The organism is Gemmata sp. (genome assembly GCF_051859125.1).
In the GTDB taxonomy this organism is placed as follows: domain Bacteria; phylum Planctomycetota; class Planctomycetia; order Gemmatales; family Gemmataceae; genus Gemmata.
This window is the reverse complement of record NZ_JBHYGG010000277.1, coordinates 1-41,218: the sequence shown is the minus strand read 5'-3', so window position 1 is coordinate 41,218 and position 41,218 is coordinate 1. Positions and strand designations below refer to the sequence as shown.

The window sequence follows — 41,218 nt, the reverse complement described above, 5'->3', positions numbered from 1 at the left end:
GATGGTAGCCAGGGGTGCGGCCCGCTTCGGGCAAACCCCTGGTCCCCGGCGCGACCCGGGCCGCCCCGGACCAGGGGTTGCGGTCGTCGGACTCACTCCACCAATGGCTACCATCCGCCGCCCCTCCGGGGCTACAAGCCGCGGTCATTCCTTGCCCAGCACCAAATCGACGACCCAGCACCCGCGGACGTGAACCTGCTGCTGGTCACGGCAGTGGTTCAGCACGTCGTCGCTGTCGCACCCCGCGTCTTGCAGCGCATCGGCGAGGATCGGCATCGCGCTGAAGTCCCGCGACTCGTACATCCCTTGCGCGATCGCGACCGCAGTCGACGTGCGCCACTTGGGCGAGAACACAACCGGCCAGAATGGATTCCCAATGACCTCGTGCATCAGATCAATGATGAACGGTATCGGGGCGATGGGGCTCATTGCCACCAGTTTCCGCAACGCCATCGCGACAGATCGGCGGTCGTCGGGGGGGAAGAGGATGCGCGTGAACCGCCAGTTGCCTGGACGGCTCTCCAGTTCGGCCCCGATTTCTTCCCAGGTGCGGGGCGCGTCCGCGACGGATTCGATGAGGTCGTAGCAGCACTTCGACTCCTCATTCCCTGCTTGCGTCTGACCGATCTTTACGAGCACGGCAGCCATCAATCGCAGCTTGCGGACCGAAGCGTAATCTTGCACGACCGCTAGTTGCCGCGGGTACGGGTCGCCTCGGTCGAGCCACTCATCTTCGGTCATGGCTGGGCCTCACGGGAGCAGGTCGGCGACGCGCACGGAGGCGGCCGGGGCGCTGTGCGGGGTGACCGCGTCGGCGTCGGTGAGGACGGCGTGCGAGCGGTACGCGGTGGCCCCGAGCGGTGCCGGGAGCGGATGCGGGTCGCGGAAGACGTGGAGCTGGCGGCCGTTCAGGTCGAGTACCCAGTACTCGGGAACGCCCGCGGTCGCGTACAACTCGGCCTTCGTCGTCAGGTCGAAGGACAGCGACGAGTCGGCGACTTCGGCGACTAACACCGCTCGCGTGGGCGTGCGGCCGGCGTAGTCGCGGCGGGTGCCGGTGACGACCGCGAGGTCCGGGCCGGGGTCGCTGTCGGTGCCGATGTCGAACCCCATCTGGTTGCGGACGTGGAACCCCGGGGCGAACGCGGCCCGCAGCCAGTCGTCGAGCAACCCGGGCGCGACGTCGTGCGGCGGGGCGGGCATCGTCATCGTGAAGACCTCCCCGCGAATCAGCATCGTCTTCACGCCGCGGAACAGCCCGGTCTCGCCGAGCGTGCGGTACTCCGCGATCGTCCACCGGTGCTGGGTCGGGCGGGCGGGAGCGAGGGCTCCCGAGGGGAACGGTGCCGCGGGCGGTGCGAACGCGGGCGTGGCGGGTGCGGGCGTCATGGCGGCCTCCTCACCCGAGGGTAACGTCATTCCTTGTCGAAGACCAGACCGGCGACCCCGGGAGTGGTGATCGTGGATTTAGGCGAGCGGGGGACGTGAGTCCCCCGGGAGGTGAGAATCGCGGTTCTACCGGGGGACTCACGTCCCCCGCTCGCCGAGACTCAGAAAACGAAGCCGCCCCGCCGGGTGGGCCGGTGGGGCGGTGGGTGGCGGCGACTTCTCGTGCGTCAGATCGCGCCGAGGGCGACCGAGCAGTTGTGCCCGCCGAAGCCGAAGCTGTTGGACAGGATCTTCCGCACGCGGACCTCGCGGGCCGTGTTCGGGATGTAGTCGAGGTCGCACCCGGCCTCGACGTCCTGGTGGTGCAGGTTGATCGTCGGGTGCAGCACGCCGTGCCGCAGGCTCAGGGCGCACGCGATGGCCTCGACGCCGCCGCTGGCCCCGAGCAGGTGCCCGACCATGCTCTTGGTGCTGGAGATCATCAACTTCTTGGCGTGCTCGCCGAACACGGCCTTGATGGCCTTGGTCTCGGCCACGTCGCCCAGGCCGGTGCTGGTCCCGTGGGCGTTGATGTACTGCACGTCGGTGTGGTTCCACCCGGCGTCGCGGGCGGCGGCCCGCATGGCCTCGGCCGCGCCGCTGCCGTCCTCGTGCGGGGCGGTGATGTGGTAGGCGTCGGCGGTGTTGCCGGACCCGCACACCTCGGCGTAGATCGACGCGCCGCGGGCCTTCGCGTGCTCGTACTCCTCGAGGACCAGCACGCCGGCCCCCTCGCTGAGCACGAACCCGTCGCGGTCCTTGTCGAACGGCCGGCTGGCCCGCTCGGGGTCGTCGTTCCGCTCCGAGAGGGCGCGGCAGGCGATGAACCCGCCGAGCCCGAGGGGCGTGATCGCGGCCTCGCTGCCGCCGGTGACCATGACGTCGGCCTGGCCGCTGCGGATCGCGGCGAGCGAGTCGCCGATGGCGTGCGCGGCCGACGAGCAGGCGGTGGCGACGGTCGTGTTCGGGCCGCGGAGCCCGAACTTGATCGAGATGTTGCCGCTGGCGGCGTTGGCGATCATCTTCGGGATCAGGAACGGCCCGAGGCGGCCCGGCCCGCGCTCCGCGAGCGTCTTGGCCCCGTCCTCGAGTTCGCTCAGCCCGCCGATGCCGCTGCCGAAGACGCACCCGCACCGGAACGGGTCCTCCTTGGCGAAGTCGAGCCCGCTGTCGCGGACCGCCTCCGCCGCGGCGACGATGGCGAACAGGGTGAACCGGTCCGACCGGCGGGCGTCGCGCGGGTCCACCGCGACGGCCGGGTCGAACTTCTTCACCTCGCCGCCGAACTTCACCTTGAAGACGGCGGTGTCGAAGAGCGTGATCGGCGCGATGCCGCTCTGCCCGGCGAGCAGCGCCCGCCAGTAGGTCGGCACGTTCAGCCCGAGCGGGTTCACGGTCCCCAGCCCGGTGATCACCGCCCGGCGGCGTGTCATGGGAGTGGTCACTTACTGCTTGCCCTTGTCCCCGATCGCCTTCTCGATGAAGTCCACCGCCTCGCCGACGGTCTTGATCTTCTCGGCCTGGTCGTCCGGGATCTGGATGTCGAACTCTTCCTCGAGTTCCATCACGAACTCGACGATGTCCAGCGAGTCCGCACCGATGTCCTCGATGAACGTGGTGGACCGCTTGACCTTCTCTTTGTCGTAGGCGAAGTGGTCGCTGACGATGGCGATCACGCGTTGCTCGACGGACACTTCTCGGCCCTCCGGACGGTGGCGCTGCGGTGGCACCGGTGGGCCACCGCGGGTCCCGCGGCCCGGGTCGGCTCCGACCGACCCCGCGGCATCTCTGGTATACTGCTCGCACGCCCCGGCTGGGAGTCCGGTGCGTGGGGGTGGATCTCGGCTCGCTTACGACCCTGGGGCAGACTTTACTGACGGGCGGAGGAAAAGGAAAGGCCACAGGGCCGCGCGGCGCGGCCGATTGGCGATTTACCCGGCTCACGCCGTGACGTTCCGGATGTCGGCCTTCCGGTTCACCCGCTTCAGCAGGCCCGCGAGCACCCGCCCCGGCCCGATCTCGTAGAACCGCTCCACGCCGTCGGCCAGGAGCGCCCGCACGGTCCCCTCCCACTGCACCGGCGAGAGCACCTGGCGCACGAGCAGGCCGCGGATCTCGGCCGGGTCGGTGTGCGGCTTCGCGTCGACGTTCGACCACACCGGCACGCCGGGCGCGGCGATCGCGACCCCCGCGAGTGCGGCGGCCAACTTCTCGTCGGCCGGCTTCATCAGGTGCGTGTGGAACGCGCCGGCGACCGCGAGCCGCACGGTGCGGATGCCGCCCCGGTCCACCGCGAGTTGCTCGACCCGCTCGACGGCCGCCAGCGAACCCGACAGCACCGTGTTCCCGGGGCACAGGTAGTTCGCGATCTCGAGCGTGCCCGCGGCCCGCGCCTCGGCGACCAGCGCCTCGATGTCGGCGACCTCGAGGCCCAGCACGCTCACCATGCCGGACCGGTTGGCCTCGGCGGCGTCCTGCATGGCCCGGCCGCGGGCCCGGACGACCTGGAGCCCGTCGTCGAAGCTCATCGCGCCAGCGAACACGAGGGCGGTGTACTCGCCGAGGCTGAGCCCGGCGGTCGCGACGACGCCCGCGGCCGCGTCCGGCTCGGCGATCTTGAGTTGCTCGAGGGCCGCGAGGCTGGCGACGAAGATGGCCGGCTGGCTGACGTCGGTGGCGTTGAGCCGGTCGGCCGGCCCGTTCACGCACACGCTCAGCAGGTCGTACCCGAGGACCGTGGTGGCCCGGTCGAACAGCTCCTTCGCCGCCGGAACCGTGGCGCACAGCGGCCCGGCCATCCCGACCGTCTGCGCGCCCTGGCCGGGGAAGAGGAACGCGGTCCGAATCTTGGCCCCGGCTTCTTTCGGGGCGGGCGCTGCCGACGGTTCCACCGTTGGGGACACTGTCTTCTCCGGGTTGTTCGTTGCGGCGACACCCAACCGGGGGCCGGCCGGGGTCAGGTCGACGAGCGGGGGCAGCGGCCGACCGGTCGCCAGTGTGTTCTCGCCCTCGACCACGCCGCCGGCGATGTACGTGACCGGGTCGGGCGGCCCACCCTGTTTGCGACGACGGCTCATGCGGCCCTCGCGATGTGGAGGTAATCGACGCCGAGAACCCGCCAGGTCGAGCGGCCGCCCCAGCCCCGGCGGACCCGCCTGAGTACCCGGACGGCGTACGTCCCTTCGCCGGGGACCAGGACGTTGAGCAGCTTGAACCCCTTGTCGAGAACCACGGACCCGCGGGCGCCCGCCGCGGCGAGGTCGAACCGGCGGAGGTAGACGAGGTCACGGGTGGTGCCGTCCGGGTTCAACCGGGCGACGGTGACGCGGACGGCCCCGGGAGCCCCGTCGGTGCCGAAGAACCGCACGAACAGTTCGAGTTTACCGACGGTGCGGGGGAACTCGGTGTCGGCGGGAACGGTGCGAAAGTAGTCCACGCCCAGCAGGTCGGACGTCGGGTTCGGGCCGTACTGCCGGGTCGTCGCGTTGACCACGCACAGTTGGACGCGGAGCCGGCCCATACCCGCTCACCCCCGGTCCGCGGGCCTCACTCGTCGGCCGGGAGCGCCCCGATCTCGGCGACGATCGCGTCGTTGACCTTCTCGCGGACCTCGCGGGCGGCGACGCCGAGGGCGTTGGCGATGGCCCGCTCCTTGGAGCTGCCGTGGCAGATGATGCACACGCCGTCGACGCCCAGCAGCGGCGCGCCGCCGAACGCGCTGTAGTGGTACTTGCCGAGCAGCCCCTTCAGCGCGGCCCCGCCCTTTTCCTTTTCCGCGTCGAGCGCCCCGATGACGTCCTGGTTCACCAGGTTCATGACGAACTCGAACACGCCCTCGCACAGCTTGAGGACGACGTTGCCGGTGAACCCGTCGGTGACGATGACGTCCACGGTGCCGCGGTGGATGTCGCGGCCCTCGATGTTGCCGACGAACTGGTCCCGGAGCGGGCCGCTGCGGAACAGCTCGAACGTCTTCTGGACGAGCTCGTGGCCCTTGCCCTCCTCCTCGCCGACGTTCATCAGCCCGATCTTCGGCTGCTCGATCCCGAGGATCTTGCGGGCGAAGACGGACCCCATGACGCCGTACTCGAGCAGGTGCCGGGGCTTGGGGAACACGTTCGCGCCGACGTCCACGATGATGCACCGGCCGCGGGCCGTCGGCATGATCGTGGCGATCCCGGGCTTCTGGACGCACTTGAGGAACTTGCGGGACTTGGCGGCCCCGGCGACGACGGCCCCGGTGTTGCCGGCGCTGACGAGGCCGTCGACGGCCCCCTCGGCGAGCAACTGCCAGCACCGGAAGATGCTCGCGTCGGGCTTCTTGCGGAGCGCCTCGACCGGCTTCTCCTTCATGTCCACGGCGACAGGCGCGTGGACGATCTCGATCCGCTCCCGGGGAACGGTCGCGGCCGCGAGGAGGGATTCAATTTGACCCTGGTCGCCGACCAGAACGGCGGTGAGGTCGGGGTTGGTGTTGACGGCGAGGACCGCGCCGGCCACGTTCGGGCCGGCCCCGTTGTCCCCGCCCAGTACGTCGAGCGCGAGCCGCATTGGCTTCTCACTTCTTCTTGTCGTCGTCCTTCACAACCGCCTCGCGGCCCTGGTAGAACCCGCACTCGGAGCACACACGGTGCGGGAGCACCGGCTCGTTGCACCGGGGGCAGAACTGGACCTGGACCGGGGTCAGGTGGTGGTGGCTGCGGCGGGTGCCCTGCCGGGAGTGGGACGTGCGCCTCTTGGGAACTGCCATCTGAATTCTCTCGAACAGACCAAAAGTCGGGGCAAGACGATCATGCTAGGACCGCCGCCCGCGCCCGTCAAGGAACCCGCGTGGCCGCGACCGCGTGCCGCCCGTCCGCCCGGGGCGTATCGTGAAGGGTAAGGTACGCCCCCACCCGGCAACGGACAGCCCGCCCCGGGGTTCTCGCACGGGACCGCAGCATGGACCACCTCTGGGCACCGTGGCGGATGTCGTACATCACCGCCCCCAAGGAAAAGCCCGCGGCGGCCACCGGCCCCGAGTGCTTCATGTGCCGGGCCGTCGCGGCGAGCACCGACCGCGAGAACCTCCTCGTCCACCGCACCGAACTGTCGGTCGTGGTGCTGAACCGCTACCCGTACAACAACGGCCACCTGCTCGTCTGCCCCCGCGCCCACAAGGGCCGCCTCGACGAACTGACCACCGACGAGCTGCTCGACCTGCAACTCGTCGCCCGCCGCCTGATCGGAATTCTCGAGAAGCGGATGCGGCCCGACGGGTTCAACGTGGGGTTGAACCTCGGGGCGGCCGCCGGCGCGGGGCTCCCCGGGCACCTGCACTGGCACGTCGTCCCGCGGTGGAACGGCGACGCCAACTTCATGGCCGTCACCGGCGACACCCGGGTCATCTCTCAGTCCCTCGACGCGCTGTTCGATCTGCTCTCGGAGGAACTGAAGGCGTAAAACGGTCCGCGGATCGCGACCCACGGGCCCGGGTGTCAAATGGCGAAGTCTCCGCTCTCCGTGGCCGACTGGCAGGCGTTCGAGGACGGCTGGCTGGCCCCCTACGCGATGCCGTCGCGGGCGAGCCGCGGTCGCCGGCACGCCGAGCCCGGCCACGAGTTCCGCTCGCTCTACCAGCGGGACCGCGAGCGGATCGTCCACTGCACCGCGTTCCGCCGCATGACCGGCAAGACGCAGGTGCTCGTCGCCAGCGTCAACGACCACCACCGCACCCGGCTCACGCACACCCTCGAAGTCACGCAGATCGCCCGCACCGTCGCCCGCCGGCTGCGGCTCAACGAGGACCTCACCGAGGCGATCGCGCTGGCGCACGACATCGGCCACCCGCCGTTCGGCCACGCCGGCGAGGACGCCCTCGACCTGTGCCTGAAGGACCACGGCGGGTTCGACCACAACCTGTACGGGCTGCGGCGGGTCGACGAGTTGGAGGAGCGGTACCCGCAGTTCCCCGGGCTGAACCTGTCGTTCGAGGTGCGCGAGGCGTTCGTCCAGCACAGCGGCCGGCTCGACGCGCCGGAGTGCGCCGAGTTCCGCGGCGCCGGCGGCCCGCTCCTCGAGGCCCAGGTCGCGGACGTCGTCGACTCGCTGGCCTACGACACGCACGACACCGACGACGCGCTCGGCCTCGGGTTCATCACGATGGAGGAACTCGCCCGCGTCGACCTGTGGGCCGAGGCGACGCGGCGGGTCCACGGGCACACGCCGGGGCTGAGCGGGCAGCCGCTGCGGGTCGCCGTCGTCCGCGAACTGCTCGCGTGGCAGGTCGCGGACCTCCTCGAAGAAACGACGCGGCGGCTCGAACAGTTCCGCATCCGCTCGCCCGAAGACGTGCGGGCCGCGAAGGAGCCACTCGTCGCGTTCTCGCCCCGGGTGCGGGACCTGAAGGCCGGGCTGGAGCGGTTCCTCCGCTCGCGCGTGTACCGGCACCACCGTGTTCTCCGGATGACCGCCAACGGCACCCGCATCCTGCAGGCGCTTTTCGCGGAATACGCCCGGAGTCCGGAACTTCTCCCCGAGAAGCACCTTCGAAGGTGGATCGGGGCCAGCGAGGTGATCGGCCCCCCGCCCCCCGACTGGGTGACCGCCGCCCGCAACCCGCTCGGGTGCCTGGAGTCCGTCGTCGGCGACTACCTCGCCGGAATGACCGACCGGTACGCCCAACTGGAGTACCGGCGTCTGTTTTTGCCATCGACTGAACTGTAAGATCAGGGATTAGGAGGCTGGTGTCAGGGTTTTGGCCTCCGCACCGCGGCCCGGCCGCCCCGCGGACCCGCACGACCCGACGACCCCCCGGCTCACGACCACGAGAGGCATCCATGTTACTTTGGCTGATCCGCGGGGCGTACGTCGCCCTGATCGCTGGCATCGCCCTGTTCGCCGCGACCCTGGTGATCCCGCAGGAGGGGCAACCGGTCGGCGCGAGCGTGGTGCTGGCCCCGCTCAGCATCCTCGTGCTCGGCGGGTTCGTCCTCTTCTACGACCTGCGCGAGAAGCAGAAGCAGATGACGACCATCTCGGCCGTCTACTTCGGGATGCTGCTCGGCCTGCTCCTCGGGTTCCTGTTCGCGATGGGCCTGGAGCCGGTGCTCGAGACGGCCTTCGGGATGCCGCCGCCCGTGCTGAAGTTGACCCGGGTGATGATTACCGTGGTTTGCTGCTACGTGACGGTTTCAACGCTCCTGCAGACCAAGGACGAGTTCCGGTTCATTATCCCTTATGTCGAATTTGCCAAAGAGGTGAAGGGCGGCCGCTCGCTGGTGCTCGACACGAGCGTAATCATTGACGGCCGGATCGCGGACGTGTGCGATACTCGACTGATCGACACGAAGCTCATCGTGCCGCGGTTCGTCCTGCAGGAGCTGCAGGCCATCGCCGACAGCTCCGACAAGCTGAAGCGGAACCGCGGGCGGCGCGGCCTGGACGTCCTGAAGCGGCTCCAGTCCAATCCGAAGATCGAGCTCCAGATGCACGACGGGAACGTGGCCGAGCTGCGGACCGGCGAGCGGATCCGCGTGGACGAGCGGCTCGTGCTGCTGTCCAAGGCGCTCAACGCCCGGGTGGTGACCAACGACTTCAACCTGAACAAGATCGCGCAGCTCCAGGGCGTCGACGTCATCAACCTCAACGAGCTGGCCAACGCGATGAAGACGGTGGCGCTGCCCGGCGAGGCCATGAGCGTCCGCATCGTGAAGGCCGGGGACCAGCCGGGCCAGGGCGTCGGGTACCTGGAGGACGGCACGATGGTGGTGGTCGAGGCGGGCCGCCCGCTGATCGGACAGGAGGTCATGATCGTGGTCACCAGCGTGCTCCAGACGCCGGCCGGGCGGATGATCTTCGGCCGCCCGGACCAGCGGACCAGCGGGTCGCACACGCCCCTGCCCGGCGGGGTCGGGGTGGCCGGCGGCGCGCCGGGCGACTCCCGGAACTCCGCGACCGACGCGACGAAGACGACCGAGCCGGGCGGGAAGACGTGAGCTTGAAATTCGAAGCACGAAGCACGAAATCCGAAAGGAAGACACGGGTTCAGTGCTTCCTTTCGGATTTCGTGCTTCGTGCTTCGAATTTCGGGGCAACGCCCCGCACACCGAGGGGTTCACCATGATTCGCGCGCTGTTGTTGGGCACGTCTCTCGCGGGGGTCGGCGCGGTCGGGTGGGTCGCCGCCCAGTCGCCGAGCGCCCCGCTCTCCGAGGGCAAGAAGGGGGCGCCCCCGCCCGAATCATCTTCGCTGCCGCCGGCCGCGTCCGACGTCGAACTCGTCGAGCGGGTCATCACCGCCCGCCGCGAGTACGAGGCCAGCCTCAAGGCGCTCCACGAGCACTACGTGCGCCACGGCGACAAGCTCCGGAACCAGTGGACCGAGCAGGAGCTGATGGGGCACCACATGCTCTTCAAGCCGTCGTACAACCTCGACGTGAAGGACGTGCCGCCGCCGAGCCTGGAGGCGAAGGTGAACGTCCGCGAGGCCAACGAGCTGTACCGGATGGCGATGGAGTACAAGGGCAAGGGGCTGGGCAGCGACTACGTGCTGAACCAGCGGCGGGCCGAGATCCTGTTCCGCGAGATCCTGGAGAAGTACCCGAACTCGGACAAGATCGGCGACGTGGCGTACCAGCTCGGCGACCTGTACGAGGGCCGGGCGTACAAGCAGTACGACCGTGCCGCGAAGTACTTCGAGCGGTCGTTCCAGTGGGTCCGGGGCTCGCGGACCGACGCCCGGATCCGGGCCGCCACGCTCTACGACCGGCAGCTCAACGAGCGGGCCAAGGCGATCGAGCTGTACCGCGACGTGCTGGCCCACGACACCGACCCGGAGCGGCTGAAGCTGGCCGAGCGCCGCCTCTCTGACCTCTCCGGTCAGCGGAAGTGACCGCCGACAGGCAGGCACCGGTGGGCGGTCCGCGTCGGTCGCGACGCGGACCGCCCAGCCCGTTCGCGCTCAGCTGAAATCGACGCCACGCTCCCTGTTCGAAATGTCTGCGCTACCCAACCGGGGATAGATCGGTTGGGTAATGGCTTCGCGCGGCGTGCTCCTCGTAGGGTATTGCGTCGAGCTTCGGGTCCTTCCGTCCGTGCCACGCCCGGTTGAGGTGGGCGAACACGTGACCAAGTTGGATTGCAAAGTCTTCCTCCCCAATCCCACCGGCGGCTTGCATCTGGGCGAGCAGGGCGCCCAAGTGCTCGTGGGCATCGGCCAATTCGTACCCGAGCATGGCCCAGGCGACCGGATGTTCCTCCTGCGACAACATCGCTCAAAGCCCTCCGCCGAACGCGAGGCACGCCCGGATGTCGGCGGCGGTGAGGTACGGGAAGTCCTCGAGCACCTCGGACTCGGTCATGCCGGCCGCGAGGTACGAGAGCACGTCGCCGACGGTGATCCGCATGCCGCGGACGCACGGCCGCCCGCCCCGCTTCCCGGGCTCGATGGTGATGCGCGCTCGCCAGTCGTCGGGTGTCATGCTCGGCCTCCGGGACCTGCGGCCATCATCCCACGTGGCCGACCGTGCCGGGATCAGTCCTCCGCCGCCGGTGCCTGCGGGTCGGGTTGCAGCACGATCGTCCGCGGGAAGCTCGCCCACTCTCGGGCCTTGAACTCCTTGCGGTAGGGCTCGTACCCGTCCGCGGTGGCGGTGACCACGAGCGGGACGTCGAACGGGGCGTGGGTCAGCGAGATCGAGTACCGCCCGAACTCGTCGGTCGTTGAAGCCGGTCCGCGGGGCGGGAGGTCCGGTTCGATCAGTCGCACGCTGGCCCCGGCGATGGGCTTGCCGTCCGGCCCGACGACCTCCCCGCCCAGGCTGGTGTGGCCGTCGCACCCGGCGACGAGCAGGAGCAACCCCAGGCCGATGCCGGCGGTGCGATTCATCGTTTGCGCTCTCTGTTCGGTGTCCGCGAGGTGAGCCGCTGACCGCCACGACAGTACGAGCCCGAACCGTGCGGCGTATTCCCGCTGCGGCCGGGAAGGGCCGCGCGGCAAAAGGAGTAGCGAACGCCGTCTACCGTTCCGACGTGCACTCTGACGTGCAGCCTACGGCACAAGGAGTGAGCCTGTGGTTGGGTGACGGCTGCGGCCTTGAGCGCCGGTCAGGTCGGCTTGGACGCCGACTAATAGATCTGCTTGCGAACGGATCGTGCCAACCTTCGACCGGAACTCAGGCTGAGTCGCTCAACGAACGTCCCAAACGAACCGCGGCTGACGACTTTAATTGTCCCCCCTTCAACCCACACGAACACACAGTTCATATAGCTTTTGTGGAACGTCACACCCAGTCCCGCGCACCTTTGCTCCCAAACAAGGTCACCATCCCGATCGTACCTTTGAAGCTCAACGCCACTATCGGTGTGTTGGCGGTAGCGGAACTCCAAAACGCCGCCGTCCGGGAGATCGAGAGTCCCTTTGGTTTGAAAGACATCCGGGTCAGGCTGACGATTCGCCAGGTCCGTGAGTTTCTCTCCGTCCTCGGGGATTCGCTCATTGTCACGGAGTAACAACTCGTAAGGGTCCCACAACAAGAACCCGACGAGGCAGAGCGCGGGGACAACGACAAAATACCGCGGTACGCGCTGCCAGCGGGGAAGCCGCGCCCAGACGTCGTGGTTGTTCATCACACCACCCTCACGATAATCGTGGCCCGTGTGAGGTGCGACGCCCCACGGTGCGGCTCGGCCGCAGAGCCGGCCTCGACGCACCCTACCCCGACCCCCACTCTCGCGGTCACGCGGTGAAGAGCGACTTCACCTTGTCGAGGCCCACGCGCTCGCAGTACGAGCCGAACAGTTCGTCGCCGGCGCGCTCGGCCTTGAACGCCGCGAACACCTTCGACAGCCGCGGGACGATCTGCTCGATCGGCACGCTGTCCTGGACCTCGGCGTTCAGCCGCCGGCCGAAGCTGTCGCCGCCGATGTACACCGTGTACTTCGTCCCGCCGCGGCCCACGAGCCCGATCTCGCTCTGGTACGGCCGGGCGCACCCGTTCGGGCACCCGGTCATGCGGACGCTGATCGGCTCGCCGCCCAGCCCGAGGTCGGTCAGCACCGTTTCGAGTTGCCGCACGACGCCCGGCAGCGAGCGCTCGCTCTCGGTGATCGCCAGGCTGCACGTCGGGATCGCCGGGCACGCCATGCTCCACTTCTGCACCATCGGCAGCGAGCTTTCGCGCGGAATGCCGTACTCGGCCAGCAGCGCGTCGACCGCCGGCTTGTCGGCGGACGCGACGCCGCACAGGAGGACGTCCTGCTGGGTGGTCAGCCGCACGTCGAGCTTGAACCGCGACACGATCTCGCGGAGCCCGGCCCGCAGCCGCAGCCCGCCCTCGTCCTTGATGCGGCCGTTCTCGACCGACACGCCCAGGAACCACTTCCCGTCGCCCATGCCGTTCCAGCCCAGGTGCAGGTCGAGGCCGGTGATCGGCGCGTGCCTCGGCTCGCGCCGCGGGTGCTTGAAGTAGTCGCCGTAGAACAGGTCGCGGAACTTCTCGACGCCCAGGTCGTGGACGACGTACTTGAGCCGGGCGCGCTTGCGGTCGGAGCGGTTCCCGTGGTCGCGGAACAGCTTCACCATCGCCTCGGCCGCGGGCACCACCTCGTCGAAGTGGATGAACCCGATCGGCTGCGCGAGCAGCGGGTACGTGTCGGGCTTGCTGTTGGTCTGCCCCTGCCCGCCGCCGGCGTAGAGGTTGTAGCCGATCGGCTTGCCGTTCTCGGTGATCGCGAGGTAGCCGAGGCAGTTCGCGAGGATGTCGGTGCAGTTGTCGTCCGGCATCGCGAACGCGATCTTGAACTTCCGCGGCAGGTACGTCGCGCCGTAGAGCGGCTCCTCGTCGAGCTCCGGGTTCGGGAGCTTCTCGCCGTCGAGCCACACCTCGTGGTACGCCTGCTTGCCGGCCTTCGGGGTCAGCGCCGCGGCGACCCGCAGGCAGTCGTCCATCTGCTGCTTGTGGACCGCGTCGCCGATCGGGGCCGGGCACGCGAGCACGTTGCGGTTCACGTCGCCGCAACCGCCGAGCGTCGTCAGCAGCGTCTTGTTCACGCCCTGGAGCAGCGGCTTCATGCTCGCCTTCATCACCCCGTGGAACTGGAAGCTCTGGCGGGTGGTGATGCGGAGCGTGGAGTTCCCGTACTTGCCGCAGAGGTCGTCCATTGCGAGGTACTGGTCGGCGGTGAGCTTCCCGCCCGGGAGCTTGAGCCGGATCATGAACATGTACGCCTTGCCGACCCCGGCCTTGCCGCGGGTCTTGCGGGCGTCGCGGTCCTCTTGCTGGTAGCTCCCGTGGAACTTGATGAGGCTCTTGTTGGCCTCGCTCAGGTGGTCGAGGCTCGCGTCGGCGAACTCCTCGGCAAGCGTGCCCCGCAGGAACTTGCCCTCGATCTTGTGCCCTTCGACGGGGGACAGCTTCGGCTCGGTCGCGGTCTCGGTCGGAGTCGCTGTTTCGGTAGACATCGCCCAATCCAGAAAGTGACGGGTCGGGAGCGGGCCCCACCGGGGGCCGTTGCGGGCGGGTGCGGCGGGGCGTTCTTCCTGTTAGTTGTAGCCCGCCAGCCGAAATCCGAAACCCCAAGTTCATGAACCAACTCATCTATCACCGCCCCATGGGGCGGAAGCACGAAATTCGAAGCACGAAATCCGAAAGGGAGAGCCAACCCTCGCCGTACCGCTCTGCAGTGTGGCGAGGGGGTTGGGGCGGTTGGCGGACCCTGTCTTCCTTTCGGATTTCGTGCTTCGAATTTCGTGCTTGTGAAGCTGGGCGGTTGCTGCGGCGCACCGCAGGCGCGAGTCGGGGTTGTGGCGGACGGCACGCGGGTTCGCTGAAGCCCCCAAAGCGCCGCGTCCGATGGTGGGTGTGCATCGCGCCGGAGCCGTTGCCGGCCGCTGATTCCGACACATGGGGATGCCACACCGTGAGTGTACCGTCCGCATCGTCCCTCCTCTCCCTCGGGTTCCTGACGGCGCTCCAGGAGCCGTCCGGGTGGGTGGGCGGCTACCTCGTCACGAACAGTTGGGGCCGGCCGCTCGAGTTCCGCCTGACCACCGCCGTGCAGCCGAACCGCGTGCAGGCCGCGCTGTACGGCCCGACGCTGACCGAGTACGTCCTCGCCGACCTGATCGGAAAAGCGCTGGTGGAGAAAACGGCGGCGAAACCCGATCTGATTGTGACGGACGTGCCGCTCGCGCTGGCGCTGCGGTCCCGGGTCGAGGTGCCGGTGGTCGCGGTGAAGACCGCCGACGCGGCAGCGCCCGCCGACGCGGTCCTGCTGTCGCACGCCCGGTCGACCCTGGGGCTCCTGCTCCCGGGGAAGTTCGCGGGCGACCAGGCGGCGCTGCTCAAGCTCCTGGAGCGCGTCGACCCGGCGGTGGACCTGGCCGAGCCGTTCAGCCGGATCCGCGAGGCCGTGGCCGAGGCGCGCAAGATGGGGGTCACGAACCGTGCCGCTTGAGGACGACGATAGGCGAGCGGGGGGCGTGAGCCCCCCGAGGTCAGGAGCAGCCGACGAACAAGGGGGGCACACCCCCCCCGCACCCCCCGAGGTGGACGTTCTCGAAAACGACCTGTCCCTGCTCGCGGACGTGCGAACCGACGGCCGGTTCGACCGGCCGCTGGAGCCGAACGTCCGCGAGACGCGGCTGCTCACCGACTCGCCGTGGGTGCGGTCGGTGGGTCGGCTCGAGCTGAGCGTCGGCACCGAGGGGTGGACGTTCCCGGCCCCGCCCGTCGAACTCCCGCCGCCGGCCCCGAAGGTCGCGGCGGAGCCCGCCGAGGGAAGGCACGCCGCCAACCTCCCGCAGCTCCCCGACAAGGACACGGTCCAGAAGCAGCGGGTGCGGGTGAAGCCGACCGCCGACATGGTGATGGTCAAGGACCGGCTCCTGTGCCTGCTCCAGCCGCCGCTCGACGGGCTGTTCGACGGCCGGTCGCTGGAGGTGCCGTTCGCGCCGTTCCCGTACCAGCTCGAGGGCATCCGGTTCCTGATGCCGCGGACCGCGGCGCTGCTGGCCGACGAGATGGGCCTGGGGAAGACGGCCCAGATCATCCTCGCGCTGCGGCTCCTGTTCCACCAGGGGGCGATCCGCCGCGGGCTCATCGTGTGCCCCAAGCCGCTCGTGTTCAACTGGGCGCGCGAGCTGAAGTCGTGGGCGCCCGACCTGCCGTTCGAGACCATCGAGGGCGACCCCGAGCGCCGCCGGACCGCGTGGTTCACCTCGAACTGCCCGCTCAAGTTGGTGAACTACGAGACCCTGTCGCGCGACGCGGAGCAGTCGAGCGACCCGCGGGTCCGGTTCGACGTGGTGGTGCTCGACGAGGCCCAGCGGATCAAGAACCGCGACTCGAAGACGGCGCAGGTGGTGCGGGCGATCCCGCGGGACCGGAGCTGGGCCATCTCCGGCACGCCCATCGAGAACCACCCCGACGACCTCGTGAACCTGTTCGCGTACCTCGACCCGGGCCGCATCCCGCCCGACACGCCCCCGCGGCGGCTCCAGCAGCTCACGTCGGACTGCATCCTGCGCCGCACCAAGGACGTCGTGCAGTCCGACATGCCGCCGAAGGTGATGCGCGACCTGGAACTGGAGCTGACCCCGGCCCAGCGGGCCGCGTACACGCTCGCCGAGAAGGACGGCGTGGTCCACCTCAACGCCTTGGGCGACACGCTCACCGTGCAGCACGTGTTCCAGCTCGTGATGCGGCTCAAGCAGATCTGCAACTTCGACCGGCTCACCGGCGAGAGCGCCAAGCTGGAGCAGCTCGTCACGGACATGGAAGAGGTGGCCGAGAGCGGGCAGAAGGCGATCGTGTTCTCGCAGTGGGTCGAGCCCCTGCACACCATCGCCAAGGCGCTCGCCCGGTACAACCCGCTGGAGTACCACGGGAAGATCCCGCAGGCCGAGCGGACCCCGATCCTCGACAAGTTCAAGTCCGACCCGAAGGCGCACGTGCTGCTGATGAGCTACGGCACCGGGAGCGTCGGGCTGAACCTCCAGTTCACGAACTACGTGTTCCTGTTCGACCGGTGGTGGAACCCGGCGATCGAGGACCAGGCCATCAACCGGGCGCACCGGGTCGGCCAGAAGAGCACGGTGACGGTGACCCGGTTCATCGCCCGGGAGACGATCGAGCAGCGGATCGCGTCGGTGCTGGACGCGAAGCGGAAGGTGTTCAACGACCTGCTCGCCAACGCCGAGAAGCCGGAGGCGCTGGGGCTCAACGAGGAGGAGATCTTCGGGCTGTTCGAGATCCGCAACCGCCCCAAGCGCGCCGCGTAGCCGGCCCCCTGAGCGGTTCGGGTGCGGGGCGGCGTGCCGGGGACCCGCGTGCGCCACCCGCCACCCGCCACCCGCCACGCGGCCCGTCCGTCGGCAGTCGTCATTTCGCGTCGCTGAGTTGGATCGTCATCTCGTTGACCCCCGGCTTCAGCTCGAACGGCTGGTTCTTCAGCGGCCGGAACGCCTCGGCCTTCCCCTTCTCGCTCTTCACGACGAGCGTCGCCCAGTACTTGCCGACCTCGACCGGGTCGGCCTCGGTGCGGGCGTACGAACCGCCGCCGACGGCCGGCAGGTCGGAGAACGCGCCGGCCCCGCCGTCCACGTAGATCCGCAGCGCCGACTTCTCGCCGGGCCTGTCGGTGTACGGCGACCCGTCGGGGTTGGTGACGGTGAGCTTCACCGGGGTCTTCACGGGCGGCGGCTCGGTCTTCGGGCCGCACCCGAGCGCAAGGCACAGGGCCGCGCCCACGAGGGCGCGGCGAGCGGAGCAGGTCGGCATGGGAATGGTTCGCGTCGGTAAGGAACGGGCGACGGAGTGTCAGTCCTGGAGGTCGGTCTCGCCACCGTTCCAGGTGATGTAGGCGATCAGCGCCGAGCCCGAGACGCGGTTGCTGATCGGCCGCACGCTCCCGTCGCACATGCCGAACAGCCCCATGCCGCTCGCGTACGGCGAGCCCCACTTGTAGACCGTGTACTTCGTCACGTCCGTCGACTGGTTGTCGGGGATGATGCCGTAGCTGCCGACGTGCCACCCCGGCATCGGGTGGCGGATCCCGGGGACGACCACCGGCGCCCCGGCCGAGAGGTTGGCGATGAAGTCGATCTCGCCGCTCGTGGCGCACCGGACGGTGCCGCTGCCGGAGGCGTCCGGGTAGCCCCACGTCGCGTTGATCGGCAGGTCGAACTGGGCGAACGTGCCGTCGGGCTTCACCCCGCGGGTGGCGTACATCACCGCCGGGAGCGACTTGATGCCGGCGAACACGGTGGTGCTGGTGCCGTCGCCCGAGGTGATCTTGCCGAGGGTGTTCGAGTACCTCGAGTCGTTCAGCGTGTACCGGGGCGACGCGCCCGCGCCGTTGTCCTTGACGCTCGCCGACCACCCGAGGAGCAGGCCGTTGCCGGCGTAGTCGGTGACCGGGCCGTTCGCGGCCGCCCCCGTGACACCGGGGAGCGCGGACACGACGCCGGTGCCCCCACGGGCCGGGTCGAGGAACGTCTTGATCGGCACGGTGTACACGTAGTTCGTGTACAGGTTGTTCTGCTCGATGAACGGGAGGACCTTGAACATCCAGCTACAGTTCTCCGCGTTCGTTGCGTTCGCGGCCGGTGCGGTCCGCCACCCGCCGTCGGTCGGCAGGGTGCCGCGGGCGTCGTGGTAGCTCTGCGCCGCGAGCGCGATCTGCTTGAGGTTGTTCTGGCTCTGGGACCGGGCGGCGGCCTCGCGGACCTTCTGGACCGCGGGCAGGAGGAGCCCGATCAGGATGGCGATGATGGCGATGACGACCAGCAACTCAATGAGCGTGAACGCCGAGCGTGCGGTCCGCATGGCATGAGTCTCGGGGCGATGGGGAGAAATTGTGGCCCGGCCGGGCGCGCGACGGCACGCGCGAGACGTGGACTCGTCGGCGGATCACCCGGCGACGAGCGAATAGCCCGACCGCCGCGGCGTCCCACGGTGCCCTGCGGGCAGAAGTGAAGATTCTTTGAGTTCGGTGTCCGGGGAACCGACAGACGGGCACAACGGACGGGCCGCCCGGCGACCACCAGGGCCGCCGGACGGGTTCACAACTCCGAATTCCGCGTTCCGCACTCCGCGTTCCGGGTCAGTCGCCGCCGCCGTAGTCGGGCTCGGGGTAGCCGTCGTCGCTGTACGGCGAGTACCGCCGCAGCGGCCACGGGACCGCGACCGGGGTCTGCGCGTCCGGGGCCGGCGACGCGGCGCGTGCGGGGATCAGCTTGAGGCGGATGGGGAGGCTCCCGCCGCCCGGCCGCTCGATGTTCACCGACACCTCTTGCTCTTCCGTCAGCAGGAAGCCAACGGGCACGACGACCCGGAGTTCACCAGTTGCGAGATCGACCATGGGGCACCCTCTGCGATAAGAGATGAGAGGTGGCGACGCCGGTTCGGGGCGTCTTCACGCGGCGGCACGGCCTGGGCCGGTCGCCGCACTGGGCGAGGCGTTGTGGGACGGCAGGGAGAGGAGTCCCGCCGTACAGAAGTCCCACGGTGACGGGTACTCAAAAGAATACCATCGCCGCGGCCGGGTGGGAAGCGCCCCGGGCGATTTTTCGGGACGGCGCGTCTCGGGTGGGCTCGGTCCGGTCACAGGAACCGTAGAGCGTGTGCGGCCCCACAACGGCCGGGTGCAGCGGAAATGCGGGAGGAAGCGCCGCGCCGGGGACGACTGGGACCGCGTGGCGGACGTGGGCGAACCGGGGGAGTGGTCCGAGTCGCCGCGGTTGCGCCGCTCACGCGCCCCCCGGCCGCCGCGGCGGTGGGCCGGGTGGCACGAAAGTGACCAGGTTCCGCGGCGGCCGCGTTGCGTGCGTCGGCCCATGTCGCGGCTATACTTGACGTTAGCGGGCCGTGTGGTATCACACCACCAACTACTCCGGCCGCTACAAAACCCGAGGGATCGCCTACATGGCTCACGTCGTCACCGCCCCCTGCCACGACTGCAAGTACACCGACTGCTGCGTCGTCTGCCCGGTGGAGTGCTTCTACCAGGACGAGAAGATGCTGTACATCGACCCGGTGGACTGCATCGACTGCGAGGCGTGCGTCCCCGAGTGCCCGGTCGAGGCCATCTTCTCCGAGGGGAACGTCCCGGCCCAGTGGAGCAGCTACGTCCAACTGAACTCCGAGCGGGCCGCCGCCCTCAAGGCCGCCGGCGGCGACGCCCACATCACCGAGAAGCAGGACGCCAAGGAAGGCCCGGAGTGCAAGAAGAAGTGACGTTCGTGTTTAGTGTTTAGTGTTTAGTGTTTAGTGCCAGTGTGGTTGGTGATCGGTGCTGCGGCCTACACTTGAGGTGGGTACCGGGTGTAGATGCATCCCAGGGCCGGACTAAACACTAAACACTAAACACTAAACACTCTCCATGACCGGTCTCCTCCTCATCCAGCTCGGCACCCCGGACGCGCCCACGTACCGCGGCCTGGTCCCGTACCTCCGCCAGTTCCTGTCCGACCCCCGCGTCATCGAGGTGCCGCGGGCCATCTGGCTCCCGCTCCTGTACCTCCGCATCCTCCCGTTCCGGTCCGGCGCGTCGGCCGCCAAGTACCGCCGCGTCTGGGACGCCGAGACCGGCTCGCCGCTGCTCCACTACACGAAGCGGCAGGCGGACCTCGTGCAGCAGCAGTTCCCCGACGTGCCCGTGCGGTTCGGCATGATGATCGGCAACCCGCCGCTCAAGCGGGTGCTGCACGAGATGATCGAGTCGGGCGTCGACCGGGTCGTCGCGCTGCCGATGTTCCCGCAGTACTCCGCGACCACCAGCGCCAGCGCGACCGACGTGCTGTTCAAGGCGCTGATGGGCGAGCGGCGCGTGCCGGCGGTCCGCGTGGTGCCCCCGTACTACGACCACCCGGCGTACCTCGACGCGGTCGCCGCCGCGATCCGCGACGACCTCGCGAAGCTGGCGTGGGAGCCCGAGCACTTCGTGGTCAGCTTCCACGGCATCCCGCAGAGCTACGCCAAGAAGGGCGACCCGTACGCCACGCACGTCGTCCGCACCACGCAGGCGCTCGTGAAGCGGATGGGGTGGCGGCGGGACCAGTGGACGCAGACGTACCAGTCGCGGTTCGGCCGGGCCGCGTGGCTCAAGCCGTACACCGACGACGTGCTGGCGAACCTCGCGAAGAAGGGCGTCAAGCGCGTGTACGTGGCGCTGCCGGGGTTCACCTCCGACTGCCTGGAGACGATCGACGAGATCGGGCTCGAGAGCCGCGAGGTGTTCGAGCACGCCGGCGGCGAGCACCTGAAGAACGGGACGTGCCTGAACGACCACCCCAAGTGGATCGAGGCGATGGCCCGCATCCTCCGCGAGGAGGGGACCGGGTGGCTGAAGACTTGAGGTCTTGGCGAGCGGGGGGCGTGAGCCCCCCGAGTTCTTCGTTTCGCGCATTACTCGGGGGGCTCACGCCCCCGCTCGCCTCGGTCAGAGGCACACCCGCGGCCGACAGCGGTGTCCACGGGCGGAACCCGCGGATACTGTTCTCCTCTGGCCTCCCCGCCGGGGAGCGACACGCCACGAACGGAAGTGACACGCCATGAACGTCGCGCTACCGAAGTACGCCGAGCGCGGGCCGATCCACGACGCCATCTGGGTCCCGCTGAAGTTCTTCCACGACAGCCGCGGGTGGCTCGTCGAACTGTTCCGCAACGATCTGCTCGACCCGACCTTCCACCCGGCGATGGCCTACGTCTCGCAGACGAAGCCGGGGGTCGCCCGCGGGCCGCACGAGCACGTCGACCAGGCCGACTACTTCTGCTTCACCGGCCCGTCGACGTTCCGCGTGTACCTGTGGGACGCGCGGCCCAAGTCGCCCACGTTCGGGGCCAAGGAGACCCGCGACGTGGGCGAGGACGCGCCGTACGCGCTGGTCGTGCCCGCGGGCGTGGTCCACGGGTACAAGAACGTCGGCGACAAGGACGGGTGGGTGTTCAACGCCGCGAACCGCCTCTACGCCGGGTGGCTCAAGCAGTACCCGGTCGACGAGATCCGCCACGAGGCCCACGCCGACAGCCCGTACAGGATGGAGTAGCTTCGAGTTCAAAGTTTACAGTTCAACGTTGCGCGCGGTCTCATGTGTCCCAGTGCTTCCGCACCGGGTTAAGGAGCGATGGCGGAATGGTTCCGCGTGGTTGGTGAGGTGGTGTCGCGTGCCCCTCACCCGCGACTCGCAGAGCCTCGTCGCGACCTCTCCCCCCGGACGGGGGGCGAGGTGGGGGCTGCGGGTCCGCACCCGTGCCTTCCCGCAGCGCTCGTGGGAGGCCCGGCGAGCCCCACCTCGCCCCCGGTCTCGGGGGAGAGGTCGCCGCGAGTCTTCGAGCGGCGGGTGAGGGGGTGCCACCGGAACCACACCCCAGACCCGCAGTCCATTCCGCCACCACTTCTAAAGAAGATGCCCCCTACGGGGGTGAAGAGCTGTGTTGGGTTTCCGCCCCGGAGGGGCCGACGTTTTTAGCCCGGTGCGGGAGCACTTGGGTTCCAGCGCCTACTCGCCCCGCCCCATTTCGACGCCGGCGCGCCACGCGCACGCGGCGGCCGCGGCCAGCGCCCCGCACGCGCCCCACGCCAGCACCGCGGTCGCCCGGCCGGGGTCGTCCCAGTCGGTGAAGTACCACGCGAGCACCGGGATTGCGCCGACGGCGACGAGCGCCGGCAGGCACAGCCGGAACGCGGCCACGGGCGTCGCGCACCGCACCGTGAGCCACGCCCCCAGCGCGACGACCAGCCCCGCCCCCGCCCCGAACGCCGCGACGACCGCCAGCCCCAGCGCCAGCCCGCCCTCGGCCCCGAACCCGGCCCCGAGCGCCGCGGCCGCCCACGCCGCGAACCCGAGCCGCTGCTCGATCTGCACCCGCACCTTCGCGCCGAGGACGCCGCGCCGGTCGAGCGCCGTCGTGAGCAGCGCGTCGAGCGTGCCGCGGAACCGCTCGCCGGCCACGCACCCCGTCACGCCCACCGCCAGCGGGAGCAGGTACAGCCAGCCCGCGATCGCGCCGGCCGCGACCAGGAGCGGCCCGGACGGGCCGCGGGTGCCGGCCGGCGACTGGACCCGTCGCAGCGCCTCGGCCGGGTCGAGCGCCCGCATCGTGCGCTCGAGCAGCGCCCACCCGCCGGACACGAACAGTGCCGCCGCGAGCAGCGCCGCGAGCAGGCCCAGCGGCCGCACCCATGGCAGCGGCGGCACGCGGTCACTTCGTTCCTTCCACAGAATTGGGTCGCCGGGGCCGATATCGCCGCGCTCGGGCGGCAGGTCGGCGAGGTCGATCACCACCGGCTCGGCCCGGCCCCGCGGCGGCTCGGGGAACGCGGTCGGGGGCGGCGGCCCGGCCGTGGCCCCCCCGCGGCGCAGCACCCGCCCCGCGTCGCGGACCAGCCCGCACCCCACGAGCACCTGCGCGACCGGGTAGCCGACCGCGGCGACGACGCGGAGCGCCTCGGAGTCGAGTTCCAGCCGGTAGAAGAGCATCGCGAACGGGCTGAGCAGCACGAGCGGCGGCAGGAACACCCCGCCGACGAGGACCGCCGACTGGACGTAGGCGCGGATCAGCGCGGCGCGGCCGTCCGCTGCGTGGCACGCGGCGTGAACACCGATCGCGCCCGACAGCACGGTCGTGCCGGCGGCCAGCGCGTACCCCGTCGCGACGAGCCCCGGGTCCGCCCCGAGCAGGAGCGTGAGCACCAGCAGGGGCAGCCCGGCGGCGAGCGTCGCGAGCATGAACGCGACGCGGGCGACGGCCTTCGCCCAGACGATCTCGCGGTCCGTCACTTCGGTGGTGAGCAGCAACTGGAGCGTGCCGCGGTCCTTCTCCTCGGAGACCGCCGCCACCGCGTAGGCCGGCATGGCCACCGCGACGAGGACGAGCTGCGCCTCGAGGAGCGCGAACGCGAGTTGGTGCGCGAACCGGCCGGCGGCGGCGGGCGGGAGCGGGTCGGCGGTGCCGCGGAGCAGCGCGAGCGGGTTCCCGGCGTACCACGAGGACGACGCGAACACCACGGCGCCGAGGAGCATCGTGTAGAGCAGCAGCACCCGGGCGCGGGCGGTGTGGCCGCGGCGGGCGAGCCGCACCAGTTCCCACCAGACCAGGTTACCCATTGCGGAGCGCGGAACTCGGAGTTGCGGAGGCCCGGAGCGAGACGCTTAACCGGGTGCGCCGACCCGTCGCATCGGGCGGCCGCGGCGAGGTTCGCGTGGCTCCCCGGGGTACGGCCCTTGAGCGTCGGGAATAGCCTATTCAGGAACCGACCGGCGGGTGAGCCCGGTGCACCGATCACGCGCCCCCGACCGGGCCACCCGTCATTCGGCACGGGTCGGGGGGAACTCGGTGAAGTCGTGGTAGCCGAACAGCGCGACCTCGGGGGCGTGGTCGCGGGCGAGGCGGCGGAGTTCGGCCAGGCTCGCGACGCGCCGGGCGTTGTCGTCGGCCCGCAGCGCGGCCAGCGCCGACACCGGGTGGTCGTCGCGGTCCAACTCGGCCCGCAGGTAGTACGCGTCGCCGACGTGCAGCACCCAGCGGTCGCCGGCCCGCACCGCAACACCGCAGTGGCCGAGCGTGTGGCCGAACAGCGGGACCAGCAGCACCTCGGCGCCGGGTCCGAGGTCGAGCGGGCGGGCCTCCAGTCCGAACCAGCGGCGGGGCGAGGGCGGGTGCGGCACCCACCGCGGGCCGTGCGCGAACTGCACCGGGAGGTAGCGCGGGTTGCCGCCCGCGAGCGCCGCGTGCTCCTCGGTCGAGACGTGGACCGCGGCGTGCGGGAAGTCGGCGAGGCCGCCGGCGTGGTCCGGGTCGGCGTGCGTCAGCACGACGTGCTTCACGTCGCCGGCGCGGTACCCGAGCGCCTCGACCCGGCGCAGTGCCGTCTCGGCCTCGTCGAACTGGAACCCGGCCAGGTCGATCAGCCCGCGGCCGATCCGCCCGAGCGGGTCGCGCACGTCGAGCAGGCCAATTCCGGTGTCGACCAGCGCCAGTCCGTTCGGCCCTTCGAGCAGCAGGCAGTGGCACGACGCCCGCGGGTTCGGCGGGGCGTGGAGCGTGCCGCAGTTCAGGTGGCGGGTCTTCATCGTCTGCCCTCCGAGTCACGCATCGGGCCGCCCGCGGCGCTTGGCGCGGCCGAGGCGGCTCAGGTAGTCGTCGCCCTCGCCCGGCGGTGGCTCCGGCGAGCCCCCGGCGTCAGCCGGGGGAGTTGGCGGCGGCGGGGGCGGTGACACCGGGGTGTCACTCGGCGGCTCGTCATCATCCGGAGGCGGCTCGTCGCGGCGCGGCACCCGGCGCTCGGCGATCGCCTCGCCGACGGCTTCCTTCACGCGCAGAAGTCGCCCCAACCCCGCGCTCTCGGGTTCGATCAAGAACCGCGTTCGCAGGTGACGCCACAGACGCACGGCGGCCGCTTTCAGCGACACCGGGTCGAGGGCCAGCCGCCGAACGGCCACGTCGCACAGGAGCAGCACGCCGGCCGCGACGACGAGCGCCGCCCAGAACGGGAGCAGCGCCTTCGTGGTTGTTGGGGCCGCACGGAACACCTTGCCCGCACGCGCGAGCCGCGCCAGTTCCGCATCGTCCTCGGGGTACACCTCGCCGCCGGTGATGTCCGCGAGGTGCCGCAAGAGCGCCGGGTTCGGTTCGAGGTCGGCGAACTCGGGCGAGTACGGCACCGTGACGCCGACGCGGCGGCCGTCGATGTCCCTGCCGTCGCGCGTCACCCGCACGTTCACGAAGTACGCGCCGGCCTCGGTCGCCGGGAACGAGCCCTCGTAGCGGCCCGGACCGGTGCGGGTGAACGCCACCGCCGGCGCGGCCCCGCCCTCGCGCGGCGCGCTCACGAACCCCTTCAGCGAGACGCCCGTGAGCGGCTTCTCGTTGTCGTCGCGCACGTCGACCACCACCCGCACGCGGCCGTCGCGGACCTCGGGGAACACGCTCACCCGGCCCGTCTCGGCCGACCGCAGCGACCACTCGACGGCCTGCGGCCAGAACCGCGAGAACGCGGCCGACTTCACCCAGTCGCGCGCCCAGGTGCGGTCGTCCGACGTGAACGCGACGGCCCGCCCGACGGCCGGCTGCCAGTACGCCACGACCGGGAACCGCGTGTCCTCGGCCGGCGGCCCCTCGACGCCCATCACCGGGAGCGCGCCGGGCTTCAGCGTGGTCCGCACGAACCCGTGCAGCGGGGGGAGCGGGGCGGTGAGGTCGGCGACGGGCCCGGCGCGGCCGAGCAGTTGCGGGGTGAACGTGCTCTCGACCAGGAACGACCGGCTCACCTGCCGGGTCTCGCGGGTGTAGATCGCGGGGAGCTGCTTCGGGTCGCGGACCGGGTAGAAGTTCCCCTTCGTCGCTGCTGCGATACCGCGCATCCGCGTGTCCTCGACAGTGCCGTGCGTCGCGACGCCGATCGTCGTGCAGGTGATGCCGGCCTTCGCCATGCGCGCCGTCGCGGCCTGGCCCACCGCCCCGTAGGCCGGGTCGCCGTCGCTCAGCACGACGCAGTGCTTCACCGCGAGCTGGTACTGCGGGTCGCTGAGGGTGTCGGCGGCGGTCTTCAGGAACGGGTCGAAGTCGGGCATGTCGCCGGGCGTCATCCGGTCGATCAGCCCGAGGAGCCGGCGGCGGTCGGTGCCGACGGCCTGGAACGGGACGTGCCACGCCGCGTTCGCCCCGTAGTACAGCACCCCGACCATGTCGGCCGGGCCGAGCCGCTCGACCGAGAGCTTCGCGATCCGCTTCTGCCACTCGTTCCCGTCGGCCATCTCGGACCCGTGCATCACCAGCACCAGCCCGCCCTTGAGTACCGCCTGCGCCGAGCGGATGTCGCAGTCGACCGGCAGCGCCGCCTCGATCGGGGTCTTCTGGTACCCTCCGGGGCCGAACGAGTTCTGCCCGCCGACCATGAGGAGGCCCATGCCCTGCTCGGTGGCCTGCGTGCGGACCGCCTCCATCTGCGGGGTGCTGAACCGCTCGGCCGGCACGTCGGCGATGACGAGCGCGTCGTAGGTGCTGAGGAACTCGCCGAGGTCGGCCGCGGGCGGCAGGCGGTCGGCGGCGAGCACGTCGACGCGGAGCTTCGCGGCCCGGAGCGTCTCGACGAGCAGGGCGTGCGTGCCGGCGGCGGTGGGCTCTTCGAGGACCAGCACCCGGCGCTGCCCGCGGGCCAGCACGGCGGCGGTCGCGCGGTTGTTCGAGACGCGGTCGCCCGGGAGGTTGTCGGGCGCGAACGTCGCGCGGTACACGAACGAGTCGCGGTCGATGGCGGTGTCGCCGGGCAGGTCGAGGAACTCGAACCCGTTGAGGCCGGGGCGGGCGGTGACCCGCACGGGGCCGGGCTGTTGGTCCGGCGGCACGCCCTTGAACCGCACGAACCGCGGCTCGTCGCGGCCGCGGACCTGCACGAGTTCGAGCGTGCCCGTGACCGGGCGGGTAGGGTTCGCGTTCCGCACCAGCACACGCACCGGCAGCCGCTGGCCGGGCGTGGTCGCGGGCGGCGCCTCGACCTCCTGCACCAGCACCTCGTCGGTGTTGCGGTAGCCGACGGCGAGCGGCAGCACGTCGATCTGCACGCCCTGCTTCTTGAAGAGCTGCGCCTGCTCGCTCGCCCGGCCGAGGTTCTCGTTGCCGTCCGAGACCAGCACGACGCGCCGGCCGGTCCCCTCGGGGAACGCCGCGAGGGCGAGCTTCAAGGCGGCCGCAACATCCGTGTACTCGACATCGATGGGGCCGGCGCGGCGCTCGTCGATCGGCAGTTGATCGACCGCCGCGGGGGGCAGCACCAGCCGCGGCGTGCGGCCGAAGAGGATGACGCCGGCGCGGTCGTCGCGGTGGTCCGGCCCGCGGTACCGCACCGACTCGTCGACGAACGTCTTCACGCGCTCCCAGCGGCGGTCGACCGGGTCGCCGTCGGCCGCTCGGCGGGTCGGGTCGCGATCGGGCGGCACGCTCAGGCTGCGGTCGATGACGAAGATCACCGTCGCGTGTTCGGTCGTCTGCCGCACCCGCGGCTCGGCCAGCGCGACCGCCAGCAGCGCCACTACCAGCGACCGCAGCGCGACCGCGAGCCGCTTCCGCGCGCGGCCGAGCCCGCGGAGGTTCTTCCGCGCGACGAGCGGCACGAGCGGGACGAGCAGCAGGAGCAGCAGCCACCACGGGTGCGTGACCTCGAACCCGCCGACCGCCCGCACGAGGCCGCGCGCCGCGTCGCGCACGTCGGCCGCGAGGAGGTACGCGAGCGAACCGACGAGCACGACGCCCGCAGCGAGCCCGAGCCGGAACGACCAGCGCCCGGTGCGCACCAGCACGGCGAGCATCGCGCCCAGCCACAGCGCCGCCGCGGCCGCGAGCGCGACCGGGGGCGAGACGTGCGGCAGTTCGGGAAGCTCGAACATCGGCGGCCCAAAGTAGCAGGCACACGCCGTGTGCCGTGGCTGTTGGTCCGGTGGCACAGGCCTCTGGCCTGTGGTGCGTGCTTCACAGGCCAGAGGCCTGTGCCACCGGAAATGCACCGTCAGAACGGCACACGGCGTGTGCCTACTACGATCAGAACTTCACCCGCTGGACGCGGTGGTTCTCGGTGTCGATCACGTGCACGCGGCCCTTGCGGTCCACGGCGAGCGCCCACGGGCTGTTCAACTGCCCCGGCCGCCCGCCCGCCGTGCCCCACACCCCCAGCGACTCGCCCGTAGCGGTGAACTTCTGCACCCGCTGGTTACCGTACTCGACAACGTACAGGTCGCCGCCCGGCCCGAAGCTCAGATCGTAGGGGTAGCGGAGCCGGCCCGGCTCGGCCCCCTCGCCGCCGAACTCGCGAACGAACTCGCCGGTTCGCGTGAGCACCTGGACGCGGTGGTTGCACGCGTCGGCGCAGTACAGGTTCCCGTCGGGGCCGAGCGCGAGCGCCCGCAGCCGCTGGAACTGCCCCGGGCCGGTGCCCGCGCCGCCGAACACCGCAACGAGTTTACCCTCAGCGTCGAGCTTCGTGACGCGGTCGTTCTCGCCGAACTCGGCCAGGTAGAAGAACCCGTCGGCGTCCTGCACCACGTCCGAGACGTACCCGAGCTGGCCGGGCGCGCTGCCGGCCGCGCCGCCGATGACGCGGCGCTCGGTTCCCGTCTCGTCGTACACGCGCAGGCAGTGGTAGTGCGAGTCGCACACGATCAGCTCGCCCTCGCGGGTGAGGCCGAGGCCGCTGGGCCGGCCGTTGCGGAAGTCGGGCGTGCGGAACGTGACGCCGAGGTGCGCGCCGTCGAGGTCGAACGCCTGGACGCGGGCGGTGAAGTCGACGACCCACAGGCGGTCGCGGGCGTCGATGACGGCGGCCCGCGGCCGCACGAACTGCCCGTCGAGCACCCCGCGGGCGCCCCACACGGCGTCCGGCCGGTCGCCGCGGGTGCACCCGACGAGGCACAGCGTGATGAGTGCGAGTCGCTTCACGGAGTCAGTGTACCACGGGCACCGACCTTGACACCCGGCCGCGGGTGCGGGACGATTCCCCGAGCCGCGGGGCGACCCGAGCCGGTCGGCGGTGCGTTCGCGAGAGCGCGTCGGTCCGACGCGCCGGGGTTACCCCGGCGGTTCGCCACTACCCGAGGATTGAGCGCGCGACAGACCGGGCGCTACCACGCCCAACTTGTCGCGCCGGACGAGACTCGTCGGGTCGCTCCGCGGTCCTTTGATCCCGCACCATGTCAACCCTGCCGTTCGACCGCCAGCGGTTCCTCTACTCGCTCGCCGGAGCGCTTCGGGCGGCAGAGTGGACGGTCGCGGGCCTGCGTGCGTCGTTCGCGCGATCCGGAGCCGAGCACCCGATTCGCGTACCGGGCCTGTTCACCCGGCTCCTCTCCCGGTTCCCCACGCAACCCGACTTCGCAATCCTGACGCTGTTCCTGCACGATGACCCCGGTGTCGCGCGTGCCCTCGCTCGCCGCGAGCGTGGCCCGTCGATCGGAAAGCGGAAAGCAGTCCGGCCCGCGATGAGCCCCCCGCTGTGGCTCGGGCCGGCCGCGGTCCCGGCGCTCGCGACCGCGGACCAACTCGCCGCGTGGCTCGGCGTCGAACCCGGTCGGCTCGCGTGGCTCGCCGACGTTACCGGCCGCAACCGCACGCACCCGCACGGCCCGCTCCGAACGTACCGCCACCGCTGGGTTCCGAAGGCGAGCGGCCGGGCGCGCCTGCTGGAGATTCCGAAGCTCCGACTCAAGAACGTTCAGCGGGCGCTCCTCGAACACGTCCTCAACGCGATCCCGCCGCACCCCGCGGTCCACGGGTTCTGCACCGGCCGCTCGGCGGTGACGAACGCGGCGGCGCACTGTGGGCGGGCCGTGGTGGTGAAGCTCGACCTCGCCGACTTCTTCCCGTCCGTCCCGGCCGCGCGCGTGTACCGCGTCTTCCGCTCGGTGGGCTACCCCGAGGCGGTCGCCGGCCTCCTCGCGGGGCTCTGCACGACGCGAACGCCGGCGGACGTGTGGGACGCGCGACCGAACCCGGCGCTCGACGGCTCCGAGCACGCGACGCGGTTGCGGCTGTCCGACCGGCACCTCCCGCAGGGCGCGCCGACGTCGCCGGCCCTGGCCAACCTCGCAGCGCACCGGCTCGACCGCCGCCTCGCGGGCCTCGCGGCGCGGCTCGGGGCGACGTACACCCGGTACGCGGACGACCTCACGTTCTCGGGCGACCACGACCTCGCGCGGCGGGCGAAGCGGCTCGCGCACGTCGCCGCGGTGGTCGCCGGGGAGGAGGGGTTCGCGTTGAACTTCCGCAAGACGCGCGTGATGCGGCGCGGCCGCAGGCAGACGGTGACGGGCGTGGTGGTGAACGCGCACCCGAACGTGCCGCGCGCGGACTTCGACCTGCTGAAGGCGACGCTGACCAACTGCGCCCGCCACGGGCCGGCGGGGCAGAACCGCGAGGGCCGCCCCGACTTCCGGGCGCACCTCGCGGGGCGGGTGGCGCACGCCGCCGCGGTCAACCCCGCGCGCGGCAGCAAGCTGTGGGCGCTGTTCGACCGCATCGCGTGGCCGGCGGCTGCGCCCGGTGGGTAGCACCCACGCGCAGCGGCCGCTCTCGTAGAATTGCCCCTGCCGTCGCCCCGTCCCCGCAAGGAACCGCGAATGTCCGAGCCGAGCAGCCTCATCGTGTCCGTGTCCGGGGTCCGCGGGGTCGTGGGCCGCGGGCTCACGGCCAGCGTCGCCGCACGGTTCGCGGCCGCGTTCGGGTCCACGGTCGCCGGGAAGACGGTCGTCGTGTGCCGCGACGGCCGCCCGAGCGGCGACATGCTCCGGCCCGCCGTCATCGCCGGCCTGCTCGAACTCGGCTGCACCGTCGAGGACATCGGCATCGCACCCACCCCCACCTGCGGGTTCGCGGTGCGGCAGCTCCAGGCCGCGGGCGGCATCCAGATCACCGCGAGCCACAACCCCGCGCCGTGGAACGGGCTGAAGATGTTCGGGGCCGACGGCGCAGTCTTATCGGCCGAGAGCGGGGCCGTGATCCGCGGGCTGTACGAGGCGGGCGACTTCCCGCGGCCGGGGTGGGACGGCATCGGCACCACCCGCGTCCCGCCGTCGGTCGAGCGCGACCACGTCACGGCCGTGCTCGACACGGTCAGCGTCGCGATGGTCGCGAGCCAGGCGTTCCGCGTGTTCCTCGACGCGAACGCCGGGGCCGGCGGCCCGATCGGCACGCAGCTCCTGCAGGACCTCGGCTGCGCCGTCGTACAGTTCGAGTGCGAGCCGACCGGCCGGTTCGCCCACCCGCCCGAGCCGACCCCGACCCACCTCGTGGACGTCGCTCCGTGGGTGCCGCAGTCCGAGTCGGCCATCGGGTTCGTGCTCGACCCGGACGCCGACCGCCTCGCGCTCATCGACGAAACCGGCCAGTGCGTGAGCGAGGAGGCGACGCTGGCGCTGGCGGTGAAGTGGCGGCTGCGGCACGCGAGCGGGCCGGTCGTCATCAACATGTCCACGTCGCGGATGGTCGAGGACGTCGCGTTCAAGGCCGGGTGCCCGTGCCACCGCTCGGCGGTCGGCGAGGCGAACGTGGTCGCGATGATGCGCGAGACGAACGCGCTCATCGGCGGCGAGGGCAACGGCGGGGTGATCGACCCGCGGATCGGCTGGGTCCGCGACCCGCTCGCCGGCATGGCGTTCATCCTGTCTCTGATGTCGGAAGACAAGAAGCCGTTCTCGCAGCTCGTCGCCGAGTTGCCGAAGTACGCGATGCTGAAGACGAAGTACGAGGTGCCGCGCGAGAAGCTGGCCGCGACGTTCGACGCGCTCAGGGCCCGCTGGCCCGACGCCCACGTGAACACCGTCGACGGCCTGCGGCTCGACGGCCCCGACTGGTGGCTGCACGTCCGCGGGAGCAACACCGAGCCGGTGGTGCGGGTGATCGCCGAGGCCCCGACCGAGGAGCAGACCCGCGAACTGTGCGACGCCGCGGCTGCGGTCGTTACCGGGGTGTGAGCGAAAGACGCAGGCCCCCTCACCCGCCGCTCGAAGACTCGCGGCGACCTCTCCCCCGAGACCGGGGGCGAGGTGGGGCACCGGTGCCTCTCGCCAGCAATGCGAGTCGGGCAGCTTACGTGAAGCCACCGCGCCCCACCTCGCCCCCGGTCTCGGGGGAGAGTTCGGCGAGGCTTTGCGAGCCGGGTGAGGGGGTCTTGCGTTCGGCGCGGCGCGTTGCATCTCGCGCCGCCGCGGTTACGATGTGGGCACGCCACCCACCGAGTGACCCATGACAACTCCCACCCGCCGCGAGTTCCTCGCCGCCACCGCCGCCGCGACCGTGCTGCCTTCGCTCGCGGTCGCCCGCACCCAACGGCCGCTCGGCACCGCGAAGTCGTGCATCTTCATCAACATGATCGGCGGGCCGCCGCACCTCGACACGTTCGACCCGAAGCCGAGCGCGCCGGCCGAGTACCGCGGCCCGTTCGCCGCGATCCAGACGAAGACGCCGGGCGTCCACCTGAGCGAGCTGTTCCCGAAGCTCGCGACGCTCACCGACAAGTTCGCGATGGTGCGCTCGATGCACCACACAGCCCCGCCGGTCCACGAGGCCGGGCTCCAACTGCTCAACACCGGCCGCCTCTTCCGCGACGGCCCTGAGTGGCCGAGCGTGGGGGCGGTGGTGTCGTACCGCAACGGGTTCGACCTCTCTGAGCCCTGGCGAGTGTACCCCGAGGCGCGACTCGATACCGGGCTTTCCGTGAGCCACGGGCAAGGCACCGGCTTCCTCGATGCAGTCCAGTACGGCCCGAGCGAAGGTCTGGCCGACGTAGACCCGAACTGGAATCCGGGGCTCGCGGTATGGTGTCAGATCGCCACGGCACACGTTCGGGAAGATGCTCGACTGGGCAAGCCCGGATTCACGACGATCAACCAGTTCTCGACGGTGTTCGATGAGCCGTCGTGGGACTGCCACGCCGACGGCGGGTCGCTCCGCACCGACCTGAGCGACATCCGCAACACGGTCGCGCCGAGCTTCGATGCGGCGTTCGCGGCGTTGCTCACCGACCTGGACGAGCGCGGCCTGCTCGACACGACGCTCGTCGTCGCGACCGGCGAGTTCGGCCGCACGCCGCTATTGAACGCCAACGGCGGCCGCGACCACTGGGCCGGCGCGTGGACCGCACTCGTCGCCGGCGGCGGCGTGAAGGGCGGGCGCGTGATCGGCCGCACCGACGCTCGCGGCACCGAGCCGACCGACCGGCCCGTCACGCCGCAAGAGCTGGTCGCGAGCGTCTTTCACACTCTGGGCGTTCCGCACGACGCAACCATCCCGGGGCCGGACGGCAAGCCCGTCGCGGTGTACCCGGGTACGCCCGTGATGGAGTTGTTCTGAGTCAGCAGGATTAACCACAGAGGCACAGAGACACAGAGAAAGCAGGAGAACATTGTGTTTAAAGCCTTCTCTCTCGCGTTTGGTCTGCTCTGTGTCTCTGTGCCTCTGTGGTTAATCAATCCCGCCCCCGCCGCCGAGCCGCTGCCGGGCACCAAGCCGCTTACCGAGGACGGCGACCTCGCAACGAAGATGGTCGCCGGCATCCACACGTACCTCGACCGCGAGACCGCCGCGACTGTCGAAAACCGCAAGCAGTTCTGGAAGGTGGACACCTCCTCCAGCGAGAAGTACGCGAAATCCATCGAGCCGAACCGCGCCCGGCTGCGGAAGTACCTTGGCGTCGTGGACGAGCGGCTGCCACCGAAGCTCGAATACGTCGGCGGCCCGGACCGGCCGGCGCTGCTGGCCGAGACGACGCGCTACCGCGTGTACGCCGTCCGATGGGCCGTGCTGCCGGGCGTCGACGCCGAGGGACTGCTGCTCGAGCCGGCGGTCGTCCAGGACGACGAGCCGCGGATGTGCGCCGTCGCGATCCCGGACGCGGCGCACACGCCCGAGCAAGTCGCGGGGCTGGCCGCGGGCGTGCCGGAGGAGGCGCAGTTCGCCCGGCGGTTGGCCGAGAACCGCATCCGCGTGCTGGTCCCCGCCGTCATCGACCGGCGCGACGAACTGTCGGCCCACCCGAAACTCAACCGCGCCACGAACATCCCGCACCGCGAATTCGTCCACCGGATGGCGTTCGAGATGGGCCGCACGCTGTCCGGGTACGAGGTGCAGAAGGTGCTCGCCGGGGTGGACTGGCTCCTCCACTCGCAGCCGAAGAAAGCCCCGAAGCGGGTCGGCGTGATGGGCCACGGCGAGGGCGGCCGGATCGCCCTTTACGCCGGGGCGCTCGACGACCGCGTCCGCGCCACGTCGCTGGAGGGCGGATCGTTCGGCCCGCAGGAGGGGGCCGCGGAGCGCCCCCTCGACCGCAACGTGTGGGGGCTGCTCACCGAGTTCGGCGACGCCGAGTTGGCGGCGTACTGCTACCACGGGCCGCTGGGCGGGGAGTGGGGCAAGACGCTGCGCCTGCAACTGAACGCCGCGCCCGTCTACGCCGGTCCCGCCGCACCGAGACCCGGGCGGGGCGGTGCGGCGCCGGGCACGGTCCCCGAGCCGGACGCCGCTGCCGTCAAAAAGGAGGGCGACCGCGTCTTCGAAATCGGCCGCGCGACCGGTGCCGGCGGCGGCGGCTCGGTGAACGGCATCCGCGGCTCGGACGGGAAGCTCGACCCGGTTGTTCCACTCAGGACGAGCTCGTTCCTCAACGTCGGCGCGGTGGACGAAGTCCCGGGCTGGAAGCCGGAACCGCTCACGGTTCACGGTGAACTCCCCGACGCCGCGGCGCGGCACAAGCGGCAGTTCGATCAGCTCGTCGCGCACGTCCAGAAGCTGTGGCGCGACAGCGACGCCACCCGCAAAGAGTTCTGGAAGAAGGCCGATGCGAGTTCGCCCGGGGCGTGGGAGAAGTCGTGCGACTGGTACCGCGAGTACCTGCACGCCGAGGTCATCGGCAAGCTCCCCGAGCCGACCGTGCCGCTCAACCCGCGCACCCGGCAGGTGTACGACGAGCCGAAGTTCACCGGCCACGAAGTCGTGCTCGACGTGTACCAAGACGTGTTCGCGCAGGGCATCCTGCTACTGCCGAAAGACCTGAAGCCCGGCGAGAAGCGGCCGGTCGTCGTGTGCCAGCACGGGCTCGAGGGCACCCCGCGGCACACCATCGACGCCGAGCCGAAGCGGGTCGTCTACAACCAGTTCTCCCGGCGGCTCGTCGAACTCGGGTACATCGTGTACGCCCCGCAGAACCCGTATTACGGCAAGGACACGTTCCGCCAACTCCAACGGAAAGCCAACCCGCTCAAGCTGTCGCTGTTCAGCTTCATCGTCCGGCAGCACCAGCGGACGCTCGACTGGCTCGAAGCGCTGCCGAACGTGGACCCGAAGCGGATCGCGTTCTACGGCCTGAGCTACGGCGGCAAGACCGCCATGCGCGTGCCGGCCGTCGAGAAGCGGTACTGCCTGTCGATCTGCTCCGGCGACTTCAACGAGTGGATCGGCAAGATGGTGTCGGTCGACCTGGACCGCAGCTACATGTGGACCGGCGAGTACGAGATGTACGAGTTCGACCTGGGCAACACGTTCAACTACGCGGAGATGGCCTACCTGATCGCGCCGCGGCCGTTCATGGTCGAGCGGGGCCACGACGACGGCGTCGGCACCGACGAGATGGTCGCGTCCGAGTACGCGAGGGTCCGCTACCTGTACCAGAACCGGCTCAAGCTCGGCGACCGCACGGCCATCGAGTTCTTCCCCGGCGGCCACGAGATCCGGGCGAAGGGCACGTTCGACTTCCTCCGGACGCACCTCGGCTTTCCGAAGTGATCGACTTGGCGAGCGGGGGACGTGAGTCCCCGGTAGAATCTCGGACTACCGGGGGACTCACGTCCCCCGCTCGCCAGGAACCAAGGTCACAGCTCCACGGCGGGCAGTCCGGCGGCGCTCGCGGCGCTGGCCGCGGCGTCCACGGCGGCCGCCAGTGCGACGTAGGACTTCGCGATCGGCGCGTCGGGGTACTTCCGCACCATCGGCTCGCCGCTGTCGCCGCACTGGGCGACCCGCGGGTCGATCGGCAACTCGCCCAGGAACGGGGCGTTGCTCTCCAGCGCCAGCTTCATCCCGCCGCCCACGCCGAAGATCGGCGTCTTGGTGCCGGCCGCGTCGGTGAAGTAGCTCATGTTCTCGACGATGCCGAGGATCGGCACCCGCACCTCGCGGAACATCTTCACCCCCTTGCGGGCGTCGATCAGGCTCACCTCGCCGGGGGTGGTCACGATCACCGCGCCGGTGAGCGGGGCGCTCTGGCTCAGGGTGAGCTGCGCGTCGCCGGTACCGGGGGGCAGGTCGATGATGAGGTAGTCGAGGGTGCCCCAGTCGATCTGGGCGAGGAACGACTGCACCGCCTGCGCGACCTTCGGGCCGCGCCAGATCATCGCCTGGTCGGTGCCGATCAGGAACCCCATGCTCATGAGGCGGATGCCGAACTTCTCGATCGGGAACGGGGTGGTGCTCTGGTCCACCTTGCCGAGCCCGAACATGATCGGGACCGACGGGCCGTAGATGTCGGCGTCCATGAGGCCGACGCTCTTGCCGCTCATGTGGAGCGCCATCGCGAGGTTCGCGGCGACGGTGGACTTGCCGACGCCGCCCTTCCCGCTCGCGACCGCCACGACCTGCTTCACGCCGGGCAGGGACAACTTCTGGGGCATTCCGGGGTTCATTTCGTCTCTTCTCCAAGCTGGCGCAGCCGCTCGACGGGGTAGATGCCCGTGTCGTGGCCGTCGTTCCAGGTGATCTTGTAGGCGTAGTGGCCGACCGGTTGCATCGCGACGGGCTGCGGGGGGCCGGCGGCGGCCTCCTGCGGGGTCAGCACCCGGAACGGGTCCGGCGGCTTGGCCCGCTCCTCGGTGCAACTGGCGCACGGGCAGTTCTTCCGCAGCGTCCGCCACGGGGTGACCGTGGTGGCGCCGTCGCTCCACTGGACCTGGAGCCCGTCGCCGACCCGCTTGAGGGACAGGGGCTTCAACTCGCCGGCCATCGTCGGTTCCCGAATCGGAAGGGCGGACCCATACCGTCAGGATATGCAATCGGCGGCGCAACGTAGGCGAGTCGCTCCGCGAGTCGCGCCCCGGCGCGACCCCCGCCACCGGCCGGGCCGGGGGGGGTCGGGGTCACTCGCGGAGCGACTGACCCACTTTGACGACCTACTTCCCCGGCAGCGCGGCGAGCCGCTCCTTGGGGCACGCGACGAGTTCGATCTGGTGGCCCTTGGAGTGGAACGACCAGTCGAGCTTCTGGAGCGTGTACTTGCCGGTGACGGCGGCCGCCTGGCTCCAGGGCAGCACGTAGAACTCGTAGTCCTTGGGGAACAGCGCCGTCAGCTTGTCGAGCGAGTCGATGGTCCCGACCGGCGGGGGCGACACCTCGACCTCCATGAGGGGCCGGTACTTCTCCATCGTCTGCCGCAGGCCCTTGAGCGCCGCCTCCTCGAACCCCTCGATGTCCACCTTGATGAACGCCACCGGGCCGGGGTTCTTGTCCTTGAGGTACTCGTCGCCGACGACGATCCGCAGCTTCGTGGGGTACTGCTTCATGGCCGGGTTCTCGGGCGCGTCGACGCGGAACGACCCCTGCCCGTGGTTCTTGTCGACGGGCGCGACGAACGGCAGTTCGGCGTTCGCGTCGCCGAGCCCGACCTCGCACAGCTCGACGTTCTTGACCGCGGGGTTGAGCGCGAGGTTCTGCTTGAAAGCCTCGATCACCGGCGGGTACGGCTCGAACGCGACGACCTTCGCCGCGTGCCGCGAGTAGAAGAGCGAGTGGTTCCCGGTGTTCGCGCCGACGTCGATCACGACCGCGTTCGGCTCGTTCAGGTTCTTCAGGTAGTCGCGGACGAAGAACAGGTGGTCCTTCTCCCACGCGCCGTACTTGAGGATGTAGTCGTCGATGACGTTGCCGGTGTGGCCCTGGTACTTGTACCCGTAGGCGTCCACGACGAACGCGTAGTCCTTCTCGCGCGCCGGCTCGGGCGGGGCCGGCGGCTCGGGCCGGCTCATCCGCAGTGCGATCGCCGACGCGACGACCGCGAGGAGCGCCGCGGCGTAGAAGAGGAACTGGTACCGCCTCGCGGCGCGGGCGTCGGCCGACGGCGTGGGGGGCTGCTCCGCGGGCATGGGTGCGGTTCCTGCTGGTACGGGCGCGAGGGGGTGTGGTGAGTGTAGAACAAAAGTGGCGTGCGAGCGGCACGGGCGGCGACGCGGATTGTGGCGAGCGGGGGACGTGAGTCCCCCGGTGGAATGAGGATCGCGGTTCCACCGGGGGACTCACGTCCCCCGCTCGCCAAGATGCTGGCTACCGGATCACCTTGCGGCTGAACGCGACGATGAACAGGCCGAACAGCAGCGTGCCGAGGACGCTCTCGACCATGACCGGCACGTTCATCCACCCCTTCGCGATCTCGCGGATCCCGCCCATGCCGGACGTGAACACCGACACGCTGGTGATGAGCCCGATCATGACGCGGTTGATCGGGTCGGTCACCTCGGCGTCGGGGAACGGCTTCTTCTCGGCGTGGAACTCCTCGACCCCCAGGCCGTAGAGCAGCGCGAACCCGAGGATGATGACCACCGCCATCCGCACGGCGCGGGCCGGGTTCGTGCCGTACCCGCACCCGACGTCGAGGAACAACCAGTCGCAGAACCGCCGCACCTTCGTCCACGGGCGGTCCCAGGTGGCCCGAGTCGAGAGCCGCTGGTTCACCTTGAACCGGTAGAACGCCCAGTCCTCGGCGTTGAACCGGTGCTGCCCCTGGTAGCACTTCTTGAGCAGCCCGTACTCGTGCATCGCCTGCTCGTGCTGGCCGGCCAGTTCGCTCGCGAGCCGGCCCTCGACCTGCTCCGGGCGCACGAGGAGCCGCTCGGCGACCGCGTTGCCGAACGCGAACCGCATCTCCGGCCCCTGCTCGATCGCCTCCAGGTACGCGAAGTCGTTCAGCTTGGCCTTGGACACGTCGAGGAGCCGCTCGAACCGGCACCCGTCGAGTTGGAGCTTCTTGCACACCGTGGCCCCGCGGATCAGGAAGTCGCCGGCGAACGTGCAGCCCGCGAAGATCAGCCCCTGGTCGGCGTGGACGCTGCGGAAGTCGGCCTCCTGCAGGAACCCGCACGCCTTGAACTCGCCCCAGCACTCGAGCCGCGCCTCCCACCAGCTCACCTTCTGGCGGAACTCGCACTTCTCGAACAGCGCCTTGCCGCGGAACTCGGCCCCGCTGAAGAACGCCTTCCCGTGGACCGTGAGCTGCGCGAACCGCGACTTGCTCACGGTGCTGCCGTTGAGGCCGAAGTTCCCCTCGACCGTGACCGGCTTGGCGAACAGCGGGCGGTCGAGCGTACACCAGACGAACGACAGGTCGCCCTTGAACGTCGCCGCCCCGAACTCGGGCTGCACGAGGGTGCAGTTCTTGAACGTCACCGCGGTCGCGAACTCGCCCCGGAGCTTGAGCCGGCGCACGCGGACGTTCTCGACCGGCTTGCCGGCGGCGATCAGCGCGAGCACGTCGGCGGTCGTGGCCTCGGGCCGGGTGTCGGCGTGGCCGTTCCGGCCCGGGGCGTGGACCTCGGGCGTCGGGTCGTCGGTCGTCGCAACGTCGTCGGACATTGGGCACCTTCTTGTTAAGGCGAGCGGCGCGAGCCCGCCGATTGAGTTTCCTGCTTGCGAGCGAGCGGGGACGGCGTACCAAGTCTTGCTGAGTGCTAACTGTAGCCGGCCACTGTGAGGCCGGGCCGGTGGGAGTCCCCCAAGCACCGGCCACACAGAGGCCGGCTACAGAACCGATTCCGGATAACCCCGCGCCGGGATTATCCCGGTGGGTCCGAGTTCGCCTCGGAGTTCAGCGCTTCCAAGAACGTCGGGACGAACACTGCGAGTGCGTCCTGATGAGTCGCCTCAGTTGTGTAGAGGTCAAGCCGTTCGGGCGAATCGAGTACGATGCCGAGACGAAGCCCGGCAACCTTCATGTACCGGTGGATCGAGTACGGCCCGAACAGCTCGCCATCATCCACGGCCCCGAACCGGACCCTCAGCACGCGCTGCAACTCGTCAATGTCTCCGTCATCTTCGCCGGCGCGGGTTACGGCGAAGTGCGTCACGCCACGCTCGTTGACGCTCACCCCCAGGAGTCGCCAAGGCCCACCCATGTGATTCACCCCAGCAGTTCACTTGGCCGGCTCACGCCGCGCCGCTCGCCAGGTCATGTTCACCCCACCTCGGCCGTCACCCGCGGGAACACGGCGGCGGCCTCGTCGATGAGCTGCTGGTACTTCCCGGCGTACCGCGTCGCGAAGTGGATGAGCACGAGTTGCTCGACCTTCGCGAGCTTGGCCAGTTCCGCGGCGTGCGGGGCGATCATGTGCTTGTACTGGAGCGCCTGCTTGGCCTGGGCGCTCGCGTAGAAGCTGTCGCAGTACAGCCGCCACGCGCCCTTCGCGAGCCGCACGAGGTCGGGCCGCACCGCGTCGGACCACAGCGTGTCGGTGACGTACGCGACGCGCGCCCCGGCCGACTCGGTGAAGTAGTTCGCCGCGAGCGTCTCCAGCGCGAAGCTCCCGCCGTTGATCTCGATGCGGCTGTTGGGCGGGTCGCCGGCCCGGAGGCGCTTGAGTACCTCCGGCACCCAAGCGCCGGGCCGCAGCCCGCCCGCCGCGAGCTTCTGCGGGTCCGGGTGGTAGCCGCTCTTCTCGGCCAGCGCGAACGCCAGGCACGGGACCGTGTGGTCGGCGGCAACGGCCTCGACCCGCAGGTCGGCGTTCTCGTAGCACACCGGCCCGGCCCACGCCGCCTCTTCGACCACCGGCTCGGGGAACTTCTTGGTGCACTCCAGTGTCGCCGTGCGGGTCGCGCCGGGCAACAGTTCCGTGACCCGTACCACGATCTTCTGGAACGGGAAGAACGGGTACTCGTACGCGGTGATGCGGTCGTACACCTTGCGGATCGTGTTCACCGGCCCGAACAGATGGAGCACCTTGTCGCGGTCCATGTTCGCGCGGACGATCCGGTCCAGGCCGATGAAGTGGTCGACGTGGTGGTGCGTGAGGAACACGGCTTCGAGGTCGCCCAGTTGCGCCGCGGTGAGCGAGCCGTTGTCGCCGCCGTCGAACAGCAGCGCGTTGTCGCCCCCCGGGTAGTCGAGGTACAGCACCGGGTCGCCGGTCGAGCCGTTGACGAGCTGCACCGTCGAGAACGCCCGCGCGGCCATGTGGTCCCTCTACTTGGATCGGCGGTCCGGGCGAACCCCGAGCGCCAGCGAGGGGGTGCGCCTACCCCCTCGCTGGCGCTCGGGGGTCGCCCGGTCCTCGGTCGGGCTTGACCGAG

37 protein-coding genes are annotated in these 41,218 nt (G+C 70.4%); 13 read left to right on the top strand and 24 right to left on the bottom strand.

Annotated elements, in window-relative coordinates; translation table 11 throughout:
- Positions 1-144: 144 nt before the first annotated feature.
- The 8 genes from ACTIGN_RS28135 to rpmF all read right to left on the bottom strand — a co-directional run bounded on the left by ACTIGN_RS28135 (position 145) and on the right by rpmF (position 6,178).
- Positions 145-741 carry a hypothetical protein gene (locus ACTIGN_RS28135; RefSeq protein WP_439630154.1) on the bottom strand — a complete coding sequence of 199 codons (597 nt, stop codon included), beginning with the start codon at positions 739-741 and terminating at the stop codon, positions 145-147.
- Between the two features lie 9 nt (positions 742-750).
- Positions 751-1,389 (bottom strand): Uma2 family endonuclease, encoded by a 639-nt coding sequence (locus tag ACTIGN_RS28130; RefSeq protein WP_439630152.1) that lies wholly within the window; start codon positions 1,387-1,389, stop codon positions 751-753.
- A 227-nt stretch (positions 1,390-1,616) separates the two neighbouring features.
- Positions 1,617-2,861, bottom strand: a complete 1,245-nt coding sequence (gene fabF, locus ACTIGN_RS28125) for a beta-ketoacyl-ACP synthase II (protein ID WP_439630150.1) — start codon at positions 2,859-2,861, stop codon at positions 1,617-1,619.
- 12 nt (positions 2,862-2,873) lie between these two features.
- Entirely contained in the window at positions 2,874-3,122 is a 249-nt protein-coding gene (gene acpP / locus ACTIGN_RS28120) for an acyl carrier protein (protein WP_144954715.1), read from the bottom strand.
- 246 nt (positions 3,123-3,368) lie between these two features.
- Positions 3,369-4,274, bottom strand: a complete 906-nt coding sequence (gene fabD, locus ACTIGN_RS28115; RefSeq protein WP_439630156.1) for an ACP S-malonyltransferase — start codon at positions 4,272-4,274, stop codon at positions 3,369-3,371.
- A 227-nt stretch (positions 4,275-4,501) separates the two neighbouring features.
- The gene (locus tag ACTIGN_RS28110; protein WP_439630148.1) at positions 4,502-4,948 is read right to left on the bottom strand and encodes a hypothetical protein; all 447 of its coding nucleotides are present in this window, start codon (positions 4,946-4,948) and stop codon (positions 4,502-4,504) included.
- A gap of 26 nt (positions 4,949-4,974) precedes the next feature.
- Positions 4,975-5,979, bottom strand: a complete 1,005-nt coding sequence (gene plsX / locus ACTIGN_RS28105; RefSeq protein WP_439630146.1) for a phosphate acyltransferase PlsX — start codon at positions 5,977-5,979, stop codon at positions 4,975-4,977.
- 7 nt (positions 5,980-5,986) lie between these two features.
- Positions 5,987-6,178: a 50S ribosomal protein L32 gene (gene rpmF / locus ACTIGN_RS28100; RefSeq protein ID WP_439630144.1), complete on the bottom strand. Its 192-nt coding sequence runs from the start codon at positions 6,176-6,178 to the stop codon at positions 5,987-5,989.
- 191 nt (positions 6,179-6,369) lie between these two features.
- Between rpmF and ACTIGN_RS28095 the strand changes: the two genes are divergently transcribed.
- The 4 genes from ACTIGN_RS28095 (at position 6,370) to ACTIGN_RS28080 (ending at position 10,299) form a co-directional block, all read left to right on the top strand.
- Positions 6,370-6,870, top strand: a complete 501-nt coding sequence (locus ACTIGN_RS28095) for an HIT family protein (RefSeq protein WP_439630142.1) — start codon at positions 6,370-6,372, stop codon at positions 6,868-6,870.
- Positions 6,871-6,909: 39 nt separating this feature from the next.
- On the top strand, positions 6,910-8,133 hold the full coding sequence (locus ACTIGN_RS28090; RefSeq protein ID WP_439630140.1) for a deoxyguanosinetriphosphate triphosphohydrolase: 1,224 nt from the start codon (positions 6,910-6,912) through the stop codon (positions 8,131-8,133).
- Between the two features lie 113 nt (positions 8,134-8,246).
- The gene (locus tag ACTIGN_RS28085) at positions 8,247-9,404 is read left to right on the top strand and encodes a PIN/TRAM domain-containing protein (protein WP_439630138.1); all 1,158 of its coding nucleotides are present in this window, start codon (positions 8,247-8,249) and stop codon (positions 9,402-9,404) included.
- 124 nt (positions 9,405-9,528) lie between these two features.
- Entirely contained in the window at positions 9,529-10,299 is a 771-nt protein-coding gene (locus ACTIGN_RS28080) for a tetratricopeptide repeat protein (RefSeq protein ID WP_439630136.1), read from the top strand.
- A 382-nt stretch (positions 10,300-10,681) separates the two neighbouring features.
- On the opposite strand, the gene ACTIGN_RS28075 is transcribed toward ACTIGN_RS28080, so the two are convergent.
- From ACTIGN_RS28075 to ACTIGN_RS28065, 3 genes are all read right to left on the bottom strand, one after another.
- On the bottom strand, positions 10,682-10,888 hold the full coding sequence (locus ACTIGN_RS28075) for a DUF433 domain-containing protein (RefSeq protein ID WP_439630134.1): 207 nt from the start codon (positions 10,886-10,888) through the stop codon (positions 10,682-10,684).
- A 53-nt stretch (positions 10,889-10,941) separates the two neighbouring features.
- Positions 10,942-11,295, bottom strand: a complete 354-nt coding sequence (locus ACTIGN_RS28070; protein ID WP_439630132.1) for a carboxypeptidase-like regulatory domain-containing protein — start codon at positions 11,293-11,295, stop codon at positions 10,942-10,944.
- An 849-nt stretch (positions 11,296-12,144) separates the two neighbouring features.
- Positions 12,145-13,869: an NADPH-dependent assimilatory sulfite reductase hemoprotein subunit gene (locus ACTIGN_RS28065; protein ID WP_439630130.1), complete on the bottom strand. Its 1,725-nt coding sequence runs from the start codon at positions 13,867-13,869 to the stop codon at positions 12,145-12,147.
- 458 nt (positions 13,870-14,327) lie between these two features.
- Here ACTIGN_RS28065 and ACTIGN_RS28060 point away from each other — a divergent pair, with 458 nt between their 5' ends.
- Entirely contained in the window at positions 14,328-14,864 is a 537-nt protein-coding gene (locus ACTIGN_RS28060; RefSeq protein WP_439630128.1) for a hypothetical protein, read from the top strand.
- A 91-nt stretch (positions 14,865-14,955) separates the two neighbouring features.
- Positions 14,956-16,689, top strand: coding sequence for a DEAD/DEAH box helicase (locus ACTIGN_RS28055; protein WP_439630126.1), 1,734 nt, complete (start codon positions 14,956-14,958; stop codon positions 16,687-16,689).
- A gap of 100 nt (positions 16,690-16,789) precedes the next feature.
- Here ACTIGN_RS28055 and ACTIGN_RS28050 read toward each other — a convergent pair whose 3' ends face one another.
- The 3 genes from ACTIGN_RS28050 to ACTIGN_RS28040 all read right to left on the bottom strand — a co-directional run bounded on the left by ACTIGN_RS28050 (position 16,790) and on the right by ACTIGN_RS28040 (position 18,770).
- The gene (locus tag ACTIGN_RS28050; protein WP_439630124.1) at positions 16,790-17,188 is read right to left on the bottom strand and encodes a hypothetical protein; all 399 of its coding nucleotides are present in this window, start codon (positions 17,186-17,188) and stop codon (positions 16,790-16,792) included.
- A 39-nt stretch (positions 17,189-17,227) separates the two neighbouring features.
- Positions 17,228-18,235, bottom strand: coding sequence for a DUF1559 family PulG-like putative transporter (locus tag ACTIGN_RS28045; RefSeq protein ID WP_439630122.1), 1,008 nt, complete (start codon positions 18,233-18,235; stop codon positions 17,228-17,230).
- 277 nt (positions 18,236-18,512) lie between these two features.
- A complete protein-coding gene (locus ACTIGN_RS28040; protein WP_439630120.1) occupies positions 18,513-18,770 on the bottom strand; it encodes a hypothetical protein in 258 nt (85 codons plus the stop codon).
- Between the two features lie 563 nt (positions 18,771-19,333).
- Here ACTIGN_RS28040 and ACTIGN_RS28035 point away from each other — a divergent pair.
- The 3 genes from ACTIGN_RS28035 (at position 19,334) to ACTIGN_RS28025 (ending at position 21,456) form a co-directional block, all read left to right on the top strand.
- Complete coding sequence (locus ACTIGN_RS28035; protein WP_439630118.1) at positions 19,334-19,645, top strand: 4Fe-4S dicluster domain-containing protein; 312 nt, start codon at positions 19,334-19,336, stop codon at positions 19,643-19,645.
- A 145-nt stretch (positions 19,646-19,790) separates the two neighbouring features.
- Positions 19,791-20,765, top strand: coding sequence for a ferrochelatase (gene hemH, locus ACTIGN_RS28030; protein ID WP_439630117.1), 975 nt, complete (start codon positions 19,791-19,793; stop codon positions 20,763-20,765).
- 196 nt (positions 20,766-20,961) lie between these two features.
- A complete protein-coding gene (locus tag ACTIGN_RS28025) occupies positions 20,962-21,456 on the top strand; it encodes a dTDP-4-dehydrorhamnose 3,5-epimerase family protein (RefSeq protein ID WP_439630115.1) in 495 nt (164 codons plus the stop codon).
- 453 nt (positions 21,457-21,909) lie between these two features.
- On the opposite strand, the gene ACTIGN_RS28020 is transcribed toward ACTIGN_RS28025, so the two are convergent.
- The 4 genes from ACTIGN_RS28020 to ACTIGN_RS28005 all read right to left on the bottom strand — a co-directional run bounded on the left by ACTIGN_RS28020 (position 21,910) and on the right by ACTIGN_RS28005 (position 28,840).
- Positions 21,910-23,517, bottom strand: a complete 1,608-nt coding sequence (locus ACTIGN_RS28020) for an ABC transporter permease subunit (RefSeq protein WP_439630113.1) — start codon at positions 23,515-23,517, stop codon at positions 21,910-21,912.
- 201 nt (positions 23,518-23,718) lie between these two features.
- A complete protein-coding gene (locus ACTIGN_RS28015; protein WP_439630111.1) occupies positions 23,719-24,483 on the bottom strand; it encodes an MBL fold metallo-hydrolase in 765 nt (254 codons plus the stop codon).
- Positions 24,484-24,498: 15 nt separating this feature from the next.
- Positions 24,499-27,795 (bottom strand): FixH family protein, encoded by a 3,297-nt coding sequence (locus tag ACTIGN_RS28010; protein WP_439630109.1) that lies wholly within the window; start codon positions 27,793-27,795, stop codon positions 24,499-24,501.
- A gap of 151 nt (positions 27,796-27,946) precedes the next feature.
- The gene (locus ACTIGN_RS28005; RefSeq protein WP_439630107.1) at positions 27,947-28,840 is read right to left on the bottom strand and encodes an NHL repeat-containing protein; all 894 of its coding nucleotides are present in this window, start codon (positions 28,838-28,840) and stop codon (positions 27,947-27,949) included.
- A 251-nt stretch (positions 28,841-29,091) separates the two neighbouring features.
- Here ACTIGN_RS28005 and ACTIGN_RS28000 point away from each other — a divergent pair, with 251 nt between their 5' ends.
- From ACTIGN_RS28000 to ACTIGN_RS27985, 4 genes are all read left to right on the top strand, one after another.
- Positions 29,092-30,447: a reverse transcriptase family protein gene (locus tag ACTIGN_RS28000; protein ID WP_439630105.1), complete on the top strand. Its 1,356-nt coding sequence runs from the start codon at positions 29,092-29,094 to the stop codon at positions 30,445-30,447.
- A 69-nt stretch (positions 30,448-30,516) separates the two neighbouring features.
- Positions 30,517-31,869, top strand: a complete 1,353-nt coding sequence (glmM, locus tag ACTIGN_RS27995; protein WP_439630103.1) for a phosphoglucosamine mutase — start codon at positions 30,517-30,519, stop codon at positions 31,867-31,869.
- Between the two features lie 271 nt (positions 31,870-32,140).
- A complete protein-coding gene (locus tag ACTIGN_RS27990; RefSeq protein WP_439630101.1) occupies positions 32,141-33,247 on the top strand; it encodes a DUF1501 domain-containing protein in 1,107 nt (368 codons plus the stop codon).
- Positions 33,248-33,346: 99 nt separating this feature from the next.
- Positions 33,347-35,674 carry a dienelactone hydrolase family protein gene (locus tag ACTIGN_RS27985; protein ID WP_439630099.1) on the top strand — a complete coding sequence of 776 codons (2,328 nt, stop codon included), beginning with the start codon at positions 33,347-33,349 and terminating at the stop codon, positions 35,672-35,674.
- Positions 35,675-35,760: 86 nt separating this feature from the next.
- Here ACTIGN_RS27985 and ACTIGN_RS27980 read toward each other — a convergent pair whose 3' ends face one another.
- From ACTIGN_RS27980 to ACTIGN_RS27955, 6 genes are all read right to left on the bottom strand, one after another.
- The gene (locus ACTIGN_RS27980) at positions 35,761-36,570 is read right to left on the bottom strand and encodes an Mrp/NBP35 family ATP-binding protein (protein ID WP_439630097.1); all 810 of its coding nucleotides are present in this window, start codon (positions 36,568-36,570) and stop codon (positions 35,761-35,763) included.
- On the bottom strand, positions 36,567-36,887 hold the full coding sequence (locus ACTIGN_RS27975) for a DUF971 domain-containing protein (protein WP_439630095.1): 321 nt from the start codon (positions 36,885-36,887) through the stop codon (positions 36,567-36,569). The genes ACTIGN_RS27980 and ACTIGN_RS27975 overlap by 4 nt, the downstream gene beginning before the upstream one ends.
- Before the next feature lie 166 nt (positions 36,888-37,053).
- Positions 37,054-38,022: an FkbM family methyltransferase gene (locus ACTIGN_RS27970; protein WP_439630094.1), complete on the bottom strand. Its 969-nt coding sequence runs from the start codon at positions 38,020-38,022 to the stop codon at positions 37,054-37,056.
- A gap of 178 nt (positions 38,023-38,200) precedes the next feature.
- Entirely contained in the window at positions 38,201-39,505 is a 1,305-nt protein-coding gene (locus ACTIGN_RS27965; RefSeq protein WP_439630092.1) for a hypothetical protein, read from the bottom strand.
- A 200-nt stretch (positions 39,506-39,705) separates the two neighbouring features.
- Positions 39,706-39,996: a hypothetical protein gene (locus tag ACTIGN_RS27960; protein ID WP_439630090.1), complete on the bottom strand. Its 291-nt coding sequence runs from the start codon at positions 39,994-39,996 to the stop codon at positions 39,706-39,708.
- A gap of 107 nt (positions 39,997-40,103) precedes the next feature.
- Positions 40,104-41,102: an MBL fold metallo-hydrolase gene (locus tag ACTIGN_RS27955; protein WP_439630088.1), complete on the bottom strand. Its 999-nt coding sequence runs from the start codon at positions 41,100-41,102 to the stop codon at positions 40,104-40,106.
- Positions 41,103-41,218: the final 116 nt, after the last annotated feature.

What these genes read in the sequence shown, in the direction of transcription:
- ACTIGN_RS27990 (WP_439630101.1), top strand. Translation starts at nt 32,141, where the DNA reads ATGACAACTCCCACCCGCCGCGAGTTCCTCGCCGCCACCGCCGCCGCG.
- ACTIGN_RS28020 (WP_439630113.1), bottom strand. Translation starts at nt 23,517, where the DNA reads ATGGGTAACCTGGTCTGGTGGGAACTGGTGCGGCTCGCCCGCCGCGGC.
- ACTIGN_RS27975 (WP_439630095.1), bottom strand. Translation starts at nt 36,887, where the DNA reads ATGGCCGGCGAGTTGAAGCCCCTGTCCCTCAAGCGGGTCGGCGACGGG.
- rpmF (WP_439630144.1), bottom strand. Translation starts at nt 6,178, where the DNA reads ATGGCAGTTCCCAAGAGGCGCACGTCCCACTCCCGGCAGGGCACCCGC.
- ACTIGN_RS28135 (WP_439630154.1), bottom strand. Translation starts at nt 741, where the DNA reads ATGACCGAAGATGAGTGGCTCGACCGAGGCGACCCGTACCCGCGGCAA.
- ACTIGN_RS28075 (WP_439630134.1), bottom strand. Translation starts at nt 10,888, where the DNA reads ATGACACCCGACGACTGGCGAGCGCGCATCACCATCGAGCCCGGGAAG.
- ACTIGN_RS27955 (WP_439630088.1), bottom strand. Translation starts at nt 41,102, where the DNA reads ATGGCCGCGCGGGCGTTCTCGACGGTGCAGCTCGTCAACGGCTCGACC.
- ACTIGN_RS28000 (WP_439630105.1), top strand. Translation starts at nt 29,092, where the DNA reads ATGTCAACCCTGCCGTTCGACCGCCAGCGGTTCCTCTACTCGCTCGCC.
- ACTIGN_RS28015 (WP_439630111.1), bottom strand. Translation starts at nt 24,483, where the DNA reads ATGAAGACCCGCCACCTGAACTGCGGCACGCTCCACGCCCCGCCGAAC.
- ACTIGN_RS28045 (WP_439630122.1), bottom strand. Translation starts at nt 18,235, where the DNA reads ATGCGGACCGCACGCTCGGCGTTCACGCTCATTGAGTTGCTGGTCGTC.
- ACTIGN_RS28040 (WP_439630120.1), bottom strand. Translation starts at nt 18,770, where the DNA reads ATGGTCGATCTCGCAACTGGTGAACTCCGGGTCGTCGTGCCCGTTGGC.
- ACTIGN_RS28085 (WP_439630138.1), top strand. Translation starts at nt 8,247, where the DNA reads ATGTTACTTTGGCTGATCCGCGGGGCGTACGTCGCCCTGATCGCTGGC.
- ACTIGN_RS28025 (WP_439630115.1), top strand. Translation starts at nt 20,962, where the DNA reads ATGAACGTCGCGCTACCGAAGTACGCCGAGCGCGGGCCGATCCACGAC.
- ACTIGN_RS27980 (WP_439630097.1), bottom strand. Translation starts at nt 36,570, where the DNA reads ATGAACCCCGGAATGCCCCAGAAGTTGTCCCTGCCCGGCGTGAAGCAG.
- ACTIGN_RS28095 (WP_439630142.1), top strand. Translation starts at nt 6,370, where the DNA reads ATGGACCACCTCTGGGCACCGTGGCGGATGTCGTACATCACCGCCCCC.
- ACTIGN_RS28035 (WP_439630118.1), top strand. Translation starts at nt 19,334, where the DNA reads ATGGCTCACGTCGTCACCGCCCCCTGCCACGACTGCAAGTACACCGAC.
- ACTIGN_RS28130 (WP_439630152.1), bottom strand. Translation starts at nt 1,389, where the DNA reads ATGACGCCCGCACCCGCCACGCCCGCGTTCGCACCGCCCGCGGCACCG.
- ACTIGN_RS27965 (WP_439630092.1), bottom strand. Translation starts at nt 39,505, where the DNA reads ATGTCCGACGACGTTGCGACGACCGACGACCCGACGCCCGAGGTCCAC.
- plsX (WP_439630146.1), bottom strand. Translation starts at nt 5,979, where the DNA reads ATGCGGCTCGCGCTCGACGTACTGGGCGGGGACAACGGGGCCGGCCCG.
- ACTIGN_RS27970 (WP_439630094.1), bottom strand. Translation starts at nt 38,022, where the DNA reads ATGCCCGCGGAGCAGCCCCCCACGCCGTCGGCCGACGCCCGCGCCGCG.
- ACTIGN_RS28110 (WP_439630148.1), bottom strand. Translation starts at nt 4,948, where the DNA reads ATGGGCCGGCTCCGCGTCCAACTGTGCGTGGTCAACGCGACGACCCGG.
- ACTIGN_RS28080 (WP_439630136.1), top strand. Translation starts at nt 9,529, where the DNA reads ATGATTCGCGCGCTGTTGTTGGGCACGTCTCTCGCGGGGGTCGGCGCG.
- fabF (WP_439630150.1), bottom strand. Translation starts at nt 2,861, where the DNA reads ATGACACGCCGCCGGGCGGTGATCACCGGGCTGGGGACCGTGAACCCG.
- ACTIGN_RS28010 (WP_439630109.1), bottom strand. Translation starts at nt 27,795, where the DNA reads ATGTTCGAGCTTCCCGAACTGCCGCACGTCTCGCCCCCGGTCGCGCTC.
- ACTIGN_RS28065 (WP_439630130.1), bottom strand. Translation starts at nt 13,869, where the DNA reads ATGTCTACCGAAACAGCGACTCCGACCGAGACCGCGACCGAGCCGAAG.
- ACTIGN_RS28050 (WP_439630124.1), bottom strand. Translation starts at nt 17,188, where the DNA reads ATGCCGACCTGCTCCGCTCGCCGCGCCCTCGTGGGCGCGGCCCTGTGC.
- ACTIGN_RS28070 (WP_439630132.1), bottom strand. Translation starts at nt 11,295, where the DNA reads ATGAATCGCACCGCCGGCATCGGCCTGGGGTTGCTCCTGCTCGTCGCC.
- glmM (WP_439630103.1), top strand. Translation starts at nt 30,517, where the DNA reads ATGTCCGAGCCGAGCAGCCTCATCGTGTCCGTGTCCGGGGTCCGCGGG.
- hemH (WP_439630117.1), top strand. Translation starts at nt 19,791, where the DNA reads ATGACCGGTCTCCTCCTCATCCAGCTCGGCACCCCGGACGCGCCCACG.
- ACTIGN_RS28090 (WP_439630140.1), top strand. Translation starts at nt 6,910, where the DNA reads ATGGCGAAGTCTCCGCTCTCCGTGGCCGACTGGCAGGCGTTCGAGGAC.